Origin of the sequence: Sediminibacterium soli, assembly GCF_009939225.1 — a bacterium.
In the GTDB taxonomy this organism is placed as follows: domain Bacteria; phylum Bacteroidota; class Bacteroidia; order Chitinophagales; family Chitinophagaceae; genus Sediminibacterium; species Sediminibacterium soli.
On record NZ_JAACJR010000014.1, the window covers coordinates 1 to 57,016 of the forward strand.

Sequence of the window (57,016 nt, forward strand, 5' to 3'; positions counted from 1 at the left end):
TCCGGAACTGCTCTTTGAGCTTTTGCTTCATTGCCTCATAATCGAGGCTTCCAGGATTGTTGTTTTCCATTTTCTGTGTTTTAAAGTTAATTACTTAACTCCTGACACAGTTTATTTTACACTCTCCAAATCAGTAAAGAAATTGCGGCTAAGCTCCCAATTACCCGCGTTCTGGTGATTGATATAAAGTATAATACCTATAAGAATTGCTGGCCCGATCAGCATCCACAAAAACACGCGCAATCTCCAATACAAGATTTGCTTATAAATGAACTTGCGTCTTTCTTCTGCAATAGCATTGTTCTTCAATTTCAAATTCTCTTTCGCAAGTTTCTTGTTTCTCTCAACGACTATGGAATTTGCTTCTACCGCTTCGGAATATTTCCCTTTTTGGGCTTCGATATCCGAGGCAAATTGCAACCTTTCCGATTGTATCTTTTGCACATCTTCTTTTAACTGATTTCGCACCGTCGTTACGTCATTGACCAAATCATTGAGTAGATTTTGCAATTCCTGTCCCTTTTGCTTTTGTTCATTTGCTATTCCCTGTAATGAAGACACGAATTCCGGTGAATTGTTTTCAGCAAGCTCATTCAGGCTATCGATATTTGTCAAAGTTTTTTCTGCGATGCCACGCGCCACCCATACGACATCCTCGTCAGAGATATTATCCTTGGCATATTTATGAATGTTCGCGTCCAATTCTCTTATCGTCGCGGCAGGTGGCAGGGCATTATCCAGTGTCGTTGAAACCAGCCGCGTCAATCCGATAGTGGCAAGCTCGGAAGTGGTGATTTCAGTTTTGACCATCGGCGACGTCAGCCAAAGAAGATTTAATAAATCTTCAGCTTTTATCGAATAAGGCTGTATGCCTTGCGAGAAAGACGATTGGCGCGAACTTGAATTGTTCAGGAACCAGCAATTCACCTTATCGAACTGATAAATCGGCTTTCCGCGTTTTTCCTTCACGTACTCGATGCAAGTCGCGTCATGAAGCGCTGCAAAAGGGGAATTTCTGACCCCTTTTAGCTTCTCATAGTCTGAACTATTTTTTGCCTTGTTTTGATACTTTTCAGTATGCGGAACAACGATAACGCCAAAGGCTTCAATATCTGTTTGAACATTACGACGGATGCGATCCAGATCCGTCTTATTCAGGTTTCTGCGCTCACAGGCGTTATAAATGTCTTCCGGGTCAATAAGCCGCGACAGGAAAGCGATATCAAAATTATCGACGCGCGTTTTCAGCAACTGATCAATTTCTTGTATCGTGATAGACAAAACAGAAAACCGGTATCCCAATTTTCCTGATATATCCAATAGTCTTCGACAGCTATCTTTTGAGCTGGCAGTATTTAAGTCGAGCAGGCTTATTATGAAGTTGGTATCAAGAACAAGCTCAACGTCACGCTTAATATTGGTTGGCTCGTATTCCAGATAAGTCGTAATAATCGAGCCGATATAAATTGATCGCAGAAGATCGTAAGCGCCTTCAATGGGTTTTATAAAATTCACAAACCTGGCTTCCAGCGTATCGTCTGAAATATCAGTCTGTGCTGATTGACCGATGTATTTCCCGAGAGAAGATTTATATTTTTCAACAAAAGAGAAAACGGAGCGGCCTTTGGGGTCAATATTTTCTGTCTGTAAAAAGCTTTCGTAATAAGAATGCAGCTTGTCCAGTTGAGCATTGCGCTTTTCAATTTCTTCTTCATAATCCGCAAAAATGAACTCGCCTATCACAAAGGAATTATCGCCATAAATGGTCAAGACGGTTTTGTCTTCTTTATTTAGTTCTTTGGCTATCTTGACAAGCAGTTTCTTCAAAACAGAAACCGGCATATTCAAAGAATACAATTCTTCAAAGCGTTGCTTGATAATGGAAATATCATCGCCGTCATGCTTGCCAGCAGCACACATTTTTGAAAGCGTTCGCTTCACAAGCGGAATAAAAATATTTTCAAAACTTGAGCTTTGCTTGCCTTGGTTGTTTATAAAGGCCAATAAGCTATACGCGACGATTTTATTATCCATCACAGCGATATTAGGCGGATAAAATAATGAAAAGTCTTAATATTTACAAGTCGCGATCTTTTAAGAACAAGTTCTAATTTCGGCTAACTGACAAAACTATGGCGATTACAAATAAAACAAGAAAGACGCTTTGGGCCAGATCAGGCAATAGATGCTCTATGTGCCGGAATGAACTTGTCGCTGACAAGAATGTGCATGACAAGAATTTGAATATTGGTGTAAATACCAGACAAACTGACCCCCATCCACCAGAGCAATGTGACCCCCTGCGAACAAGGCATTAAAAATTGATGATTCAGGGCCTAAAAATGGTAAAGAACTAATTGCTTTTTCTTTTCAAACGTAGGATTTTATCTGCCTATTTTGATTTAATATTTTTATCGGTTTGGTCTGCATTGATTTCTTTCCTGTTTTTGCGCAGTGATTCGCCTTTTAGTTCTATCCGGACAGACTGATGAACCAGCCGGTCAAGGATGGCATCTGCCACGGTTTGTTCCCCGATCACATCGTACCAGTTTTTTACCGGAACCTGGGAGGCAATGATGGTGGAGCGCTTGCCGTGGCGGTCTTCAACGATATCCATCAACAGGGCTCTGCCGGCGGCATCGAAGGCCTGTATACCAAAGTCATCCAGTATTAGCAGGTCCTGCTTTTCTATCCTGGCTAATTCTCTTAACTGTGAGCCATCTGCTTTTGCCAGTTTTAAGACAGACATTAGTTTAGCGGTATTGGCATAATAGACCTTGCAGCCCAGCAAACAAGCCTGGTGCCCAATAGCAGAAGCCAGATAACTCTTACCTGTTCCGGTGCTTCCGGTGATAAAAACATCCTGCCCTTTCTTAATAAACTCACAGGTGAACAAACGGTCGATCTGGTTTTTGTCGAGTTCTCTTTTGTGGTCATAATCCATTCCTTCGGCATCTGCCACATAACGGAACTTAGCTGTTTTAATGTTTCGTTGTAATGAGCGGTGTTTGCGGTCATCCCATTCACTCTGAACTAAATACTGGGCCATTTCATCATTAGTGAAGCTTACCGGTGGCGGCAGCTCTACAAAGGTTTTAAATGCGGTCTGCATTCCGTATAGGCGCATATCGCCCATTTTCTTTACCGTTTCTTTGTTCATGGTTTTTGTTTGTTGTTTAAATGATCAATGATTTATTCGTAGTAATCCTGTCCACGTATGTTTTCGTGTGAGGGCATTTCAGGATTGGGTATCTCATCTTCGAAGGGGATGGTGTCAGCCTTTGAACGAAGGATCTGGTCGATGATGCCGTAGTTGTATATACCAAAGCTGTCGGCTCTTTCACACGCATTAATGAGTCTGGCATTACCCACCCTTTTGGCAAAGCTTAGTACCCCGGAACAGGATTTATAACTTTGCTCCGGGTAGAGTTCCCTGGCCAGTATCCTGGCTATATACTGCGCCACCGCTTCGCCAATGGAACTGGCTGTGGCCATAAACTTTTGTGGGTTCCATTCCGCTAAATATTTATGTTGGCTTGCCAGGTGATCCTGTACAGTGATATACTTTAACCCCTTGCCTAAAAAACGGTCATGGGCCGCTACTACTTCGTTGCCATCATATATTTCCAGCCTGGTAGTAGTGTACTTGATTTTCAACCGTTTCCCGATTAGCTTATAGGGCACACTGTAATAACGCTTATCCACGCTCAGCAATACGTGTCCGTATTTGTTCACTGTAGATAACTGGGTGGTCATGGGTTCGAACAGGTAAGGATTTAGTGGTTGCAATAGTTGCTTCTCCAGTTCAATAAACTGCCGCATCCTGCTATAGCTCTCGCCGGTAAGATTTGCGTTATTATGTGCTTCTAAATGAATCAGGATATCTTTGTTGATCTGATCGAGCTCGTGATACACGTTTTGATCAATCTTAGAGAAGATAGTGGTATAGATGATCTTAACAGCACCTTCTACCAGTGCTTTGTCTTTGGGTTTATACGTGCGTGTAGGGAAGCCAAAAGTTTGATAATGCTCCGCAAAGGCTGCAAAACTATCATTAAGCTGGGCCTCATATTTGCTGGCTTTGGTGACTGCAGACTTTAAATTATCCGGAACAATAGCCTGCGGTACGCCGCCAAAAAAATGAAGTGCACGCTCACAACCCAATATAAAATCCTCTTTGCATTGCGAGTGAACAGCCATGACAAAGGTTAACTGGCTGCATCCCAGTATAGCCACAAAAACTTCCAACTCGCTAATCTCACCAGTAACCTTATCAACCAGTTGTAATTTTTGGCCGGTAAAATCAACAAACATTTTATCGCCAGCTTTGTGCGTCATCTTCATCGATGGCTTACCTACCTGCATAAACCCATTGAGCTTCTCCAAAAATGAAGAACTCATATATCCATCCGGGTGTTGAAGTTTGTAATGTTCATATACCATGCCCTTTGTGACACCCCGTTTTTTTAGCATGGACGCCAGTGAGGGCAGTAGGGATTCCAGGTCAGATAAGCGCTTATTGACAACGACAATGGGCTCCTTAATCAAAAACAAGCGTGACATCTCAGCATCACTCATCGATTCAATCTGCTCTATCGTCTTTTCTGATAGCACATATCGATACAGGTACTTTTTTACCGTATTACGGGCTATACCCGTTGATTGACTAATGAATTTGGTGCCCTTCCCTGAAGCATACAGTCGAAGAATCTGGCGTATTGTAAACATCTCAATTGTTTTGTTAGACATGAAAAAAATGGGCTTGGTGAACCAAGAACCTCATCTTTTTTTCCTACAAAAACAACTAATCCTTATACTGGCTTTTAGGGGGTCAATTTGAAATGGTGACAGGGGGTCACATTGCTCTGGCCGAAGGGGGTCAGTTTACCCTGGTATTTGGGGGTCAATTTGAGCGGTTTTTCCAGCAGGACATCGACGCGCACAGGACAATAGACAGAGAATCGCTACTTGAACAGGGATTTGTATTTGCCTATATGACGCAGTCATTTGTCATCGAGGGCATCACGTTCCGCTGCTGCTTCGACATGTGCTGGTATGCGCACACCGACGACAGCGTCGCGATAACCAGAATCGCGCTCTAACCAGTGAAGACCCGTATCTCGGGTCTTTTTTACTTAGGAATATATTTCTGGGATTCCTCCACGATCATTCCGCGAAGATATGCGCCGCCCTCGGGCAGGCAAAAGACTACGGCATAAACACAAATCCTGCGCACCGGGCCGTTATTTATTCCGTTTCCTTTTGCCTTTGGTCGTCCGGCGTATAGTGAAGTCTCTATGATCGTAAGAGGAAAAGTGTGTTGTTTGAATTACTAACTCATGAACCCCTCCGTACACTTCCGCATCTCTCTGCCGCTACTTGATTGCTATCGTATATACTTTGAATCTCGATTCTTGAACGCAGGCATCGTGCCTTCCAAAATATTGATGATTGCCTTGTTTATCGACTCATTTTCTATGCTGCCCGAAGTGCATTTGACGGTATTCTTGTTTTCTTTCTCGATCTGCATGTTAATGACCTGGTCCGCATCACAGACGACCGCAAGATTAGGATTATGCGTCACCAATATGATCTGTCGCTTTTCCTTCACCTTCTTGATGAAGTGAACCAAAATGTGATACACGCTTTCATTATCGAGGTTCTCTTCCGGCTGATCAATCACAAGCGGAATGTCCTCATTGTCTAGGATCAGATAGAAGATTAGAAGCAATGCGCCACGTTCACCGGGAGACAGCTCTTGGAGCGTTTTGTCTCCGAGCTTAAGGTTATACACCGGCTGCAAGTATTCAGCGTTAAAGATGTAGTCGTACAACGTGTTTAACTCCACTCCCTTTTTAAGCACTGATTCAGGGTCTATGCTTGCGTTCTCGGGGGTACGCTTGTCAGCCTTGAGATTGTCTATCAATTCCTCGGTGAATGCGATAAATCCATCACTTGTTTCAAAATGAGTCTTCTCAATGATGTCGTTAAGGCGTTTGTACCCCTCGTCTTTTCCAGCGAATGAGCCAATCCGGCCCTGATTGATCGAATTGAGGAAATTGTCCTCGAATGCGCGGAGTTCCAGCGCCACATCTATTTTGACATCATACCGTTTTTTCAATTCCTTGAAATCGCTGATGAACTGCGTGACGGGTTGAAAGAGCTGCTTGCGTACCTCCACCAAGGAAACTTTTTTGGAGTACAGTTGTCCGGTTAGCCCCCTGCGTTCCTGGTATTTGGCTGTTAAGACGCCGCTTAGCGTATTGGTCAGGTATAGGAGTTGCGCCTCCAGAAATTTCACTGATCCTTCTTTTGTGTCAGAACCTTCGATACCGTCCTTTTTCGCCTGCCATTCCTTGATTGCATCGAGATACTTCTGTTGCTCTTTGGCTGGCTTATCAAGGACCTCCTGATCGGTTTTCAGTTGCTCGTTTAGCTTTGCCAATTGTTGCGCCTTGCTGCCGTCAATGGCGGGGTTAATCGAATCATTGATGCCGGCAATTTCAGTTCCGACTTCCCTGATTGCAGCAACAATTTTAGACGTGTCGATCTTATAGGAAAAAACATCGGCAGGATGGATGTCGTTTTTGACGAGAATTTTCGGAAACTCACCATTAGTGTCGCTGACCTTCTTCAAATCGCCGTCCAAATTCGTGTAATACTGGAGCGTGCGGTTCAATTCCTCCTGAGAAATGGACAACGTCCCTTTTCGGCCATTGAGCACTTTGATCTCTTCTTCTATATTTGTTATTTTTCCTCGCAATACTCCCAGGTTTTCGATCAGAGCCTTTGTCGCCTCATCTTGGACGGCGACAGCCGGTTCCACCGGCTTTATGCCGATGTGTGCCGTCAATTCGTCCTTCTTCAGGTTTAGCTGACTGTCGATGGAACTTCGATAATCCGGCCGGTCTTTTCTTTCCAGGAGCACAATCTCAATGTTTAACCTGCTTAGCTCGTTTTGAATTTTCTGTATCTCTTCCGCGATGAGGCTGGATTTGTAGGTTATCAACTCATCCAAAGACATTTTCCCGAGGCGCTGCGCCACAGGAGTGTGAGAATAAATAATCTGTTTCAGTTCCTTCTCAAACGCATCGCTCTCTACGTCCGTGCACAGCCGCTCCAGGAAATTCTGTGGTATGTATTTCACCCGTTCCACCGAAGTCCTATCGGGGTTGTCGCTCAATCGTCTTGATATCTGAGTGTCGTCGGCCCACGTCATGGTCGCCTCGAATTTCTCTGAGAGATTCGATGGCTTTTGCTTCCTGAATTTGTCCTTTTGCAAAAAGGAGAAGTTGGAAGGGTCCTGATGCGTGTTGCCGCATAAGCCGATAACGTCGGTGATCGCACTTTTGCCGCCGCCCTTGTTTCCAATGATCGCGACCAGGCCCCCGTTAAAATCAACGGAGAAATTGTCGAACCAGACGTCTTCAACTGCTGCTCCCTCAACTTTCTTGATTGACAGAGACTTGATGAACTTTGTCTTGTTGCTGTTTATGCGTTTTAGCAAGTCCGGCTCATCGCCGATAAATACCCTATCGGGTTCATTAATGATCTGCCTTAGTCCGGCAAAAGACAAGTCAGCATTTATCCAACAGAACCGATCAGTCGGCATCGACTGTGCGTCCATGAGATGTCCAAATGCATAATCGATCTTGTGCGCATCCGACCCTTTAATGCAAGGCTTGGGTTTGTCGAACCACGATTCATACTGCACCGCAGTAAATTTTTCATCTTCCCACTTAAAGAACGCAATTTGATTTTGCGTTGATGATCCCATGACGTCCGATTTGTTAATCAGCGCGAGTTTGAAGAAGTTGTCATTCGGATCGATGTCGTCAATGCCACCGTATTCATCATACGGCAGCCATACCACCGCATGACTTCCATGCAGGTCATGCTTTTTGAGGCTTTCAAGCACCTTTTCAAAATCAAAGGAAACCTTCATAACATCGCTGGTGGTTGCCAAATGAATGGTCGCGGCCTTCTCGTCATAGCATTCCAATGAGTTCAGCCACGTGCTTATTTTTTGAAATAACGCCGGATCATTGTCAAAGATGATATGGAAGTTTATCTTAACGCCCGACTTTGTCGGGTCCGCGTTCTTCCTGTTTGCGACAATATTGTGCATCCTGAACTCGACGACAGGGAACACCGTTTTGTCCGGTATTCCCCCAAGTTTCTGGATTTCCTCGTATCCCTTGAGGCTGCAATAGTCATTTATGCCGATTACATCAGCTTTGGACGCTTTCGCATTGTCGATGAATGCTTGATAGCTGCCGCCATAGGTTGCGGGAGAATGAACGTGCAAATCCCATATACGCCATTGGGAGCCTTTGTTGTTTGGAGTTGACATAAAGAGGTGTTAATCGGGATATATAGTGTCTTACAGTATATTCTGTAAAGTCAATAAATAATAATGTGGGATGCGATCTATTGAACGCCAAGGGGGGATAAGCACAAAATACTGTTTAATTGCTAACCTATGAACAAAACATAATTAGAACGAACGTCTCCCCGTTGCACAAAAAATTAGTATTTTACTTGAATTTGCTAAGTTTGCTAATGAGCATCGAAGTAGTATTTTTTCAATGAACGGTATTTCGGCCACTTGTAATATGCTGATAGTCAGCCATCATCTCGGCATTTAAAAAAATTTGTTCACAAGTGTTGATTTTTTTCTTTTATTGTGTCGTCGAAAGTATGATCTCATTTCAAGAAAAGGCCAAGCAGAATCTTTTAGCAGCGCAGGCTCTTATTACCCAACATTTATACCACTCATCGGTCAATAGATCATATTATGCAACGTTCCAGTACGGCTTATATGTGCTTTTTGAAAAAATACGTATTTCAAAAGAAGAACTGAACGCAGAAGCATTTTATGAGAAAAAAGGTTCCCATGTGCTGGCATTTAAGCGTCTGGGAACAGAAATTGCAGGGAAGGATATAAGTGATTACAGATGGTTTCAGCGGGTGAGCCGGGAATTCAAAGCATTGCGTAAATCCGCCGATTACACCGAGGAGACTATTACCGTCGATCAAGCAAACGACTCTATACGAAATGCGGAGAGTATTATACGGACTTTGTTAAAACATTTTAAATGATGGATGCGGCTCAATTTATAGGAGAGATGCTAGCCGAATTAGCCAATAAGTATCGCAAGGTAACATTCAAGTACGGCTATTCTTTAGATAATGAGTGTCATGTCGTTGAGATAACGCCTCAATCGGCTTTTGAAAACGATGCTCTTACAGCTGCCTGGGTTCCCAAATCATTGGAATTTTTGAACCTGTTTCCAGATGATGACATTGTTTTCATATCGGACGATTCAATCTTAGCACTTGGGACATACAAGTTGGAATTTAATGCGAATACCGAAGCAGAAGTATTACTGCAGTTCTTCAAACCATTGTTGGTAAGTGAATTTGAGGCATCATTCTTCACTACGATGGCTGTTGTTGAAAACACGGCATCTGGTTCTCGATTTATAAATCAGGCTAACTCATACATGGCAACTAATGAATCCGCAACGCAAGATTTGCCTTGTGATGATATAAACGATGAATTCTTAATGGCTGCCTAATATATGGATCAAGAAAAACCCGTTGGCTCATATCGCATTGAAAGTATGATTCTGCTTTCCTCCTCCTTTGAACGAGAATCGATCATTGACTTTAATCAGCCGATTGAACTCCAATTTTCCCATTCCTCACAAGCGACAGAAACGGATGAATTTAAGAAATTTGCTGTCTCATTGTCCTTTGACATAAAAGGTGTTCAAGGTGAAACCAATGTGTTTGCTGCTTCTACAAACATGGTCGGGTCATTTGAAAAGATTGGCGAACCTGTCGTTTCGGAAGAAAACTTTAGAAAAATTAATGCTCCGGCGATAATTTATCCTTTCATCCGGGAGCACGTACACAACCTCTGCGCCAAAGCAGCCGTCGGAGTAATTCTTTTGCCTACGGTGAATTTTAAAATATAATATCAATTCCGTTTTTTGACAGGATAGCGCAAAGCAACACCGAGAACAACTACAGAATACCTGAGTGTTTTAGAATGTCACTACCGCGGCCAACGCATCATCCGTATCCTTGCTGATAAAGTTCGACTGATATCCAAGCGTCGTAGTAATAGAGGAATGGCGATACAATTTTTGCAGCATTTGGATAGGAATACGATCTCCTGAAATGTTACCAAACGTACGCCGGGCTATGTGCATCGTTAAGCGCTTCTCAACTTTTGCCGCAGGAGCAACATGTGCTTGCAGAAACTTGTCAATCCTGCTCACCGTGAAGGCAATGCGCCGCTGCACGATGAATTTGTCGCTTTCATTGTCAAGCACTTTCAAATCCGGGAAAACGAAGTCGCTGAGCCGTTGAGGTTTTTGCCTGTAGAGATCAAGGATCGCCTGTGCTTTTTCTGAAAGCATTACCGATCCGCTCTTGTTATTTTTGCCCATAACGTAATACAGCCTGCCGTTTTTGATATCATTCCACTTTAGCCGTAGTACGTCGGACGCGCGCATACCCGCAGCATAGAATGAAAATAGCCACAGATTGCGTGAATGTTCCTGAAACGATCCGACTGGAAATATTGCTGATTGAAGCCGCTGCACTTCTTCTATCGTCAACCCGATTTTGTTGACCTCGGGGAACTTTATCCTTATTTTATCCGCGCCGAAAGGGTAATGCCGCCGATCAGCGACACCTTCTTTGATTGCTTGGCCGAACACTGACCGGATCACAACCAAATGGTTGACTATTGACCGCTCGCTCAGCGGCCGTTCCAAATTGCCCAGATACACTTTGAAATCTTCGAGCAGAGATACCGTCACTTCTGAGAACGGTGTCTGCACATTATTCCTGAAATCACGGAAATGCTTTACGCGCGGTTTGTCAGCGGTGTACTGATTGTACTTTCCCGCCTGTTTCAGCCGTTCAAGATACGCCTCAGCCTGAGCCATGAAATCAGCTCCTTTGCTCGGCTTGACCTTCTTTATGATCGCCCGCGAGGTCGCCTCACCATGCTCCGATTCCACATCGAGCGCGCCGCTCAGCACCTCCATTTTTTTCTTGAAGAGCAGTTTGTTCATCCGTACTGAATTGGGATAGGAGCTGCGCACTTCCTGTTTCTTCGCATCCCAGTATTTCTCATGCAGTGCATACCCCAAATGGATGGTTGACGTTTGTTTGTCCTTGCATACCTGCAAGATGAGCGGCCTGGTACCGTCGCCGTTTACACGTTTCCGCAATACGATTTTCACTCCCATAATCACTGTTTTTCGGTGATTATAAAGTTACGAACATGGTCGAGTATTGGTCGAGTTGGAAAAGGTATTAAACGTTTATTTATGATCTTATGCGTCAAAAATACTTTCAGTATCAATGCGATAGAGCCGTATTGAACCGCATTCAACCGCGACAGAGAGGACTGAAAATCCTTGTGTCGCCGGTTCGATCCCGGCCCACACCACAAACAGATAAGGCTTTCAAGCGATTTGCTTGGAAGCCTTTTTCGTTAGGTACAACATAGGTACAACATTTTTATTTCCATAACACCTTGACCAAGAACTTAGGATGATTAATTTGCTGGGATGAAATGGATTACTCGGGAACGTCCAAAAATAGACCGTATCGCTTGCCCATGGCTTATTAGGCGCTTTATAGATTCCGATGCTGAAATACTATATGTTCCGTCTGAAGAAGTATTACGCACCGCAAAAAAACTAAAGGCTACACCTTTCGATATTGCAGGAGTGGAATATACACACTATGACGACAAGTGCACATTTGATTTTTTTCTTAAAAGACACAAACTGAAAGATCCAGCATTAGATGTGATCGCTGCTATTGTTAGAGGCGCGGACACCGATAGACATGATATTGCAGCGCAAGCATCAGGGCTTTGGGCTGTATCCGCAGGTCTGGCTCATAATTTCACGAACGATTATGAACTTTTGGATATAGGCATGCGTATCTACGATGCACTGTATAGTTGGGCAAAGCACCATTACCGAGAAAAGCATATTCAACAACCAGGGGAACAGTTGTTAATTGATGTGTACGACAGGTTTCTGAAGCAAAAAAAGAAAACCGGAAAGCAACCGCCATGGGTAAAAGAATTACGTGAACTTATACAAGATCAGGTAGACGCAAGTATTACGCTCAAAGAAGTATCAAAAGGGCTAGATATTAACCCTGCATATTTATCCCGTGAGTTCAGTAAATATTTTGATAACCTTTCTTTCGGTGAATACATACGAATGCAGAGAATTGAAAAAGCTATCGGCTACTTGGTGCAAACCGCTTTCCCGCTGACAAAGATCGCGTACTTGACTGGTTTTTCAGATCAGAGCCATTTTACAAGAGTATTTAAGAAAATTACAGGTCAAAATCCTTCTGCATATCGTAAAAAAGTAGTGAAAAAGTAAACTTTAGACTAAGAGTAAATTCTGTTCTATTTCACGAATAATTTTCATGGTAGCATTGCTGCTCGATGGGACAACAATTGTACAAGGAGAGAGCATATAGCCTTAGGAATCTCATTATTTACTTTCTAAAACTGGGTACGACCGGATTTGGCGGTCCTGTAGCTCTTGTCGGATACATGCACCGCGATTTGGTGGAAGAAAAGAAATGGATATCGGAAGATGAATATCGTGAAGGACTTGCACTGTCCCAACTGGCACCGGGTCCGCTTGCTGCGCAACTTGCGATCTATATCGGTTATATTCACTATCGAATCGTGGGAGCAACATTAACTGGTATTGCTTTCGTGCTGCCATCGTTCTTAATAGTGATGGTGCTTGCCGTTATCTACATACAATACGGAGGCTTACCGGGGATACAGGCGGTTTTTTTTGGTATCGGCGCTGCGGTGATAGGCATTATTGCAATTGGAGGATTCCGGCTTAGCAAAAAGAGTTTGGGCAAGGATCGTCTTTTGTGGTTCATATTTATCGTTAATGCAGTTGCTACCGTATGGTTTGAGGAAGAACATATATGGCTAATCCTTTCCGGGGGCCTTATTTACTGGTTGTACCGATCCCGTTCGCTCGTACGCTTGTCGGCTCACATGCTCTACATTCCTGTGCTTTTGCAGATTACTACGACAACTGCCGATGCTACCACATTGCAAAGGATAGCGTGGTTTTTCTTAAAAGCCGGAACCTTTGTTTTCGGTAGCGGCTTGGCCATTGTTCCGTTCCTGTATGGCGGTGTTGTTAAAGAACATGCCTGGTTAAACGATCAACAGTTCTTAGATGCAGTGGCAGTGGCTATGATTACTCCCGGGCCAGTAGTTATTACCGTTGGGTTTATTGGTTTCTTAATTGCAGGTTTTCCGGGTGCCTGCGTGGCGGCGCTCGCAACATTTATCCCATGTTACCTGTTCACAATACTTCCGGCCCCGTATTTCAAAAAATACGGCAAAAACCGTATGGTCAAGTTATGGGTAGATGGCATCACTGCCGCTGCCACCGGTGCGATTGCGGGGGCTGTAGTCATACTTGCAAAGCGGCAATTAACTGATGTGATTTCAATGACTGTGGCATTTGCAACTATCCTGGTCTTGCTTCGGTTTAAAAAAATAAAAGAGCCATGGATTATTCTTGTCGCAGCGATACTTGGAATCCTAATTAAACAATTAGTGTACTAGCTCTTGTAATTGGATACCGATGTTGTCTTAGTTAGTGACCAAAGCCACAAAATACCATTTACCGCAGAGGCACGGAGTTGACACTATTATAACGTACCACCTCATAATATAAACTCATCCGGGAACGCGGTAACCCCGAACTTTTTCCGGAGAGACCTGAACAACCAGGTCAGTAATAGTAACATGGAATTGATTTTCCGGATCAGACGGATAAGGAAGCCTCATATTGTGTCCATCCAAAAAAATCAGGACTCTTCCTCGTAATAGATCTTATAGTATTTTCTTCCGCCGCTGTCCTCGCCTTTTTCGATCAGGTTGCGGTCGCCATGGATATAGATATGGAAATTCCGGTCCAGCTTCAGCACGCTTTTGAATATCCGCGCCTGTTTGTTCACGGCCTGTGAGGAGATGGAGAAATTATCGGCGATATCCATTTCGTTTTTTACACTGTGCTGGTCGTTGAAATTGCGGAAAGATTCGATCATTTCCGGGTGGTGCAGCACTTCTTCCTCAAAACTCTTTTTCTCATAGGTATCGTGCGTCCTGAAATAGGAAACGGAACGGTTCAGCAGATCGATCTGGTCGGTTCTGGAAACCTCAAATTCTTTGGGATAGGCTTTGGTAATAAAGTCCCTGGTGATCGACATGATCTCGCTGGTATGGTTGAAACCCGTATCGGCTGGTTTCAGCATCAGGAAAAGATCGTTCCAGTACTGCGCGCTGCCGGTTTTGCTGACCTTGTCGATCGACATGATCTTGTATCCTTTCTGTTCATCGGTGTTGAAGATCAGGCAGCCCTTGTCTACTTTCTCCAGGCTGATACCATCGTCGAACTTCAGCTCGAACCTGCCGCTGGCGGCTGCCACTTTCAGGAAGGGCTGCCGGTTCTCCGATTTGTAAATACCGATTGCATCGGTAACGATGCCGTCTATTTCCAGCGAGGAGAGATAGGTGATAAACAGATCACCCGGTTTGATCTGCGGGTGCACAGAAACCTCGTACAGGTGTGTGGCGATCTTCCGGCTGTTCTCAAAAAAACTGTCGCGGTTGCCGAAGATCGCTTTTGCAAACTGGAACAGGGGATTGAGTTCCCTGTCGCCGGTGGTGGAGGTAAATGAACAATAGGGCGCCGACTTAAAAGAATCCAGGCAGAACCCGAGCAATAACTCCCGTGATGTAACATCGGGCAGCTCTATCGCCTCATTTGACAATACCAATGATTCCCCGTTGGTTTTATTACCTGTATAATGAACAGCTAGTTGCTGCAATGCAGCGCGGCTATGATCGGACATAATTTTTATAAAGCCCGAAAATAAGAAAAGGTTGATTGAAGGATGATTGTTGTATGGCTAAATGGTTGAATTGAGATACTGGTCAACTGTTCAATGGCTGGATAGCCATGCAACAATGCAACCATTTAGCCATACCTCTTCCCTCACAGGCTATTTCACCGGTGTGATCACAATATTCCTGTATTCCACGGCGCCATGATCGCCCTGTATCAGGATGGGACCGGGCTCGCCTTCCCTGCTGTTAAGCGCACCGCCGGTGATGCCGGGTATGACCTGTTCGCAGATCACTTTTTTTCCGTTGGCTACAACGGTAACCAGGCGGCCTACCAGGGTAATATCGTAAGACTGCCACTCACCGGGACTTTTGGCGGTCATTTCATTCGGCGCCAGAAAACCATAGATGGCGCTGAAGCGGTCTACCAGCGGTTCCTCGCCCTTGCTGTCTTCTACCTGCACTTCGTAACGGCCGCGCAGGTAAACGCCGCTGTTGCTTCCCTTCGGATAGCGGAACTCGATATGCAATTTGAAATCGGTGAAAGTTCGGTCAGATACCAGGTTGGATCCCGATTTGGGACTGCGCAAAATGCCTTTCTCGGCCAGCCACTGGTTATTGGGTCCGGCTGCATGCCAGCCCGCCAGGTTTTTACCGTTAAACAGGATAACCGGTGTTCCCCATACCGGCTCTCCTTTTCTGCGGAGAGAGGGCGCGCGTTCGGCGGTCCATTCATATTGTTTTCCGTCGCTGAAAACCAGGGTGCCGTTCAGCCTGTCGCCGGTATGTGTGAATTCGAATTCCATATCCTGCCCCGCGGGCTCCCACTGAACGGGAATGGAAAAACGGTATTTACCGCCTGCAGATTTGATATGCGATACCGGGCGTGCACTGCCAAATGCATAGACAAAACGACCTACCAGGGTGCTGTTTCCCGAATGCGAGATCTCCAGCCAGGACGGTAATTCCTTTCCCTCTTTCTGAACCGTGATATCCCATCTTCCTTCCACAGGAGAGAGATCGCGCTGTGCGTTCAGCATAAGGGTAAAAAACAGGGAGCAGCCGGCAAGCAATATTTTTTTCATGTGCATCGATTTACAGAAACAAATCTATCCATTATCTGAAACCGAAGGGCAATAAAAAAGGACAGCCACAGGCAGTCCTCTATATATCGGGCCGAGTAAAAGCAACTCAGGCAGGAAACCACCTGTGCACCATACCATCGTTTACTTGCTGGGTGGTCAATCCTTTTTTCTTCAGGTACGACTGCACTTCAAAATAACCCTGGATCTTTCCCCTACTGATGCCAAAGCGGGTTACGGCATCCAGTACCTCATTCAGCGGAACTTTGTATTTCTGTTCTATACCCAGCAGGAACAGGGCAAAATCCGGGGAACTGGCTGCATCGGTGTTTTTTCTCATCGGTAATTCTTTGCCTGCTGTTCAAAAAATTTTGTGCCAAGGCCGGAAATACAAGAAATTATTGATTATCAATCAGCTAAGAAGAAATAAGAATAGTTACACGGTGTTTTAAGCATAATTTAATCAAAATCAGGGGTTAAGCCGGTTAAAATACGGGAAAAATACGGTTGGATTTACCTGGTAAATTTAGCAGCTTTGTGTAGTAAATCGTCTACACGGTTTCGGCTTCCTAATTCCTGAACAATGTATCAATCGCATACGCATATGCAAACGATGAAACGCGTACTTATCATGGCCCTGCTGCTTGTTGCAGCGATTTCGGTTTCACTTACCCGGGGACTGCCAAAAGAGAAAGAAATCTTACTTCCGCATGCTTCCGCTTCTTCCGAAGCGCTCAGCGGCAACGAACGGGTGATAGCACTTGATTCGAATATGGCGATCAACCAGGACAAAGACATCCGTATTGTGCAGAAAGGAAAGGGTTATGTGTTGCAGATAAAACATGCCAACCTTCCGATGGAAGAATACGCGGTTAAACCGGAGAAGAAACAGGACAACGGGAACGGTATGTAAATTACAGGGGTTGTATAACAGAAAAGTCCCGCGCAGGCGGGACTTTTTTATGCATGGTATAGAACCTAAGACACTGCCGAACCAAGCGACAGTAATATCCTGTGAAAAAAAGCAACATGATAAGGAAGCGCATTTTCCCAGTAAGGCCAGGTATGCGCACCGGGACGTTCCGTGTAGTCGTGCGGCGTTTTGTTATAGACGAGTCTGCGGTGCAGCTCGCGGTTGGGTTCTATCAGAAAATCGTCTACGCCGCATTCGATGATCAGGGGCAGCCCATTCTGCTTCATTTTATCGGCAAGGTTAACCACGGAGTTCTGGAAATAGTAATTGGTGCTGCTGGTATCGCGGCCAAGCAGCTTTTCAAAACGGCTGTTTACATTGCTGAGGAATTCGGGTGTGATGCGCCAGTTCTCCGTTTTCATATCAACCGCGCCGCTCATACTGCCGGCGGCACAGAAAAGATCGGGATGCCGGGCAGAGAGGTAGAGCGCGCCATGTCCGCCCATCGATAAGCCCGTAATAACCCTTCCCTTGCCGGAGCGGATGGTGCGGTAGCTGTTATCGATCTTCTGTATCACATCTTCGGTGATATAACTCTCGAACTGGCTGTTTTTGTCGAGCGGACTGTTGAGGTACCAGCTGAAAGTTTCTCCTTCGGGCATTACGATGATCAGGTTATACTGGTCTGCCAGTTTCTTCACCAGTTGTTTATCGGGTGTAAGCGTAAGCCAGTCGCGAAAATGACCGCCGCCGCCATGTAAGAGGTATAAAACGGGGTAAGCCCTGTTGTTGCCCTTGTATGAATCGGGCAGCACAACGGCGGCCTGGTAAGTTTTCTGCATCGCTTTGCTGGGTATGCTGACGGAGTCAACGACCGAGGCAAAAACGCCGGATGCAAGACAGAAAAGAACGAGCAGGATACCTGTTTTTTTCATAGTGCTGTGTTTGGCTGGTGATTATCAGGATGAGCTTATTGCGTCATCATGACACAATATAAAAAAACTACAGCAGTGCAACGCTTTTACGACGGGAATTACGCAAAGTTTTTTTCAACGGGCCTGCCGTGAAATCACCCAAAAAATACTGGGTGCCCTGTTTGGCACAGTTTTCGGGACATATGGGGAAATCCAATACCATGATCAAAACGCCCGTTCCGGTACAGCGCGCCCTGCAACTGCTGCATGAGATCAGCCCTCTCTCCCGCCCGCTCGAAACCTATCTTTCCGCATTTTTTGAGATACAGCAGTATGATGCGCATGAGTACCTGTTACGTAACGGGGAGGTATGCGACCGTATGATCTTTATTGCCGATGGCCTGGTGCAGATCTATTGCGAGCCGCCCATGCCGCTGCCGCTGGAAATGCAGGGCAAGGAGATCTGCAACTGGTTCCTGATGGAAGGTGATCTGGCTATTTCGGTAGAAAGTTTTTTTGGCCGCGAGGCTTCCGATGAATACATCAGGGCCATAGAGCCCACCACAACCGTAAGCATTTCGTATGATGCGCTGGAAAATGTATACGCCGCATTTCCCGAATTCAATTATTATGGCCGGCGACTGACGGAAGCGTATTATGTAAAAGCGATCCGGCAGCTCAAAGCCCTGCGCTACAAACGCGCCGCAGACAGCTATCGTTACCTGGAAGCACATTGCCCGAACCTGATCGAACGGGTGCCGGTACGGCATCTGGCGGGTTATCTTGGCGTGGACGAGACCTATGTAAACGCACTCGGTACCAGGAGAAAAGTGGCGAACTGAATTAACATCGTATTGCAAACCTCACAGGTACCGGTTCAGTATACCGGTAAGCTGCGGCGCATCCATGACCCCGCTCTGCCGCCATTGCAGGTTTCCCCCCTTGAACAGCAGCAGCGTGGGCACGCCCTGGATCTGGAACGAGCTCGCCGTTTGCGGGCTTTTATCGATATCGATCTTGATGATGGTGATCTTCTCGCCCAGCGTACGTTTTACCTGTTCCAGCACCGGCGCCATCATTTTACAGGGGCCGCACCAGGTGGCAGTGAAATCTACCAGTACCGGTTTGCCCGATGAGATCAGTTCCTGAAAAGCATTCATGGCCATCGTATTTTATCCTGCAAAAATAAACGATCGAAAAAAAGAAAGGTGTATTCCCGGAGGAGTACACCTTTTGTTAGAATGCTTATCCCTTTACGTTTTCCCCGAAGTATTCCGTTAAGAAAGTTCGGCGGATTGTGAAGAGAGAATCACCATTCTATTATGTCTTTACCAAGTCCAATACCGTGCCAGCTAGTGCCATGGTCATCCGGTGTCTGGGGCAGCGCCGGTTTCCCAATTTGAGGAAACCACGCCACTATTTGGGGAATTGTAGTGGTTCCGCTATAAAATGCACCGTAATTTTAACGGATGGCCTACCAGAAAAAACCCGGGATCGACATCGTCGGAAAAACACTGGATGCATTGTACCGGCACAATCCCGATGCCCTGTTCGTTATGAGCCTGATGCACCAGTATGAAGAGCGGGGAAGCCTCAGCAAAAAACAATTGCAGGGCTTACACCAGAGAGCGCTGCAGTCGAAAATCATTCCCCAGAATTGGCTGGGCACACTGGAAGCCATCATACTGAAAATGCCGACCCGGTATAAACCCGTGGAGCCCGTGGTGAAGACACCGGTGTATGAAAAAGATGAAACAACCGGCAGGATGATCGATGCCATCCTTGCCAGGTACCCGCAGCATAAAAGAGTATTGTTTCTGCAATCCAAATACCTGGCCAACAGCCTCGATAAAAAAGAAGCGGCGGAGATAAAAAAATTCCTGCTGCTTCCGGGTGTGGTATATGACCCGGGTGCTGCGGACCAATAAGACCGCAGTGCATCAGGCGCCGAACTGCCGCAGGTGGTGATCGGCATGCTTATAGGCAAACTGGCCGATCTGTTCTTTTGTCATAGGTCCGAAAAAAGGGTGTATGTATCCCGGGTTATCAAAACACGCATACTGGTCGATGCGGTTTATCCATTCTTTTTTCTGCTGTTCTGTGTCGCCTGTTTCGTGCGTGGTCTTCAGCACAGGACTTGTGGGCGAGTTTTTTCCGAACGGCTGATCGGACTTCAATGCCTTTTTCAGGAACATGGGACCGATCAGCCGCCCGATAAAGACACGTTGTATGGTGATATGCCCCAGGAACATGTCTTCGCACAACGTGCAGTGCCTGGTCATCTGGAATACATTCATCTTTCCCCAACCCGCGGTATTCTGGTCGGAAAGGGATTGTATCCTTGTTACCAGCTCTTCCTTAACGGCGGTATCAAAAACGCTTTTCATATAACAGTGCTGTTACCCGGTCAGTACCCCCAGCTCTTCATTACCTTCAGGTCTTCGCTCACTGCATCTATCGGCGCTTTGCCCTGGTAAGATTCCTGTTCGATGATAAAATGTGTGGTACCGAGTTTCCTGGCTTCGTCGGTGATGGCTTTGGTATTGGCCACGCCCGTGCCCAGTACCGTGCTTTCGTACCCCGATCCGATCTCTTTGCTTTGCGCTGATTTTGTTTCGTCTTTTACATGCAGCGATACAAAACGCCCCGGATGTTTTTTTACGATCTCGAGTGCGTTTGCACCGGTGCTGTACAGGTTGCCGATATCCAGCTGCTGCGTTACCAGGCTGGGGTCGGTGCTTTCAAGGATGATATCGTATACCAGTGTGTCGTTCAGTTTCTGCGTGAATTCAAAATTGTGGTTATGGTAGCCAAAACGCATTCCTGATTTCCGGCACAGTTCGCCGCTTTTGTTGAATACCTCCATATACCGTTTCATATCATCGTAGTTCTTGCGCAGGTTCTCATCCAGCCAGGGACTGATCACCAGTTCCTGACCCACGGCTGCCGCATCTTCCACGGTATATTTCCAGGAATCGCTGAATTCTTTTTTGGTGGCGTCCCAGTGGTCCCTTCCCATAACGGTATGTCCGCTGGGCATTTTGAGCCCGTTATCGGCCAGTACTTTTTTGAAGTCGGCGGCGGTATAACCGTAGAATTTCCGGTTCACATAATTGGCATGTTCCACATACCGGTAACCCATATCCGAAAGCGCTTTCAATGTGGCCAGGGGGTCTTTGCGCATATCATCGCGGACAGAGTATAACTGTATGCCGGTGATATGTTCTTTTGCGGCGGCGGCAAAAACCTGCCGGGAAAGCAGACCGCTTCCGGCGATCAGTACGGATGTTTTGCGAAGAAAAGATCTTCTGGATGTTGGCATGGCAATTCGTTTTATGGAATGAATATACTCATAAAAGATGAGTGGTGTGCGGGGCTTAAGGTGAACGGTGCCTGCACGGCTGTTTCCCCTGCGCGCACGATTGACTTACCTTGCAGCCATGAGAACCGCTACCATTCATGAACTGAAGCAGGAGCTGCAGTCCGTTTCGCAGGCGAGGTTACTGGAGCTTTGTCTTCGTCTGGCCAGGTTTAAGAAGGAGAACAAAGAACTGCTGACCTATCTTTTGTTGGAAGCGCAGGACGAAGAAGCTTATATCGCCGGTGTGAAAGCGCTGACCGATGAGGGGTTTTCCTCGCTTCCCCAGGGTGCTTACCTTGCCAAAAAAACGCTGCGTAAGGTATTGCGGATGGTCAATAAATACATCCGGTATACGGGCTCCAGGCAGGTGGAAGCCAGCCTGCTTACCCACTATTGCCAGAAACTGAACGCATCGGGGCTCGATTTCAGCCATAGCCCGGTACTGGCGAACCTGTACCAACAGCAGTTCAAAAAAGCCGAGGCCGCCGTGCAAACCCTGCACGAGGATCTGCAATACGATTTCTACCGCGAGCTGGAACCCCTGCGCCGGAAACCGGCAAGCACGGGGATTTCAGGTCTTTTCCGCAAAAAGAAATGAGCGGTACACCGTGCCGGAGCCGGCCGGCAATGGTTTGTGTAAAACACCGGCGCGATAATTGCGCATAATTCCCGAACTTTATTAAACCCACAAGGGATCATACTTAACAGGATGGCTATCTACACGCAGATATGGACTAAGTACATACCGGTTATCAGAATATTGATGAAACGTACCGCGCAGGGCGACCAGGTCCTCGATTTAAACCGGATAGATTTTGAACGGGCCGGAAGCGCGCGCAAGGCCGGCTACAAGTTCTCTATTGAATTTACCAATGGCAAAGTTGCCAATGTGATCAGCAATCTTCCCATGGCCCCGGAACTGGCGGTGGCCATGCAGGATGACCCCGTTATCCGCGATCTTATCTCCTCCAATAACTATGTGGTTTCGCTGAATACCCGTTACCAGCTGAGTTTAAAGAACATATCCCAGAACGGGGACTGAGTCCGGAATAAACGCCCGGTCTATTGTTTATGACTGTCCGCCGGGAGTGCGTCGTACGGCAACAGTTCTGGCAATGTATTTTTTAAAGCGTCCCTCTTACCACCCCGCCATCCACCGTTATGGTCTGCCCCGTAATATACCTGCTTGCAGGGCTAAGGAGCCAGAGCGCCAGGCTGGCAAAATCATCCGCCTCACCCAATGCACCAACGGGTATTTGGTTTACCGCCGCTGTTTTTATCTGTTCGAACGGCAGGCCTGTCTGTTCACTTTTTTTATGGTAGATGCGGTCTATGGCCGGCGTATTGTGCGAGCCGGGGCCGATCACATTGGCGGTGATACCGGTTCGGGCAATTTCCTGCGACAGGGTTTTGACCATACCCACCACTGCCACCCGCAGCGAATTACTCAATACCAGGTTTTCGAGCGGTTGTTTTACAGAAGCGCTTTCGATAAACAGCAGGCGTCCGTAGCCGTATGGCTGCATCAGCGGCACCAGCGCCTGGGTAAAAGCCACTTTCCACCGGAGAAGGGTTCTGTAGGCATTGTCCCAATCCTCGGCGGTGGTCTCCATCACCGTCTTCGCCGGCGGTCCGCCGGCATTGATCAGCGCACCGTGCAATTGCCGGCCGCCGATGGCGGCTATTGTTTTCTGCCGGGTTTCTTCGTCCGTGATATCTCCCGCAACGATGGTTACGCGTTCCGGGGCCAGCGATGCCAGCGTTTCCAGTTTGTCGGTTCTTCTTGCCACGGCTATGACAGATGCTTCTTCGGAGATCAATGCTTCCGCGATGGCTTTCCCAAATCCGGAGCTGGCGCCGCAAACAATGAATAGCTGGTTATTGAGGTGGAGGTTCATGGGCGTTGAGTCGTGAGTCGGCAATCGCAAAAATAATACATCCTGTATTCAGCGCTTATTAATTAGTTTTAGAAAAAAACAAGTATGCTTACCAGAAAAACCAGGGCGCTGGCAGCGCTTATTGCCTTGTCTGCCGTATTGTTCTCCTTCCGTATTGCACAGGCCGATTTCTCCGGTACCTGGTCGCTCAACGAAAGTAAGAGCGAGCTGGGCCAGTTCGGCGGTCGCATGGCCGACAGCAAGATCAGCATCGAGCAGAAAGAAGGTATTCTGACGGTTACACGCACCCGGGCTGGAATGGGCGGTCAGGAGGTAACCACCAAGGAAACGCTGACAGAAGGAAAAGAAAGCGAAGTGGCCATCAACGCCTCCATCAAGAAAAAATCAACGCTCAAATGGGCGGCAGACGGACAGAGTTTTACACTCAGCTATGTTATTTCCGGCGATTTTAACGGCAATGCATTCGAATGGAAAGGCACGGAAACCTGGGCCATCGCCGCAGACGGTAAAACATTCAGTCTGACCGGCACACTCAATACACCGCAGGGCGAGGTAACGACCAAGGCGGCATACGATAAAAAATAATCCGGCCCAGCTAACAGCCGTTTGCCGAATGGCAGATGCCCTGCGGCAAACGGCTGTTAGCCCACCGATCCGAACGCTTCCAGGTATTTGGCGATGTAGAAGTCTTTCTGCTTTGACCGGTACTGCATGATAAACCGCGGGTGTTCGAGTGCGACGATCTTTTTGAAATATTTTTTCTCTCCGTTAAGCACGCGCAGGAATTTTTCATTTTTGCCTGTGCCAAAACAGAATACGGTATCGGTTTCCACACCCAGGCGGATCTGCCTTCGGATGCTGGTGTTGATGAAACCGTATACGGATACCGTCAGTTCCCCGCTGTCGTAATAATTGTAATTCACCTCTTTTCCGCCGGGTCTTTCCGAGGTAAAACCAAGCGGACACACCGAATTGATATAGATCTTTCCGTAAAATGCATCAGGTCCGCCGAAGGCGTCGATCATTTCATAGATAAATACCGAAGAGGGCTCATGGGCCATCGGTCCGGGGTAAGCGAGACCGCATTTTTCCACCAGTCTTTTTGGGTCGGTGAAAGGGATGCCTGTCAGTCCGCCGCCAAACCGGCCGGGGTTGATACCGAGTACCAGGTGCCTGGGCCGGTTATCGTCGTAGTATTTTTTGTAAAAACCCGCAGCGATCTCCCGGATGCCCTTATTCTCCCGGAAAGGGTTCATGATACGGATGCCTTTTGGCAATTCCCCGGTAAACCGGATGGTATTGTTGAATGTAATAACCCTGTCGGCGAATGTTTCAGTCATGGTGAACAATAGAACAATTGAACAAGGAGCAAGGAATTTAGAACAATAGAACCTGTCTGCCGACAGGCAGGCGAGGAATATCGAATATCGATCGGAGAAGAACCGGGTTGATATCCTGAGTAAAAATACAGCAGCCGGTGGGAATATCGAGCAATATAACAATTAGAACAATGGAACCTGTCTGCCGAAGGCAGGCAAGGAATAGCGAATATCGATATATTTTTCTCCGATCGATATCCCCTGTTCAATTGTTCTATTGCTCGATATTCAATTCATCCCTTTCTCCACCGCATAAGTGATGATACCCGCGATGCTCTTGGCGCCGATCTTGTCCATGATGCGGGTGCGGTGTCCTTCCACGGTGCGTTTGCTCAGGTTCATGGTATGCGCGATCTCTTTGCTGGTGCATTCGCGGCAGATCAGTCTGATGATGGATTTTTCCCGCTCCGAAAAATGAATGGCCAGTTTGGTGGTGGACTGGTAATTGCGCGAAACGATCTCGGTGAGTTTTTCGGTGATCTCGCGGCAGAAATACGGTTTGTACTGGAATACCGTGGCAATGGCTTCGGAGATCTCCTCCTGGTCGGCGCTTTTCAGCACGTATCCCAGCGCACCTGCTTCGAGCATCTGCAGAATGGGTTCTTCCCGGCCATGTGCCGACATAACGATCACCCGCCCGGCCTGTTTGCGCCGTGTCAGCTCGCGCGTGGCCGTAATACCGTCCATAACGGGCATGCCGATATCGGTGATGATGATATCGGGAGAAAGTTCGGCGGTGCGCCGTACCAGTTCCAGGCCATTGCCCGCTTCTCCCACCACATCGATATTTTTCTGCTGCGAAAGAAGTTGTTTCAATCCCGTGCGGAAAACACTATGGTCATCCGCTATCAGGATCCTGATGTTACGTTTTTCCATAAAAGCATTTTTACGTGTCAGATATACGGTTCCGTTTTGCCGCAACCAGGGGCTGCCGTTACGCGGGTATAACCGGTATTTTCCGAAAGCTACCGGATGCTTTCTATCTGCACAAGGGTGAAAACACGGTGTTTTGAAAAAGGGGGCTGCTATATATCCGCGAGGCGAAAGGTATAAATGACCGTTATTTATACCCTGGGTGGTTTGTATGCTTCCAGTAATACATGAATCTCTATGTCCAGTCCCTGTGCCAGGGAAACCAGTGTGGTGAAGGCAAAATTGACTTTTCCTTTCTCAATGCGCTGAACCTGGCTGTATTCCAGACCCGAAGCGGCCGCAAGCTGTCGGATACTGTAGCCCTTCTCCTGTCTGACCCTTGTCAGGTGCGAAGCAAAGCGGAGCAATATCTTTTCCTTGCCAGTCATTCTGAAACAAGGTCATTGGTATTGACTGATTTTTTGACGTATAATTATATATCAGTCGTTTTTCTCTGTAACTTGTACCTGCTTCCATGACACCAAAAACAGACCATACGCATGAGCCGGTTTCCCTCGAAACAAAGCATCGGATACTCTATGCGCTTGCCATAACGCTTATCAGGAAGACGCCCTATCCCTGGAAGCCCGCCGCCGGCAAAAAGAAACGCGAAAGCAGTTATATCAACCACGACTGATCCTTCTTTTTCTTCCTTGCTTTCTTTTACGAAAGCTTTCCGCTGCTGCTCACCTCCGATGATGGTCAGGCGTTGTTAATAACTCATACCTTAAATGTGGAGTATTATATCGTCCATGATTGTAGATACCTGTTTATTTTATTGAAATTTAAACTACTTATTACCCATTAATTCGTTAATCATGGTACCCGCCATTACTTCGGCCTACCTGATGGTCAGCAAACATGGTTTTGCCGACATCATGCAAAACAGCAGCACCGGCGAAAAATCTTTACATGCTTCCGCTTTTTTTGATGAAGGAGATGTGATCTGTGATTTTGAAGGACAAAGAATGCTCGACACACCCAGTTACCTGACCGTGCAGGTGGGGGAGAACAGGCACATACTGCTGCACCCTGAATTTTTACAGTACATCAACCACAGCTGTGCACCGAATGTTTTTTTCGACACATCGGCCATGCAGCTTATCGCGCTGAAAGCGATACAGCCGGGTGATGAACTGCTTTTTTTCTATCCCTCCACCGAATGGGATATGGCGCAGCCCTTTGATTGTTTCTGCGGCACACCGCAGTGTCTGCATCGTATACAGGGCGCGGCGCATCTGCGCGATGAAGAGATCATGCAGTACCGTCTTACGCGGTTCATACAGGAGAAGGTTCAAAACAGGAGTGCAAGATAGATCATGGAGAAGGCTTCACCCTTTATCGCATCCGTTCCTGCAGACCGGCTCAAGGTCTGGGTGCTTGCACCGTCTCTTGTTACCAACGACGCCAATATCGATTACTACTACGATTTCAGCCAGAGTATTGCCGAATACACCAGCGTGTTTTCCGCCCTCGGTATCAGCTGGCAATGGCAACCCGTAACGATACAGGATTATGCGGCGGTCATTGACGGCATCGCTGCGGAAAAACAGTCGGGCCAGACAGAACCCCTTGTCTTCAATCTCTGCGACGGCGATGAAGTGAATGGCACGCCGGGTATCTCCGTGGTTAGGCTGCTGGAAGAAAAAGGACTGGTATACACGGGCTCCGATGAATATTTCTACCGCATCACCACTTCCAAGATCCCCATGAAACGCGCTTTCGACAAAGCGGGTGTTCCCACGGCGAAATGGGAGGCGATCCTTTCTCCCGGGCAGGATGTATCGGGTATATTCGATCGGCTGGGTACGCCGCTGATCGTAAAACCGGCGGTTTCGGGAGGCAGCATGGGTGTGGGTACGCGTAATGTGGTGTATAACGAGACCCAACTGCGTGAACAGCTGGCCAACATGTTCGAAGGCTACCGCGGATGGAACCTTTCTTCGGACGGGGTTATTGCAGAAGCTTTTATTACCGGCCCGGAATTTACCACCCTCATCGTGGGCTCATCAAAGCACCCCAAACAATGCAGGGTGTACCAGCCGGTGGAAAGGGTGTTCCACGAATCCCTTCCCGATAACGAAAAATTTCTTTCGTTCGACAGGCTCTGGGAGATCTACGAGGAAGAGGCGCCCATGCCCGGGGATGCCTGTTTCTATGAATACCGGCTGCCTGATGAAGCGTTGCACGATGCATTGAAAAAAACCAGTCTCGACGCCTATCTTTCGGTAAAAGGCACGGGCTATACGCGTGTTGACCTGCGCATGGATGCCGCCACCGGAAAACTGTTCGTGCTCGAAGTAAATGCGCAGTGCGGTATCAGCGAAGACGAAGACTTTACCTCCATCGGTGCCATCCTGCGCGTAAGCGATGCCTCGTTTACATCGCTGGTTACAGAGATCATCAACGATGCCTACAGAAGATATATACAGCAACCGCATAAAGTAAAAGAAGAAACCGGCGCGCAGGTAGTGCCATTGACTGCCGGAAGGGCCCAGCGAAAAAAGATACGATGAAAGTCTGCGTACTACAACCCGATTATTCAACCACTGCCGTTGACTATCAATATTACGATCCGCCCCGCCATCTTTCAGCACTGTTGCCCGATGCGCAGGTAGACCATATCTTTCTCAACAAACTTACCACTTACCGGCAGTTGAAAAACCTGCAGCACGCAGGCTACGATGTATTCGTAAACCTCTGCGAGGGATACCTGGAATGGGAAGTGCCTTCCATCGATGTGATCTATACGCTGGAACTGCTGGGAATGCCGTTCACCGGTCCTTCCACCCTGTTGTACGACCCCGCCAAAGAGCTCATGAAATACGTGGCGTACTGCGAGGGCGTGGCCACACCGGCCTATGTGCTGATCGAAAAACAGGAGCCGGTTCCCGCAGCGCTTCAGCAGCTCGGGTTTCCTTTGTTCCTGAAACCGGCCAAAGCCGGCGACAGCCTGGGCATTGACCAGCAATCGCTGGTGCGGGATGAAAAGGAACTGGCGGCGAAGCTGGGTGCCCTGCTTCCCGAATACCCGCAGGTGCTCGCAGAAGCGTACATTGACGGAAGGGAATTCACCGTACTGATCGCCGCAAACGAGGACGGAAAAACGGCCACCGTTTTTAAACCCGTTGAATTCATTTTTCCCGAAGGGTCTGCTTTCAAGACCTATGCGTTAAAAACATCGGAACTGCATCCCGAAGCCAATATACCCGTAACGGACCCCGCCATTGAACAGCAGCTCCGCGATGCCGCGGCAAGAATCTTCAGGGGTTTTAACGGGGTGGGTTATGCCAGGCTGGATTTCAGGATGGATGCTTCGGGCAGGCTGTATTTTCTGGAGATCAATTTTACCTGTTCCGTTTTTTACAAAGACGGTTACGAGGGTTCCGCTGATTATATCCTCAGGTACGATGGCATCGGCCAGCCGGGTTTTCTCCGGCATATCATCGCCGAAGGCATCGCCCGGTACAAACGCATGCAGAAAAAATATACTATCAAGGGCAATGCGATCTCGGGCTACGGTATCTACGCAAACCAGGCAATTAGGTCTAATGAAGTGATTTTCAACGGAGAAGGCCTGTCGCAGCGCTTGATCACCCGCCGCTATGTGGAAAAAAACTGGGATGATAATCAACAGGAAATCTTCCGGCGCTATGCGTACCCACTGAGCAATGAAGTATTTTTGCTCTGGGATAATGATCCGTCGGCATGGGCTCCGCAAAACCATAGCTGCCAACCAAACACCATCTACGACGGCCTGAACGTGATCGCCAGCCGCGATATCGAACCGGACCAGGAACTAACCCTTGACTATGCATCCTTTCTGGATGACCGTATGGAGCCTTTTACCTGCCATTGCGGCGCACCCGGTTGCCAGGGCCTGATCAAAGGCGTTCCCGGCAATTCGGTTACCGCAAGAGAAACCGCCAAGCGGTCTTAAACATTTTCCCGCCAACAGCGTCAAACTTACTTTCCCATTAAAGCGAAGCATGACCGTTGTATAACCGCGTGCAGGTAAGGGATCTGCATGCAAAAATGTGAAGGAGAGAGTATGTCCAGATTTGCAATTCTGAAAAAATTAATGAAAGAACACCGCTGGCAACTGGTGTTCACCTATTCGCTGTTCTCACTGGAAATGCTGGGCGCACTGATGCGGCCTTATTTTCTGGGTGAGGCTGTGAACGGACTGATGAAAGGAAGTTACCAAGGCCTGTTCCTGTTATCGGGTGTGCATCTTGCCTGGCTGGTGATCGGCACGCTGCGGCACCGCTTTGATACGCGCACCTATTCTGCCATTTACACCTCGCTGGTAACCAATTTTCTTTCCAGGAGAATACTGCGTTCGGATGTATCCAGGCTTACCGCGCATTCCGCGCTGGCCAGGGAGTTTGTGGATTTTCTTGAGTTCGACCTGGTGTATGTGATCGAAGCTTTGTACAACCTGTTCGGGTCACTGGTGCTGCTGTATTTCTACGACAGCTCGGTGGTATTGCTCTGTCTGGCGATATTGGCGCCCGTTATGGCCATCAGTTATTTCTACGGAAAGCGGATGAAAAAACTGAACCGTTATAAAAACGACGAACTGGAAAAACAGGTGGACATTATTTCTTCGGGCGACAGGAAAGCGATCTCCAGGCATTTTAACAACCTCCGCCACTGGCAGGTGCGTATCAGCGACCAGGAAGCCTGGAACTTCGGTATCATGGAGCTGATGGTAATGATCGTGATCGGTATTTCGCTGCTGCTCACCAATTCACTGACCACCGGAACGGTGCTGGCCGGCAGCCTGATCGGCATCTATAACTATATATTGAAATTTGTGTCGGGGCTGGATACGATACCCTATACGGTACAGCGGCTCACCTCGCTCAATGATATCACCAGAAGGATTCAGCTGCAGGAGGAAGATATGCGCAACCCGACGCTTTTGGTGGCATAAATTGATTACGGATTCATGGATTACGGATTTGCCGATGGGAGATTCCCGGAGAGAAAAATCCGCATCCGTATTCTGCGCATCCTTTAATTGATTATTTTTCCTCAACCAACGAATTAAAGCAAACCATTATGAAAAATTATTTTGTTCCCGCTTTTTTATTACTGACGACGGCATCATTTGCGCAGCGTGTGAACCAGGACAGTCTGGTGAACGAATCAAAGAAAACAGAAGTGTGGCAGCCCGTGCCGAAACCGGTAACACCCGGCGCCACCGCATCCGAGGCCCCTTCTGATGCCATTGTATTGTTTAATGGCACCAATCTCGATAGCTGGGTAAAGGAAAGCGATAACAAAGCGCCGGGCTGGAAACTGGACGGCGACGGCGCGATGACGGTTGTAAAGGGTTCGGGTAACCTCAAAACAAAACAGGCATTCGGAAACTGCCAGCTGCACATTGAATGGCGCGAGCCCTCGGCCATAGCGGGGTCCAGCCAGTCGCGCGGCAACAGCGGCATCTTCTTCATGGGCAAATACGAACTGCAGGTGCTGGATTCGTATAATAATCCCACGTATGTAAACGGCCAGGCGGGCAGCATTTATAAACAGCATATACCCCTTGTAAACGCATCGCGCAAACCCGGTGAATGGCAGAGCTACGATGTAATCTTTACCGCACCGTCTTTTGACGCTGCAGGAAAAGTTCTTTCGCCCGCCCGCATCACCGTACTGCACAATGGCGTACTTGTTCAGAACAACGTGGCCATAAAAGGGTCCACCCAATGGATAGGCCAGCCTTCTTACGAGAAGCACGGCGACAAAGAGCCCATTGTACTGCAAGACCATGGCAAAGACGGCGGCAACCCCATGAGCTACCGCAATATCTGGGTGAGGGAGTTGAATTAGGGATTGCGGATTAGCGGATTGGCGGATTTTTTTCTCTCTGCGAAACGTTGCCTCTCTGCCTCTTTGCGGTAAAAAAAGCGTCCCGCAGCCATCAATCCACTAATCCAATCACCCCCGGGTATAAATACGCTTACACCAAACCCTGCTGCATCCTATCTTGCACTTATGTCCCTTATCGCGCAGCCGCAGGAAATACTGGAATCGGTTTTTGGCTATACCAGCTTCCGCCATAACCAGCGGGAGATCATCGATCATTTGTTGAAGGGCAAAGATGCCTGCGTGCTGATGCCCACCGGCGGCGGTAAAAGTCTTTGCTACCAGGTGCCTGCCCTGTGTTTGCCCGGTGTTACCATCGTGGTGAGTCCTTTGATCGCCTTGATGAAAGACCAGGTGGATGCCCTGCTGCTATCGGGTGTAAAAGCGGCTTTTCTCAACAGCACGCAAAGCAGCCAGGAACAGCGCGCCATCACCACACAGCTAAAAAACAACGAGCTGAAGCTGCTGTATATAGCGCCCGAGCGACTGGTTGGCGGGGATATTTCTTTTCTGCATTTTCTGAAAGAGATCGGCCCCTCTTTGTTTGCGATCGACGAAGCGCATTGCATCAGCCAGTGGGGCCATGATTTCCGCACGGAATACCGTGTGCTGAGCCAGCTGAAAACCGTTTTTCCCTCGGTCCCGGTCATTGCACTGACGGCAACGGCAGACAAGCTTACCAAGAACGATATCATTGAACAGCTGCAGATAACAGGTTGCGGCGAATTTGAAAACAGCTTCAACAGGCCGAATATTTTTTACCGTGTTCAGCCCAAACGCAACTCCTACGAGTCGATCTCGGCCTATCTTCAGAAACATCCCGAAGACAATGGCATCATTTACTGTCTCAGCAGGGCCGCCACTGAATCACTTGCGGCAAAGCTGCGCGACGACGGTTTCAGCGCGGCGGCTTACCATGCGGGTCTTGAGAAAACCCTGCGCGACGAGCGCCAGGATCTTTTTCTGAAAGACGATATCAGGGTAATGGCGGCCACCATCGCATTCGGGATGGGTATCAACAAAAGCAATGTGCGTTTTGTGATGCATGCGGATCTGCCCAAGAACATCGAAGGGTATTACCAGGAGACAGGCCGTGCCGGCCGCGACGGACTGCCCAGCGAAGCCATACTTTTTTACAGCGCTGGTGATGCGATCAAACTGAAAAGTTTTGCGCAGGTTGACAATAACCCGGAACAAACCGGCATACTGCTCGAAAAACTTGCGCAGATGCAGCAGTTCTGCGAAACAAGAACCTGCCGGCGCCAGTACCTGCTGCAGTATTTCGGCGAGCAGTCGGGAAGCTATTGCGGGCATTGTGATGTTTGCCTGGAGAAACCCGAGCTGGCAGACGCCACCATCACCGCCCAGAAAATACTCAGCGCCGTTCATCGCCTTAAACAATCGTTCGGTATGCGTTATGTGGCGGATATTTTAAAAGGAAGCAACGGCGAGAAGATACGCGAGCAGCATAAGCAGTTATCGGTATACGGTATCGGAAAAGACCGGCCGAAAGAAGAATGGCTGCATTATATAAAAGAACTGCTTCGTTACGGGTACCTGGAACAGGCTGCGGGAGAATACCCGGTTCTCAAACTCACGGAAAAAAGCGAGCCGGTGCTTTACAAGGGAGAAAAAGTGTTTCTGCCCGCACCGGTGCAGCCGGAAGCGGCGCCCGAGCCGGTTATTTACCAGCCGCATGCTTATGAGAAACCCTTGTTTGACCAGCTCAAGCAGCTGCGTAACCGCATAGCCCATGAAGAGAACGTACCCGCTTACCTGATATTCAGCGACAGCTCGCTGCTTGACCTGGCCACTTACCTGCCTGTATCGAAGGACGATCTTCCTAAGATATCCGGCTTCGGCTCCTACAAGATCGAAAGATATGGCAACGCATTCCTGGAAATCGTGCAGGACTATTGCCATGAGAACAGGCTGGCATCGCAGATTGATTTGAAACAGCAAAGAAAGCCCGTCAAAAAAACAATGCCCAAGGAAAGGGCCACCGAAACCAAACAGGCCAGCCTGGATATGTACCGGTCGGGCATGACGATTGAAGAGATAGCGGAAACAAGGTCGCTGTCTGCCATGACGGTTGAATCGCATCTCGCTTTTTATGTTGCCAGCGGAGAACTGGGGCTGCGCGAATTCGTGAACCCCGAAAAAGAAAACACGATCAGGGAAGCGATCGCCAAATTCGGCCCCGGCAGACTGAAACTACTGAAAGAAAACCTGCCGTATGCCTATACCTATACGCAGATCAAGATGGTTGTAGCCGCTGCGGGGAGGGAATGAGTATGGATTTGCGGATTCCGGATTCGCGGATTTTATTCTTCCTGTCTTTGCGAAGCTCCCCTCACTCCGCGCCGCTGCGGTAAAGACAAAGGTTTGAATTTTTGAGGTTACGCGCTGTGAACAAACCCCGCAAAAAAATCCACTAATCCACTAATCCGCGAATCCGGAATCCCCTAACCCCAATAACCCGTAACTTCATCTCATGCAGCAGAACAAATACCTGAAATACTTCAATGTATTGCCGCTGTTCAATACAAAACGGACCCGGGATATTTTTAAGGTGAACCCCACCATCGCCCCGGTGAGGGAGGAAGCCTCGGAAATAACCATCAAAGTGTTCGACTACAACCAGCAGACGCTGGAAGAGAAAGAGCTGGATCATATCGGCGAGGCTTTTTGTTACCTGGATAACGACAAGATCTCCTGGGTGAATATTGATGGCATCAGGAAATCGGATGTGGAAGCCATCTGTAACCACTTCAATGTGCATTACCTCATCGTGGAAGATATTATGAGCGTTGGTCAGCGTCCCAAAATGGACGATCTGCCGCCTGTTCTGTACTGTCTTCTCAATATGCTGTACTTCAACGAAAGCTCGGGCGCCGTTGAGACAGAGCAGATCAGCATTGTACTGGGGAAGAATTTTGTACTGACATTCCAGGAAGATGCGCACCGGGATGTATTTGATTCGATACGTGAAAAACTAAGGGCGCCGGCCAGCAAACTGCGGCAGGCGGGGGCGGATTACCTCTGCTATTCGCTGATCGATATGATCGTGGACCACTATTTTGTTGTGATGGAAAAACTGGGCTACCGGATAGAGGAGCTTGAAGAAAAGATCGTGCGGAGCAGTAATGCAAGGGCGCTGGCGGAGATCAATAACCTGCGCAAGGAACTGATCGTATTAAAGCGGAACGTAACACCCGTGCGCGACCTGGTAAACGGCTTTGTTCGCACCGACAGTGACCTGCTTGATGAAAGGATCAGCAAATACTTTAAAGACATATACGACCATATCGTACAGGCCAATGATCTTGCCGAGAACTACCGTGATATGATGATGAACCTGCAGGATCTTTACCTAAGCAACGTAAACCTGCGGATGAACGAAGTAATGAAGGTAATGGCCATCGTAACCTGTCTGCTGGCACCCGCAACGGTGATCGGCGGTATCTTCGGCATGAACTTCGACAAGATACCCTATATCCACAACCAGTACGGTTTCTTCATCGCCATCGGTCTCATGCTGGTCATACCGGTGTGGATGATCATGCTGTTCAGGAAGAGAGGGTGGTTTTAGGATCGATTACGGATTAGCGGATTACGTATTGCGCATGTTGGATTTGCTTCTCTGCGAAACCCCTTAACGCTGCGTCTCTGCGGTAAATTCAAAAAGTTTTTTACCGCAGAGGCGCAGAGAAGGCAGCGTTCCGCTGAGAGAAATCCGTTAATCCGTAATCCACTAATTCAAAATCCAATCAGATCTTCACCAGCTTCCATTTCCCTTTTCTGAAGACCAGGATGCTGGTGATGGAGATCAGGGTTTCGGTGACAACGATGGCAATGAATACACCGGTGGTGCCCAGCGCCAGAGTCTGGGCCATCAGGTAGGCAAAAGGAATCTGGAAAACCCAGAACCAGAACAGGTTGATCCAGGTGGGCGTTTTACTGTCGCCCGCACCGTTGAAGGCGTTGATGATCACCATACCCACACCGTAAAAAATATAACCGAGGCTAACGATGCGCAGAGCGGTGACACCGGTTTTTACAACCGCCGCATCGCTGTTGAGCAGACCTACAAAAAATTCGGCGAAGACAACAAACAGCAACGATACACAGGCCATGAAAATGGCGTTGTACTTGGCCGTTTGCCATACCGATTGCTCGGCGCGGTCGGGCTGCTGGGCGCCAAGGTTCTGTCCTACCAGTGTTGCCGCTGCATTGCTCATGCCCCATGCCGGCATCAGGAAAAATATGATCAGACGCATGGCGATGGTATAACCGGCAACCGCATCGCTTCCAAAACCCGCCACCAGTCTGGCCAGCACGATCCAGCTGGCCGAGGCAACGATAAATTGCAGGGTGGCGGTGGAGGCGATATTGGACAGTGACCGGATGATGGCGCTGTTGGGAACAAAATCGCGCAGGTGTATTTTCACAACGCCTTTTCCTTTCAGCAGGCGGTACACCTGGTAACACACACCGATACCCCTTCCGGTGGTGGTGGCGATGGCTGCGCCGGTGAGGCCGAAGAAATGGATCATGACCGGACAAAGAATGATGTTGCAGATATTGGCCAGCCACAGGCTGCGCATGGCAATATTGGCATCGCCTGCGCCGCGGAAGATGCCGTTGATCAGGAACAGCAGCATGATCACGATATTACCTGTGAACATGATGCGTGTGTAGGTTTTACCCGCCGCAATCAGCTCGGGCGAGCCACCCATGATCTGCAGCACGTTTTCTGCGAACAGGAAGCCGGCAATACTCAACAGCACACTGATGCCCACACAAAGGATCAGCGCCTGCGCGCCCGCCCTGGATGCCGCCCCCGGATCTTTCTCGCCCACCCGTCTGGCCACCATGGCCGTTGCCGCCATACTGAGCCCGATGGCAATGGAATAAATGATGGTGAGGAACGATTCCGTCAGTCCCACGGTTGCCGCCGCATTGGGTCCGAGCTTTCCGACGAAAAAAATATCCACCACCGCAAATACCGATTCCATGCCCATTTCGAGCATCATGGGCACGGCCAGCATGAAGATGGCTTTGCGGATACTGCCGCTGGTAAAATCCTGGTGCTCACTGTTGAGCGATTCTTTTAAATAAGACCAAAAACTTCTCTTATGCTTATCAGAATAAGTTGTCATTGTTTATAACAGTTAGTGTATATAAATGATTGAAACGGCAGCGGACTGTTCGCTGCAAACGGGAATAATCAGACCTAAACCGTAACGGGGATCCGGGCCCTGGTCAGCAGATCATCGGCGGTGGTATTACAATGGACTGCTTTATACGCAGTAACCAAATGTAAAGGAAAAAGGGGTGCCCGAAATAAAAAATGGGTAAGCGGCAGGCGCGCAATAGGGGCCTCTTAGGGGTTAAGTACGATCACGCTGTTGCTGCTGCCGAAAATATTGGGCACTTCATGATCGGCTTCGGGATCGTTGATCCAGTCTGTTGTATTGACCCTGTACCTGAATTCGTGCTGCGAATCTTTGGGTAATGATACATCTCCGCTGAAGCTGCCATCCTTCTTCTTTTTCAAAACCACTGCGGTATCCCAGTCGTTGTTGAGACCGAATACTTCCACTGTTTCCGCATGGTCCGTACTGAAGGAGAATTTCACCTTGCAGTAGTCTTTTGTTTTGAAATAGGTTTTCTGTATCATATTTTTTCACATACTTGCTGGCCTTTATACCATGAGGGCCGGAAAAGTAACCCACCGGACGGGTAAAATTGATGATCTGTTTATATTTTACGTGTGCGGCAGTTATTCGATTCATCCATGGATATGACGCAGCTGCCGAAATTGGCCGGCCTTTACGGGGTGTAATCGTTTCTTTTGCAGTATGAAGATCCCCGGGCTGCCGCTTATTGCCACGCATATCATCGGCTGGATTTTGTTCCAGGGCCTGCCGCTGGTATTCCTGTTGTCGATGACGGGAAGCACCGTGGAACGGGTGTTTTCTTCCACTGCTTACTGGCTGTTTTGCAGTTATTATATTGGGGTATTTTACCTGCACCAGTATTTCCTGCTGCCCCGCCTGTACCGCGGTGGAAAAAAAACAGGGTATATCCTTTCGATGGCAGTATTGCTGGCCAGTGCCGTATACCTGCGTCCCTTTGATCATATGACTTTCCGGCAGCGCGAGCTCCGGTTCGGGAATATGCGCGAGAACCGGGTGCGTCCGCCGGATGGATATCGTCCGCAGATGTCTCCGCGGGGAGAAAGGTTCGAAGGCCCGAGGAAATTCCGGATGGACATTATCGGCATCTTTCTGCTGCTGCTGGTGATCATGTTCGGTATTGCCATCGATATTTCGCGCAGGTCAAGACTGGCGGAGCAGCGGGCGGCGCAGGCGGAAGCAGACAGGGCCAACGCGGAACTGTCGTTCCTGAAAGCACAGATCAATCCGCATTTTCTTTTCAATACGCTCAACAACATCTATTCGATGGCGGTAACAGGCCACCGGCATACCGCGGATATGCTGATGAAACTGTCCAATATCATGCGTTATGTAACAGACGATGTGAACTCGGATTTTGTGCCGTTGCAGAACGAGGTCGACTGTATCAGCGATTACATCGATCTGCAGCAGCTGCGGCTGGGGCAAAAGACCACACTGCAGTATGCGGTTAACGGCGATACGGATAACAGGCTGATAGCACCCTTGCTGCTGATGACCTTTGTTGAGAACGTTTTCAAATACGGCATCAGCAAACAGGAGGCTAGTGAACTGACCATCCGTCTTGATATCGAGGCCGGGCGCATCTGTTTTTATACCGCCAACCGGGTGTTCCCGATGCAGCGGCGCGACGACAGAACGGGCATCGGCATCGCCAATACGCGTAAACGGCTGGCGCATTTATACCCTTCCGGACACAGCCTGCAGATAAAGGAGGAAAATGACCTGTTTATCGCAGAACTTTGCCTAAACGCCTGATATATGCCCATCACTTCTATAGCCATTGACGATGAACCGCTGGCGTTGGCGCTGATCAGCGAATACGCGGCCCGTATTCCCGAACTCAGCCTGGTACAGACCTTTGAAGACGCCATCAGCGGCGCCGAATACCTGCGGCAGTACCCGGTTGATGTGTTGTTTATCGATATCAATATGCCCGATATCACCGGCATAGACCTGGTTCGGTCACTGGAAAAAAAACCGCTGACCATCTTCACCACCGCGTACAAACAGTTTGCCTGCGAAGGCTTTGAACTGGAAGCCATCGATTACCTGCTGAAGCCGATCGCATTCGACAGGTTCAGCAAAGCGGTACAGCGCGCCGGTTCACTAAAAGCCTTCCGATACCCCGCTCATCCCGCCACCGGGCAGCATTTTTTTGTACGCTCGGAATACCGGATGATCAGGATCGAGTGTGCGCAGGTTCAATATATAGAGGGACTGGAAGACTATGTGAAAATCCATATCGATAACGAGAAGCCGGTGCTGACCCTGATGACGATGAAGGCCATCATGGAGAAACTGCCGGCCGGTTTGTTCAGACGTATTCACCGCAGTTATATCATACCCCTGCGAAGGGTAAAGGCGATACATAACAGAAAACTCCTGCTCGACAGGGGTCGCGAGCTCCCGATCAGTGATTCGTACCTCGGTTTCATACAGGAATGGACACAGCAAAAGCCCTTGTAAAACAGGCCGGATCGGGTTTGCCGGCCGGGAAAATTAAAATAGCTTTGCGGTCTGCGTTTCAGGATCAATACATATAAACGTACCGGTTGCCTGCTCATGCTGGTGATGTATATCTGCTTCCTGTGTTTTCAGGTAAAGTATAATCTTGAGATTGGCCGAACGATACATCGCAGCTGCAAACTGAATATTACCTGGCAACTGGCGGAAAAAGGCGACCGTATTTCTTCGCATGCCAAGCATTCGCTGATCAGCAAGATCAAGACCGCGCCCAGCAAACGGTTTCATCCCAACGCCGTAAGCACAGAGCCTGTAACCACAAGCGTTCCGGTTGTTTTCTACACAACAAATATCTTAACGGTTCATGCAACACCATTTGTTGCAAAAACGTTTGACCAGACATCTCCGCTTCGCGGTCCGCCTGCCGCATAACCACCACAAGGGTATTGCCATTTTATTTGATCATCTGCCGCCGGCTCCGGCTGGCGGGTCATGTTATATTCACCATGATACACAATGTTCACCTGGAATATGAGGGAGCGGCCCCAGCGCGTGAGAGAGAACTGATGTTCACCCGCAGTTTGCAGATGTGGCTGCGGCCCTTCAGCGAAGAGATCAACCGGCAGCAGGGAAAGCTGGTACTGATCTTCTGCGGGGATGGAAGCAATAAATTCCGTATCGAGCAGGTAAGCGAGGAGCTGAAACAAAAGATAGCCGAACAATTTCCCCGTTTTATTTCACCAAACTGATCCATATAAAACTGCAGGCAGCCCACCCTGCCTGCAGTTTTATTTTTCATAGCCCACCACATCGGCGATGCTGCCATAATCAACCAGCAGTTCTTCTCCTTTACAGATATCGCGCAGTGTTTCAAAATACTTTCCTTCTTCGATGGAGATGATATTGGGTGTGGCGGAATGATTGAGGTAACTTGCCATATCCATCACCTTACATCCCTGTGCGGGGATGAAATAATGTGTTTCATCGTACAGGTAATAGGTTTCGATATAGTTCCGGCTATGTTCCGGCAGAGAAGCTACGTCTTCAAAACCAACACGTATCCATTCGCCGGTATCTTTTGAAAAGATATTTCTGCATCCTTTTGGAATACCGCATAAGGCAAATACACCGATGCCATGAACCGGTGATGGCTGTAAGGCGATATACATTTCGTGTTGCAGTTCGTGTAAGAGAGAGGCTTTGGTCATGGGTGATATTTAGGGTATGGCGTTTTTTTTGGAAGACCCGGTTTAATTATCAATGCCAGTAGCGGGTCCTGATGATTGGTTAGGCATTGGGATTTTGATGAAAAGCCTGCACCAGCAGCCGGTATAATTCAGGATGCTTTTTTTCCAGCAGGTCAGGCCGCGCAAAAAAATACTCGGATACCACGGCAAAGAATTCAGCTTCATTGGTGATACCGTAAGGATTGATGTCCGATCTGTTATCACGGATGCGGTTGATCTCTTTATGGATCAGCTGCAGCCAGGGTTTGATATATTCACGTCCCAGAAAAAATTCGGGAACACCGTCTGTACTGCCATCCGCTTTATCTATCAGGTGAACGAATTCATGAATGGCGGTATGCTCCCTGTCGGTATTGTTCTGAAAAGAATGACGAAGTGCCCGCTGCGACAATACCATCACCCGTTGCAATGCGCCTTCGCCAATAACACCCAGTACACTTCTCTCGTCGCCGGTCTGCTGAAAATCATGACCGAAAGCATCAGGGTACAGCAATATTTCATCGAGGTTGGTGTATTCCCAGTCTCCCAATCCAAAAATGGGAATAATGGCGCTGGCGGAAATATATACTTTGTCGGCATCCGTCACATCGGTTCCCACACCGATGATACGCGTTGCTGCCAGAAAGCGGACCATCCGGTTTTCAAAATCCTGCCGTTGCTGTTCGTTCAGTTGCCGGTAAAATGCGACGTCCTTCAACAGCACCTCTTTATATAACGGGGGGAGCGATACAGCCTGAGACCGGTGTCTTTTTCCAAACAGCGCAACATATAACGCAAGCACTGCCACACAAAGCAATATGACCGGAAGAAAACTCATGAATACGTCAAAGTAACTGCATCCCGGCCATCCGTCTGCGAATTTATTCACCGATCCCCGCAGGTTATTTATATTCGGCAACGCAAACACCATTCATGGAGATCTTTTCGCAGTTTTCGGTTACGCAGTGGGTAATGATCTATACCGCCGCGTTTATCATTGGTCTGAGCAAATCGGGTATCAAGGGAATCGACATGCTTACGGTAACGCTCATGGCCATCGTATTCGGCAGCAAGTCCTCAACGGGCATCGTGCTGCCCCTGCTTTGTGTGGCAGATATTGCGGCGGTTATTTACTACCATCGCCACGCTCAATGGCATCATTTCCGTCGGCTGGCGCCCTGGATGATCGTGGGCATACTGGTGGGTGTGTGGGCAGGAAAAGGGATGAATGAAGCAATCTTCCGCAAGGCGATGGCAGGGATCATTCTTGTAACCATCGCCATTGTATTATGGATGGAATACCGGAAATCAAAACAGGTGCCGCACCATCCTGCATTTGCCGCCGCCACCGGACTGGCAGCGGGTTTTACCACCATGATCGGTAATCTTGCAGGTGTTTTTTCCAACCTGTATTTCCTGGCCATGCGCGCTGCCAAGAACGATTTTATCGGCTCGGCTGCATGGATATTTTTGTTCATGAACCTGTTCAAGCTGCCCTTCCAGGTATTTTTCTGGCATAATATCAGCCTGAAAAGTTTATCGGTGGATGCGGTGGTTATTCCCGCGTTGGCACTGGGGTTTACCACCGGTGTATGGCTGGTGAAAAAGATACACGACGATACCTACCGCAAAATCGTCATCGTGCTCACTCTGATCGGGTCGGTGATCATGCTGCTGAAACGGTAGCGCCGGTTGATAGGGGAAACCCAACCTTAATGTGATATCCTTACTGCACTGTCAGCGTAAACGTGGTTCTGTGCCGGATGGCCTCGTAAGCCTTGCCCCTGAATGTTCCGGGTATTTTTTCCTTGTAGATGCTTTCAATAATGTACATGCCTTTTTCCGGCGGTATAAAAGAATAGATGCCTTCCTGGCTTTCCAGTTCTTTCATCCAGGTATTGGGTGCGTATACCATCAGTTTTCCTTTCAGGTCTTTGCCGCCATACAGCAGTTTCAGGTTGATGGATTTGTTTACCGAAAACGGGGCTTTTTCTTCCGCCGGAAGGATCTGGAAAGACAGGCTTGGTGTTGCTTTTGAGACGGCGCTACCGCCTGCATAGAAAGGTTTGTGCGCATAATAGGTGGGCTGCACAATGCCGATATCGTACTGCGTCCAGTCCACCACTTCCCTGCTTGTATTAACCAGTTCTATCTCGAATTTGCCCGCTGTTGCAGGGGTATACGAGGCAAGAAAATGATTGTTCATTTTCTGCAGCGACAGCGGTATTTTTTCTCCGCCCGGAGTAAGAACCCAGGCCGTTAATCCGTTGGCTTCTTCCAGTCGTTTTCCCGCTTCTTCCCGGGCGCCTTCCGCATATTCACCGTAATAGATCCGGATGGTTCCGGGTTTGCCAACCGCCCATTTGTCCTGGGCTTCGATCCATAAATAATGCGCGGAAGCCGTATTGAATGCGGCAGCAGTCAGGAGTAAAAGCAACAGGTGGCGGATGTTTTTCATGGTGTTTGTATAGGTGGTTATATAAAAACCGGCGCAGGAAGCCTGCACCGGTTTGGGATTTACGGGGTTTTGTTAAAACCGGTAAGAAATACCTACGTTGATATTCCTGCCTGGCATCGGAACAATTCCTTCCCAGAAAGAACCTTCCCTTTTGGTGAAGTATTTTTCATCGAAGACATTGTTCATAACAAAGTTGATGCCCCAGCTGTTCAGGGTATATTGAAACGAAATATTGGCCGGGTGATAGGCAGGCACCGGACCTGTCTGGCCGTTATCGCCCGCGGCTTCTGTATTGGTCAGGTCGGTGTATTGTTTGCCTACATAGGTAAACCAGGCGTTGGCGGCAAACTGCCCGCTGCCCAGTTTATTGCCGTAGCGGAGGCCTGCAGTATAAGTTACCTTGGGTGCATACACCAGGTATTTGTCTTTGGTGGCACCGCTGGTTTGCTTGGCTTCCTGGTAGGCGCCGCTGGCATACAGGCTCAGGTGCTGCAGGGGATAGATATTGATTTCTGCTTCAACACCATGGTGACTGGAGGTACCGATGTTTTGCCATACCCGGTATCTGCCGTCGGGTGTGGGTGCCTGCACCAGTTTGTTCTTGAAATTGATGATATAGCCGGTCAGGTTGGCGCTAAGCCAGCCCGCGGGTTGTGTGCGAACGCCGATCTCGTAGTTCATGGATGTTTCGGGATTAAGCTTTTCGGCATAATAGAAAGTATTCACATCCATGGCTGTGTAAATAAGCGGCGGCTGAAAACTTTTGGAAACATTCAGGAACACATTGTTTGCTGCATCGAACTTGTAAACCAGTCCGGTGGAATATACAACGGCATCAGACGTGCTTTCGGCCTTCAAACCAATATTGCCGGTGAGGGGGTTCTTTGAGGTATAGTCTTCTTTTTTATAGGTTACCGCTGTGTAGCGCGCGCCCAGTGAAAAAGAAAGACGGGGCAGAAAATTGATGGTGTTGTACGCATACAGCTCTTTTATAAAACTGGTGCTGATGGCAAAAGCGCTTGCTTTTCCCACTTCCTGGTTGGCGGTGCCGGCCGTCATGGTCATATCGTTCAGCCGGTCTGTATGGATGCGGACGCCCGCCACAAAAGCATTTTCCAGGCCACCGATAGCGGAGTTGTTCAGGTAATCGGCCACCACGCCAATGGCGTGAATGTCGCGGATAAAAGCTATGGTCGTATCAAACGAAGTGCTGGCAGCCGATTTCTTGCGTGAGGTATACCAGTTGCGTTTGAAATAGTTTCCGTAAATGGATGTATTCAGCTGCTGGCTATTGCGTAACTGTTTATCCAGCGAAAGCGTGGCCGTATAGCGATCCGAAATAAAATGGTCAAACGGATGCTGGCTTTGTTTGATGTTCTGGTCAAACTGTGTCTGCGTGAGGCCGCCGGGCGTCTCGGAATTTTCGCTGAAACCATTCAGGTATACAGAGAGTTTGGTGGTGGTATCGATGCTGTTTTCCAGTTTAACGGTTACATCGTTTACGCCAAATTTGCTGCGGTCCCTGAAACCATCGCCCTGTCTTCTCACGCCGTTTACCATATAACCGAACTTGCCGTTATTGGCGCCGCTGGTGACCTGTGCGGTCAGCGCGTTCCAGCTGCCGTAATTCAGGTTCAGCTGGGTGGAGGGTGTGGAGGTTGCTTTTTTAGAGATCAGGTTAATTACCCCGCCAACGGAATGACCGCCGTACAGCACCGAGGCGCCGCCGCGGATCACTTCGATCTTTTCCACCTGCTGAAGCGGCGTCATATAATACCCGCCCGGGTCGCCGTAGTACATGGTGCCGTTGGGAATTTTACCGTCGATCAGGATCAGCGCGCTTCTGTTGCGGTTGGGGTCCAGTCCGCGCAGACCGAAATTGGGTTTTAAACCCCTTCCGTCTTCGTCCACCGCAACCACACCGGGGATGCGGGTGATGATCTCCGTGAGCGACTGTGCGCCGCTTTCACGAATGGTGCGGGGGTCTATAACAGAGATGGAGCCGGGCACATCGTAGATTTTCCGGCGCAGACCGGCTGCGGTAATGGTAACCGAGTTCAGCTCCTTTACACTGTTTTCCAGTTGAAAATCCAGCTTTGCGCGGGATCCCTGTGTTATGCTGATCTGTTTTTTTACGGCAGTAACGTTTACACCCGTAACGGTAATGGTATACGAACCGCCGGGAACCTGTTTAAAATGGTAATTGCCATCCGCATCGGTACTTACGCTTTTTGCCAGTTCGTTGATGGTTACCGTGATGCCTTCCAGGGGCTGGCCCTGCTTATCCGTTACCTGGCCCGCCAGTGCGGTTTTTGAAGACTGGGCTTCAATGGTTAAGGACGGGAGTAAGGAAGAAAAAAGAAAAAAAAGGAAGAGAACATTTTTCATGTGCAGATTGCGCTTCATATTTCGGTTCGTTTTGAACCCGCAAAGTAGCGGGCTAAAATCCGGAACGGCTGTCATAATCAGGAAATCGGCTTACGGAAACAGGAAAAACAGTGTTTGTTACCTGCTATGGAAAGCGGAGGCGCCGGATAGCTGTAGGCGTTCGGGATAACTTCGTTCCGGAAAAGAAAAAACCTGTTTTGGAAGGGATATGCCGGTTTTCTGCGCCGGCAGCAATTTTTTGGCTGCCAGGGTTCAATTTGTTTCGGAGTGAGAAGACGGAGCGTCTTTTTCCAGTTGCGCGATGGTTCGCCTGGCCGCGGCGATCCGTATCCGTTTGTTTTTTTCTATCATCTTATTGGTGACCCATTTTTCAATTTTATGGTGAAGGGGCACCAGCAGCGCAGCAATGCCCACCATGATGAGCAGCATGTAAACAGACGAATGATGGGTAAGTGTTCCCACCAGCGGATGAAGAAGCAGGTTGATGAATTCAAACAAAACCAGCAGCCCCATAACACCCAAAAACCGGATCCATTTACCGTTAACGATGATGGTGCGGCTGAGCAGCAGAAACAGGGTCAGGAAACCGATGATGCCGATGGTGATCGAAATGTTTTCGATATTTTTTTTGTGCTCTTCCGCTTCTTCGCGCGCTTTGTTAACCAGTTCTTTTTGTCTTTCCTGCTCATTGTACGTGAGCGCCCTTATGGCGTTTATTTTGTCGGAAGCAAACAGGCTGTCGGTTAATTTCTGCTCCAGCACAAAGTACTTTACAGACCGCACCGGGTCTTTGGCGAGGTAAATATTGGCAAGGGCTTTATAGATCAGTGCCCTGTCTTTGTAATTTCCCGCGATCGTCTGCAACGCGTACTCGTAGTAGGTGGCGCTTGAATCTGTTTGGTTCAGTTTCTGAAGCAGTTCGGCTTTTTGCAGGTAAGCCAGGTACAGTACATCGGTGTTGAATTCTTTTTCGTTGCGGATGGCTTCTTCAAAATAAGCCATGGCAATCGTATGGTTGCCCAGCCCGGCATTTGCCATACCCAGGCCGATAAGGATCCGGTCGGGTCCGCCCCGGTCCGGTTTATGCTGGCTGATCCAGGCAAAGCCCTGCTGAAAATAAGCCAGCGCCGAATCGGGTTGGTTAAGGTGAATAAAACAGATCCCGATATTATACAGGTTGCCCATCAGCCAGCTACCGCCTATCTGCGATTCGATGATGATGGGCGTGTTCTTTTGGGCATAGCTGATGGCCTGGCTATAGTCTTCAAGCCGTATATACAGGTCTGAAATGAAGTTCAATACCCGGGCGCGAACCGAAATTTCTTTTTTCTCTTCGCAATATTTCAGAAAGTCAAGGTAAAGCTGCAATGCTTTCTGGTAATTGCCGTTGCGCTGGTATACCAGACACTGTTCGCCAAGGTTAATCCACATTCCGAACAGGAAATCGTGCCGGGCGGCCAGTGCATATCCCTGTGAAAGGAATAACAGGGCGCTGTCGTGATCGTTTTTCTGTTCAAAATAAAACCGTCCGATCCTCCACAGGTATTTGGAAGAGACTGTATCGCTCTTCGAATGCGCCAGCAGCTGCCGTAAACTGTCGAGTTTCCGGTTTTGCGCAAAATCTTTCGTGGATGCCAGCAGCAGGAAAAAGAAAAGGAACGAAAAAAAGCAAAATCGGGTACCGGTTGTTTTTTTCATACAGTGTGTTAAATGGTCTGAAAAGAGCCAAACAGGAAAGGTATGGACCCTGTGTTTTGATCGGGGCTTGGTGAATCTAAACAACAATTTGTTGAAATGCAAGCTTTGCAGGAAGGGTCCCTGCCGGAATACGGGGTATGATGCCGCAAAACAACAGGGTGGTTTGCGGTAATTACTACACTTCCTGTTTCCCGATTACCTATCCATTCTCTTTAATAAAAAAGCCTTAGCAATTTGCTAAGGTTTTCCCGTCCTGTTAACAGGAAATGCGGCGATCAGTTTTGCTGTGGACTGCAATAATTTGGGAATCAAATCATTGGACTTGCCTCTGGCAGGAATTGGAAACAGTATCAGAAATCTTTTTTCTTAGCACTTGCCACCAACTCTGTATCTATTAATTCTAAAGACAACACCCAGTCCTTCACGCGTTCTTTGTATTTCCTGAAATGCGGTGTTACAATATGTGACTGATAGGCCTTGGTATTGGCGTAAACTTCTAAAATTGTTATCGATGTAGTGTCTTTTTTATCGGATACGGCCGTGTATGACAAAACACCCGGTTCTGATGCAATGGCTGCACGCATCTGTTCGGCAAGAGCGGATTTGTATTTTCCCAATTGACTGGCAGCTACTTTAATCTTAGCAATCCTGTACATGCTGTTTGTTTTCTGCGCATGTAAACGGAAACAAATCAGTGCAGTTATTACAATAAGAAGGGTTGAAAGAAGGGCTTGTCTGGTCATACCATTATTTAAAAATAAAAATGGGGGTATACGGCACAAGTATAACCCTTTTACATTTATTTCTACTCGCCTATTGCCGTTGTTGGTCGCATGACCATAACCGGGTAAAACAGCGACATGTTCGTTTGTCTCTGCGAATCTCTGCACCCCTTGCGTCTCTGCGGTGAATATGTATTCTGTTTTTTACCGCAGAGGCGCGGAGTCGAAGGAGTTTCGCAGAGAGTATCCGGTTAATTCGCTAAATGAAAACTTGATTCTCGGAACACCTGCTGGACTTGATCCAACCGAGCGTTTTACTATTTCTCCATCACCCAAATCCAAAATTTCCCAACCCAAAAATCCCCAATAAAAAGAGCCTTCGCAAACTGCGAAGGCTCTTCCGCTCCCCCTGCTGGACTTGAACCAGCGACCCTCTGATTAACAGTCAGATGCTCTAACCAACTGAGCTAAGGAGGAGTTTATCCCCATTGTTTTCACTAAGGGGTGGCAAAAATAGGAAAAAATGCTTCCCGGCAAAATCTAAATGGCCGGAAATCAGAAAGAAAACCAGCTCTTTTTTTCTTCCCAGCCCACCCAAACCCCGTCTTCCCGGACTTGAGCCCGGTAGGTTTTCAGGAAATAGCCTTCGCCGCTGGTATTCCTGCCCGTTTTCATATCAAACCGGTACCGGTGCAGGGGGCAGGTTACCTGTCCCATGGGGTTGATGAAGCCATCGGCCATGATGCCGCCCGCATGCGGACATTTCCAGGCAAAAGCGAATAACTCACCGTTAAGCCGGGCAAGGGTGAGCTTTTTGTCACCCGCTTTTACAATACACATCTGGTTATCCTGCCATGGCAGGCCGGCCTCGCTTTCACTTATTTTGTACCATTTCCATTCCGGTTCGGGCATGGGAGTTTGTTTATGATGGGAAGGAGGTATGGTTATATGGCTGCATTGTTCAATGGCTATAAAGCAATGCAGCCATATAACCATTCAGCCATACAGCCATTTTCCTAAAAATGCACCGTTCTGTACGGATACCTGATGCGGTACAGGTCCCTGACCTTGTTCAGGATCAGTTCGCGCAGGGCATCGATGTTCTTTTTTTCGGCGGCGGAGATGAATACGCAGTTATTGTCTGTCGCCTCTTCCCATTTCTCCTTTAAATCGCGCCATATTTCCTGTTTTACCTCGCTTGCCAGCCATTTGTCGAAGTATTTTTCCTCGTAAAGATCCATCTTATTGAAAATGGTGAGAACGGGTTTCTCGAAGGCTTTCAGTTCCTGCAGGGTTTTGTTTACCACGCCTATCTGTTCTTCGTATTGCGGATGCGAAATATCCACCACATGCAGCAGTATATCCGCCTCGCGCACTTCGTCCAGCGTGCTTTTGAAACTTTCCACCAGGTGGTGCGGAAGTTTGCGGATAAACCCCACCGTATCGCTCAGCAGGAACGGTGTGTTCTCAAACACCAGTTTCCGGGTTGTGGTATCGAGCGTGGCAAACAGTTTGTTCTCTGCAAACACTTCGCTCTTGCTGAGCAGGGTCATCAGCGTGCTCTTACCCACATTGGTATAACCCACCAGCGCCACGCGTATCAGTTCGCCGCGTTCCTTACGCTGGGTAAATGCCTGTTTGTCTATTTCTGCAAGCCGTTTGCGCAAAAGCGAGATCTTGTCTTTCACGATACGGCGGTCGGTCTCGATCTCCGTTTCACCGGGTCCGCGTGTGCCGATACCGCCGCCCTGCCGTTCCAGGTGTTTCCACATACCTTTCAGTCGCGGAAGCAGGTACTGGTACTGTGCCAGCTCTACCTGCACCCTTGCCTGCGCCGTGCGCGCCCGGGCGGCGAAAATATCCAGGATCAGGTCGCTCCGGTCGATCGTTTTCACACCCAGTTCTTTTTCGATATTGGTGATCTGTGAACCCGTCAGTTCGTCGTCGAATATCACCAGGCCGATGTCTTTCCCCGAAACATATTGTTTGATCTCTTCCAGTTTTCCCTTGCCTACGAACGTGCGGCTGTCGGGATGCGGCAGTTTCTGCGTAAAACGTTTTACCGCCCTGGCCCCGGCCGTCTCGGCCAGAAATGCCAGCTCATCCAGGTATTCCGATACCTGCTCACTGGTCTGCTCCTGCTGAACCAATCCTACCAGCACGGTTTTCTCCTCCCCGCCCAGTGACTGCTTTTTCTCTATCAAAATGCTGATTTTTTGGCAAAGATAGGAGAAGCGGGGGTTGCGGGAGGCGTGAGGAGGGAAACGTGAGGCGAACGTTAGTGTTATCGTGAGACCTGAGTGGGCTGGGATTGGTGAGCGTTGGGCAGGGACCCCTGAGCTGTCAGATTAGATGGAGCCTTCCACACAAAAAAAGAGAGCCAAGCTCTCTTCAATAAATTTAATGCCCCACAAAAAACTCAGGTCAACTCAGGTCTGACGTCTCACGCCCCTTACAGTCCGCTGAACGTCAGTCCCAGTGAAAATTTGTGCATGCCGGGGCCGGTTCCTTCTTTGAGTACGTTGTTAAACTGGTAGCCGGCGTCAAGCGACACAAAACCGTAACCGATGCGTCCCGTAAGGGCCAGCATGGTGCCGTTGAAGAAACGTTTGTTGCTTTCTTTGGCGATATAGGTTGGACCGTAAATAGAAGTGCCCGATTTGTTTACCAGGTCTTTGCCCTTGGTATAGGTTTTCAGCAGCGTACCCACTTTTACGCCCAACGCCAGTTTCCAGGAGCGGTTGGTATTGGCGGGATTGCTGTAATAACGCAGTTCCACCGGTATCTCAGCATAGATATTGGTAACCTTGTATTTTTTGTAATGATCGGTGCTGTCCACATTTGTAAATGGCAGACGGCTGGAGGTAGACCTGATGTCAACCCTCGTATTCTTGAAGAACATATTGCTGCTGCCGATACCGATACCGAATGCCACGCTGAATTTGGGATTGGTCTTGAAAGGCCTGTCCAGCATAAAATACACGTTGAAATGCCTGCTGAAGCCGGTGGTACGAATGCTGTCGGGGCGACCGGTCCAGCTGTCGCCGCCAAACTGTATCATAAAATGGTCTGCCGCACGGTTGCCGAGATCGATCCTGACAGGAGATTTGCGGGCCGAATCATTCTGGGCCAGCGCCATCACAGAGAAAACCAGACCCAGGGCCGCAAGTAGTGTTTTTTTCATGCTAATTAGTTATCCATTGGTTGCCAATAGGGCGCAAATTAACTGAATTGCCCCCATACAAGGGTTAAAAATTAGCAAAAGCTTAGGAAGAGGGCGGAAGGGCGTGAAGGCGAACGTGCGTTGGGATGGGATTGGCGAAGGTCTGGCGGGGGTTCTCTGGCTGTTGGATTAAATCCTGCTTTTTTTACACTTCTGCAGCCCGGTTTGCACCCGTATACCCTTACGCCCGATCCCACAATATCCCTTTCTCCCGACCTCGCCTCCCGGTCCAACTCACGTCAACTCACGATAACTCACGCCAACTCAGGTTCGACTTAACGCCTCACCTCCACCTCCCCCGCCTCACCTTCCTCCGTTCTGCGTATCTTTGCCGCCAACCAATAAAAAACCTGCTTTGCAATTTTCCGAATTTGGCCTTGATGAGCGTATACTGGAAGGGATAGATGCCATGGGCTACGAAACCGCCACCCCTGTTCAGGAACAGGTGATGATACCCATTTTAGAAGGAAAAGACATTATTGCCTCCGCGCAGACCGGCACCGGTAAAACGGCGGCCTTCCTGCTTCCGCTGCTGCACAAGCTGATCACCGAGTCGCATGATGAGCACCATATCAATGCCATGATCATTGTGCCCACCCGCGAACTGGCTGTGCAGATAGCCGAAAACCTCGAGGCCTTATCCTATTTCACCTCCGTTAGTTCGATAGCGGTATATGGCGGCGGCGACGGCAGCTCCTTTGTTACGGAGAAGAAAGCACTGAGCAGCGGCGCCGATATCGTGATCTGCACGCCGGGTCGTATGATCGCGCATATGAATATGGGTTATGTAAAAACCCAGGAGCTCAAATACCTTGTTCTCGACGAAGCCGACCGCATGCTCGATATGGGTTTCCACGACGACCTGATGCGCATCATTTCCAAATTGCCGGCCAAACGGCAGAACCTGCTTTTTTCGGCTACCATGCCGGCAAAAATGCGGGAGCTGGCAAGAAAGATCCTGCATAACCCTGCCGAGATCAATATCGCGGTGTCCAAGCCGCCGGAGCAGATCGTACAGGAGGCATTTATCGTGTACGAACCGCAGAAAATGCCCCTGATCAAAAACCTGCTTTCCAGCAGGGACTTCCAGAGCGTGATCATCTTCTGCTCCAGCAAACAGAGTGTAAAACAACTGGCGCAGTCGCTGAAGCGCGCCAATTTCTCGATAGAGGAGATCCATTCCGATCTTGACCAGCAAAAAAGGGAACAGGTACTGCTCGATTTCAGGAACAAAAGACTGAAGATACTGGTGGCCACGGATGTGTTAAGCCGCGGTATCGATATCGAAGACATAGACCTGGTGATCAATTTCGACGTTCCACATGATGGCGAAGACTATATTCATCGCATCGGCCGTACGGCCAGGGCTGCCAGCACCGGCACCGCCTACACCCTGGTAAGCGAGCCCGAGCAGTACAAATTTGCCAGGATAGAACAGCTGCTGGGCCATCCCGTAACAAAAGCCCCGGTGCCGCAGCAGTTTGGTGAAACACCCGCCTACAATCCCAAAGCAAGAAGAGATGGCGGCCGCCAGAAAAGACCGGGCCATCCCCAGCGCAAAGGACCGCCCCCCAGGCACCGGAGACAGCGGGAGAACTGAGGTAGATTGGGTTGAACTTTTGTAAGAGGGAATGGTATGGTTACAAGGCTGTTAACCCGCCGTGCAACCATGCAGCCATATAACCATTCAGCCATTCTCCCACCGATTACCCGGCCCAACCCCTTCCAAATTGCTTCTTATCCCTTACATTCATTCCCAAATAACTGCCTACATGAGAAAACAAATGCTTACCTGCTTTGCAATAGCTGTTGCGGCAGGTGTTTCTGCGCAAAGACCACAGGGCGGCGGTACGGCCGGCGGTGGCGGATTGGGCACTGCCCCGGGTACAGTTGCGGCCGCCCCCGCCCCGGCAAGCGCCGATCCCCGTATGGCGCAGTACAATATCCCCTTCAATCCCGACCAGACGGTTACCAGCGAACACGAAATAACCATCAAAGGCGCCAGGGTGCCTTACAAAACAGTGGCCGGTATGATGCCGGTATGGGACGATGACGGAAAAGTACAGGCCGGCGTATTCTTCACTTACTATGAAAGAACGGATGTAAAGGATAAAGCCACCAGACCGCTGGTGATCTCTTTTAACGGAGGCCCCGGCACACCGTCTGTGTGGATGGAGATTGGTTATACCGGTCCGCGTATCCTGAATGTGGACGATGAGGGCTATCCCGTACAGCCCTATGGGTTAAAAGACAACCCGCATTCGCTGCTCGATGTGGCCGATATCGTATATGTGGATCCGGTTAACACAGGCTTTTCCAGACCGGTAAGCAAAGACATTCCCCTTACGCGTTTCTTCGGTGTGCGCGCCGATGTGAAATACCTGGCCGAATGGATCAACACGTTTGTATCACGCATGAACCGCTGGTCTTCTCCCAAATACCTGATCGGCGAAAGTTATGGCACCGGCCGTGTATCGGCGCTGGCGCTGGAACTGCAGAACAGCCACTGGATGTTCTTTAACGGCGTGGTGCTGGTTTCTCCCACCACATTGGGTATTGAAAGAAGCGGTCCTGTGGAAGCCGCGCTCCGGCTGCCTTATTATGCAGCCACCGCCTGGTACCATAAAGCCCTGCCCGCCGACCTGCAGAAAAAAGACCTTACTTCCATGTTACCCGAAGTGGAGCAGTTTACCATCAACGAACTGCTTCCGGCTATCGCCCGGGGAGGATTCCTTGACGAGGCCAAGAAAAAAGAAATGACAGCCAGGATGGCGCGTTATTCGGGCCTGTCTGAAAAAGTGATCCAGCAGAACAATATGGATATTTCCACCAATCTTTTCTGGAAAGAACTGCTGCGCGACAAAGGTTATACCGTTGGCCGGCTTGATTCGCGTTACAAGGGGATCGATAAAAAAGACGGCGGCGAATCGCCGGATTATAATGCGGAACTGATCTCCTGGGAACACTCCTTCACACCCGCCATCAATATGTACCTGCGGGAAGAGCTGAAATACAAGACAGACCTGCGTTATTATATGTTTGGCCCGGTTAATCCCTGGGACCGTACCGGCGACCGCAGCGGCGACAACCTGCGCCAGGCGATGGCCGAGAATCCATACCTGCATGTATTGATACAATCCGGGTACTACGATGGCGCCTGCGATTATTTCAATGCGAAATACAGCATGTGGCAGCTGGATCCGGGCGGCAAACTGAAAGACAGGATGAGCTGGGAGGGTTACCGCAGCGGACATATGATGTACCTGCGCAAACCCGATCTGGAAGAAAGCAACCAGAACCTGCGCAGCTTCATCAGAAAAACAACCCCCAAACCCGGCGAACCGGCAAAATACTGAGGCCAGGAAATTTTATATGAGGCGGAACGGATGTTCCGCCTTTTTTAATGGCTAAATGGTTGTATTGTTGAATGGCTAACCGGCCCAAGACAATACAACCATTAAACCATTCATACCACCATGTACACAAGAGAAGAAGCATCCAGGATCAGGCAAGCGTTCTGGATTGGTTTTGGGCAGTACATGAAACCCGTGCCTTCGGCTTCGGGTGAGAAAGTGAACTGGTCCAATTACAAAACCGGTATCCCGCATCTTTATTTCCGGATGGCTGCGGAAAGAAAATTTGCTTCCATAGCCATTGAACTGACCAACCCATCGGCCGGTATACGTTTGCAGCAATACGATATGCTGCAGCAAATGAGCGTAATACTGCACCAGGCGCTGGAAGAGGAATGGACCTGGCTGCGCGAAACAACCGATGAAAACGGTAACACGCTGTGCCGTATTTATTCTGAGCTTACTGATGTGAGTGTATTCCGCGAATCGGACTGGCCATCGGTTATTTCATTTCTTAAGCGAAGGATGATGGCACTGGATGTTTTCTGGACTGAGGTGAAACCTGTATTTGAAACAGCCTGATATCCGTGGATGTCCGCGTCTCTGCGGTGAAATGGCATTTTAATAACCGCAGAGACGCAGCGTGACAGCGGCACGCAGCGTTACCATCACAACCTTATCTCCTCAAACAACAGCTTACACCCCGGATCCCACTCCAGTCTCACCGGCTTCTCCTCCATGCTGAAACGCTGCTCAACGGATTTTTCAACAACAGGTATTGTCTTTACCATCGAACGACCTTTACCATCGGTCAATTCCAGATCAAGGTTAATGTGGAAGGTGTAGGCAGTACGCTGCTCGATCCGGATGATAACTTCGTTCTGGGTCTCATCATATTTCCAGCTCAGATTCAATGCGGGGTTCTCGGGAACATACAGCCACTGGTGAAAAAATGCCGAGAGGTTTTTACCCGATACTTTTTCAAAAACGGCCTGCAGATCGGCGCTTGACGCGTTTTTATTACAGAACGCGGCATAATAGGCCTGCACGCATTTCCAGAACAGTTCATCGCCCAGGTCGGTGCGTAACATATGCAATACCCATCCGCCTTTCTGGTAAGAATTGGTGTTGAGCAGTTTCATGATATCCCTTCCCTTTGTGGTATCCACCACCGGCACCTGCTGTTTTCTGGTGAAGGCGATGATCTGTTTGCGGCTGGTCTTCAGCATCGCCCGCATGGTATCGGCGCCATACAGGTGTTCGAGGTATAACTGCGACATCTCCGTGGCAAAACCTTCGCTGAGCCAGATATGCGGCCAGTCTTTTTCCGTGGCAGCGTCTCCAAACCACTGGTGCGCTATTTCGTGGGCCAGTAAACCGGTTGCGCGGTTTTTACCGGTAACACTGCTCTCGGCATAAAAGATAGCGCCGGCATTTTCCATCCCGCCAAAAATGGTCTTTGACTGCACATTGGCCAGTTTGCTATAGGCGTAGGGACCGATTTTTCTGATGAAGTAAGAAAGAATATCCGCCGCAGGCGCATAATCGGTAAAACCTGCTTGCCGTTGCTGCGGAAATATCCAGCTGGTAACAGGGATATGGCCCACCCGTACCGCATCGCTCACGGCAAAATCCGCAGCGCCGATCACCATCACTTTGGTGGGAATGGGAACGGACTCTTTCCAGTGCGTTCGTTTAAGGCCGTTTGGAAGCGCTTTCTCTTCCTGCAGTGATCCATTGGCAACGATCTTATAATGCCCGGGTGCGGTAACGATAAATTCCACTGTGGCTTTATCAGACAAATGGTCTTTGCAGGGCAGCCAGTTCCTTGCGCGGTTGGGCCAGTTATCGCCAAAAATGGTGCGCTGCCCGGCTTTGTTCCTGCTGAAGATCAGCCCATCACCCGGAATACCGCTGTAGGTAATAGCTATTGTCTTGTTTTCCCCGGCGTTTGCCTGCAGACCGACCAGCAGCGAATCGTTCCGGTGTACAAAAGGCAAAGCCTGGCTGTCCTGCATAACGCTGTGTACCGTCATTCCTTTCCCGTTTTTACCGGCGCCGATCAGGTCCAGGTAAAGGGTGTCCATCTGGGTGTTCACATGAAAAACAACCCGGGTATTGCCTTTCAATACATCGTTGCTGTCTGAAACCGCCAGGTCAAAACGGTAATGAACGATATCGATGGATGGATTATACAAAGCCTGCTGTGCCGAAACCGTGTTGACGAGCACCAGCAGCATAAAAAGCAGTTTGCTGAACATAGACTGTATTTGCATAGAACTGAATGGATGAAAAAATAAAGATACAGCGGTGTTGATCGATGAACAAGTAATGAACCGGAATCATCCGGGTTGAAACAAGCCGCCGATTCGCAGAGTAAGCTGAGGCAAAGACAACGGGAAATACTTTGCTTTATTTTTCGATATTCGCAGTGTCGATTTCTTCGCCAAACCGTTATTATGCCGCCAATCACTAAAAAGCCGAAAGCGCTGCGATATGCCATTCTCCTGCTGGGCGTATCTTTTTTTTCCTTTATCAACCCGGGCAAGCCAACGCTTTCTCCCTACGCGCAAAAAGTGGCCGGTGTATTGCGCAATCATATATTGAAAGAAGCCGCCTGGGCATGGCAGCAGCAGCCGGTTACGGTTACGGCATCTTTTTCACCGAGAAGCGCGGGCGGTAAACACGATTTTTTCAGCGAGGGCGATTACTGGTGGCCCGATCCTGCCCATCCCGATGGCCCCTATATCCAGAAAGACGGCATGACCAACCCGGAGAATTTTGTTGCGCACCGGCTTGCCATGGTCCGTTTCAGCCGCATCGTGGGCGCGCTGGCGTCGGCCTATAAACTGACGGGCGATACAAAATATGTAAGCAAAGCATGGGCGCATTGCCGCGCCTGGTTTGTTGATACGGCAACCAGCATGAACCCCAGCCTGCTCTATGCACAGGCCATCAAGGGACGGTTTACCGGAAGAGGCATCGGCATCATCGATACCATACA

General features: G+C 48.8%; 56 protein-coding genes and 1 tRNA gene (1 of these 57 cut by a window edge). 27 read left to right on the forward strand and 30 right to left on the reverse strand.

The genetic code is table 11. From position 1 onward, the window contains the following. Nucleotides 1–111: 111 nt before the first annotated feature. The 4 genes from GWC94_RS16345 to GWC94_RS16360 all read right to left on the reverse strand — a co-directional run bounded on the left by GWC94_RS16345 (nt 112) and on the right by GWC94_RS16360 (nt 8,353). Nucleotides 112–2,034: a PIN domain-containing protein gene (locus tag GWC94_RS16345; RefSeq protein ID WP_161836440.1), complete on the reverse strand. Its 1,923-nt coding sequence runs from the start codon at nt 2,032–2,034 to the stop codon at nt 112–114. A gap of 358 nt (nt 2,035–2,392) precedes the next feature. Next, nucleotides 2,393–3,160: an IS21-like element helper ATPase IstB gene (gene istB / locus GWC94_RS16350; RefSeq protein ID WP_161836442.1), complete on the reverse strand. Its 768-nt coding sequence runs from the start codon at nt 3,158–3,160 to the stop codon at nt 2,393–2,395. 32 nt (nt 3,161–3,192) lie between these two features. After that, nucleotides 3,193–4,728, reverse strand: coding sequence for an IS21 family transposase (istA, locus tag GWC94_RS16355; protein ID WP_202628864.1), 1,536 nt, complete (start codon nt 4,726–4,728; stop codon nt 3,193–3,195). Between the two features lie 658 nt (nt 4,729–5,386). Beyond that, nucleotides 5,387–8,353, reverse strand: coding sequence for a TrlF family AAA-like ATPase (locus GWC94_RS16360; protein WP_161836446.1), 2,967 nt, complete (start codon nt 8,351–8,353; stop codon nt 5,387–5,389). A gap of 347 nt (nt 8,354–8,700) precedes the next feature. Between GWC94_RS16360 and GWC94_RS16365 the strand changes: the two genes are divergently transcribed. From GWC94_RS16365 to GWC94_RS16375, 3 genes are read left to right on the forward strand one after another with little or no spacing between them, the layout of a single operon-like run. Then, the gene (locus tag GWC94_RS16365; protein ID WP_161836448.1) at nt 8,701–9,102 is read left to right on the forward strand and encodes a HEPN domain-containing protein; all 402 of its coding nucleotides are present in this window, start codon (nt 8,701–8,703) and stop codon (nt 9,100–9,102) included. Further along, complete coding sequence (locus GWC94_RS16370) at nt 9,099–9,581, forward strand: hypothetical protein (protein WP_161836450.1); 483 nt, start codon at nt 9,099–9,101, stop codon at nt 9,579–9,581. The genes GWC94_RS16365 and GWC94_RS16370 overlap by 4 nt, the downstream gene beginning before the upstream one ends. A gap of 3 nt (nt 9,582–9,584) precedes the next feature. After that, the gene (locus tag GWC94_RS16375; RefSeq protein ID WP_161836452.1) at nt 9,585–9,983 is read left to right on the forward strand and encodes a protein-export chaperone SecB; all 399 of its coding nucleotides are present in this window, start codon (nt 9,585–9,587) and stop codon (nt 9,981–9,983) included. Between the two features lie 69 nt (nt 9,984–10,052). Here the strand turns inward: GWC94_RS16375 and GWC94_RS16380 are convergent, their stop codons facing one another. After that, the gene (locus tag GWC94_RS16380; RefSeq protein ID WP_202628866.1) at nt 10,053–11,270 is read right to left on the reverse strand and encodes a site-specific integrase; all 1,218 of its coding nucleotides are present in this window, start codon (nt 11,268–11,270) and stop codon (nt 10,053–10,055) included. A gap of 324 nt (nt 11,271–11,594) precedes the next feature. Here GWC94_RS16380 and GWC94_RS16385 point away from each other — a divergent pair, with 324 nt between their 5' ends. Both GWC94_RS16385 and GWC94_RS16390 read left to right on the forward strand, forming a co-directional pair. Then, nucleotides 11,595–12,431, forward strand: coding sequence for a chromate resistance protein ChrB domain-containing protein (locus GWC94_RS16385; RefSeq protein ID WP_161836454.1), 837 nt, complete (start codon nt 11,595–11,597; stop codon nt 12,429–12,431). A gap of 65 nt (nt 12,432–12,496) precedes the next feature. Continuing rightward, complete coding sequence (locus GWC94_RS16390; protein ID WP_161836456.1) at nt 12,497–13,657, forward strand: chromate transporter; 1,161 nt, start codon at nt 12,497–12,499, stop codon at nt 13,655–13,657. A 245-nt stretch (nt 13,658–13,902) separates the two neighbouring features. Here the strand turns inward: GWC94_RS16390 and GWC94_RS16395 are convergent, their stop codons facing one another. The 3 genes from GWC94_RS16395 to GWC94_RS16405 all read right to left on the reverse strand — a co-directional run bounded on the left by GWC94_RS16395 (nt 13,903) and on the right by GWC94_RS16405 (nt 16,363). Next, the gene (locus tag GWC94_RS16395; RefSeq protein ID WP_161836458.1) at nt 13,903–14,949 is read right to left on the reverse strand and encodes a nucleoid-associated protein; all 1,047 of its coding nucleotides are present in this window, start codon (nt 14,947–14,949) and stop codon (nt 13,903–13,905) included. A gap of 150 nt (nt 14,950–15,099) precedes the next feature. Then, nucleotides 15,100–16,026 (reverse strand): 3-keto-disaccharide hydrolase, encoded by a 927-nt coding sequence (locus GWC94_RS16400; protein WP_235918602.1) that lies wholly within the window; start codon nt 16,024–16,026, stop codon nt 15,100–15,102. Between the two features lie 106 nt (nt 16,027–16,132). Next, a complete protein-coding gene (locus GWC94_RS16405; protein WP_161836462.1) occupies nt 16,133–16,363 on the reverse strand; it encodes a hypothetical protein in 231 nt (76 codons plus the stop codon). Nucleotides 16,364–16,636: 273 nt separating this feature from the next. Here GWC94_RS16405 and GWC94_RS16410 point away from each other — a divergent pair, with 273 nt between their 5' ends. After that, nucleotides 16,637–16,936: a hypothetical protein gene (locus GWC94_RS16410; RefSeq protein ID WP_161836464.1), complete on the forward strand. Its 300-nt coding sequence runs from the start codon at nt 16,637–16,639 to the stop codon at nt 16,934–16,936. Between the two features lie 65 nt (nt 16,937–17,001). Here the strand turns inward: GWC94_RS16410 and GWC94_RS16415 are convergent, their stop codons facing one another. Continuing rightward, nucleotides 17,002–17,871: an alpha/beta hydrolase gene (locus GWC94_RS16415; protein WP_161836466.1), complete on the reverse strand. Its 870-nt coding sequence runs from the start codon at nt 17,869–17,871 to the stop codon at nt 17,002–17,004. A gap of 128 nt (nt 17,872–17,999) precedes the next feature. Between GWC94_RS16415 and GWC94_RS16420 the strand changes: the two genes are divergently transcribed. Beyond that, nucleotides 18,000–18,692 (forward strand): Crp/Fnr family transcriptional regulator, encoded by a 693-nt coding sequence (locus tag GWC94_RS16420; protein ID WP_161836468.1) that lies wholly within the window; start codon nt 18,000–18,002, stop codon nt 18,690–18,692. A gap of 21 nt (nt 18,693–18,713) precedes the next feature. On the opposite strand, the gene trxA is transcribed toward GWC94_RS16420, so the two are convergent. Then, a complete protein-coding gene (gene trxA, locus GWC94_RS16425) occupies nt 18,714–19,010 on the reverse strand; it encodes a thioredoxin (RefSeq protein ID WP_161836470.1) in 297 nt (98 codons plus the stop codon). A 309-nt stretch (nt 19,011–19,319) separates the two neighbouring features. On the opposite strand from trxA, the gene GWC94_RS16430 reads away from it, so the two are divergent. After that, the gene (locus GWC94_RS16430; RefSeq protein ID WP_161836472.1) at nt 19,320–19,778 is read left to right on the forward strand and encodes a hypothetical protein; all 459 of its coding nucleotides are present in this window, start codon (nt 19,320–19,322) and stop codon (nt 19,776–19,778) included. A 12-nt stretch (nt 19,779–19,790) separates the two neighbouring features. On the opposite strand, the gene GWC94_RS16435 is transcribed toward GWC94_RS16430, so the two are convergent. Next, nucleotides 19,791–20,237, reverse strand: a complete 447-nt coding sequence (locus tag GWC94_RS16435) for a DUF1569 domain-containing protein (protein ID WP_161836475.1) — start codon at nt 20,235–20,237, stop codon at nt 19,791–19,793. A 20-nt stretch (nt 20,238–20,257) separates the two neighbouring features. After that, the gene (locus tag GWC94_RS16440) at nt 20,258–21,172 is read right to left on the reverse strand and encodes a sugar phosphate isomerase/epimerase family protein (RefSeq protein ID WP_161836477.1); all 915 of its coding nucleotides are present in this window, start codon (nt 21,170–21,172) and stop codon (nt 20,258–20,260) included. 118 nt (nt 21,173–21,290) lie between these two features. Between GWC94_RS16440 and GWC94_RS16445 the strand changes: the two genes are divergently transcribed. Together GWC94_RS16445 and GWC94_RS16450 are read left to right on the forward strand one after the other, a co-directional pair. Next, nucleotides 21,291–21,809 (forward strand): hypothetical protein, encoded by a 519-nt coding sequence (locus GWC94_RS16445; protein ID WP_161836479.1) that lies wholly within the window; start codon nt 21,291–21,293, stop codon nt 21,807–21,809. Nucleotides 21,810–21,974: 165 nt separating this feature from the next. Beyond that, nucleotides 21,975–22,253: a hypothetical protein gene (locus tag GWC94_RS16450; RefSeq protein WP_161836481.1), complete on the forward strand. Its 279-nt coding sequence runs from the start codon at nt 21,975–21,977 to the stop codon at nt 22,251–22,253. Nucleotides 22,254–22,335: 82 nt separating this feature from the next. On the opposite strand, the gene GWC94_RS16455 is transcribed toward GWC94_RS16450, so the two are convergent. Then, a complete protein-coding gene (locus GWC94_RS16455) occupies nt 22,336–23,109 on the reverse strand; it encodes an SDR family oxidoreductase (protein WP_161836483.1) in 774 nt (257 codons plus the stop codon). Nucleotides 23,110–23,193: 84 nt separating this feature from the next. Here GWC94_RS16455 and GWC94_RS16460 point away from each other — a divergent pair, with 84 nt between their 5' ends. Continuing rightward, nucleotides 23,194–23,694, forward strand: coding sequence for a hypothetical protein (locus GWC94_RS16460; protein WP_161836485.1), 501 nt, complete (start codon nt 23,194–23,196; stop codon nt 23,692–23,694). Nucleotides 23,695–23,750: 56 nt separating this feature from the next. Here the strand turns inward: GWC94_RS16460 and GWC94_RS16465 are convergent, their stop codons facing one another. The 3 genes from GWC94_RS16465 to GWC94_RS16475 all read right to left on the reverse strand — a co-directional run bounded on the left by GWC94_RS16465 (nt 23,751) and on the right by GWC94_RS16475 (nt 25,789). Further along, the gene (locus GWC94_RS16465) at nt 23,751–24,449 is read right to left on the reverse strand and encodes a uracil-DNA glycosylase family protein (protein WP_161836487.1); all 699 of its coding nucleotides are present in this window, start codon (nt 24,447–24,449) and stop codon (nt 23,751–23,753) included. A 267-nt stretch (nt 24,450–24,716) separates the two neighbouring features. Next, complete coding sequence (locus GWC94_RS16470) at nt 24,717–25,364, reverse strand: response regulator transcription factor (protein ID WP_161836489.1); 648 nt, start codon at nt 25,362–25,364, stop codon at nt 24,717–24,719. A 188-nt stretch (nt 25,365–25,552) separates the two neighbouring features. Beyond that, nucleotides 25,553–25,789 (reverse strand): helix-turn-helix domain-containing protein, encoded by a 237-nt coding sequence (locus GWC94_RS16475; protein ID WP_161836491.1) that lies wholly within the window; start codon nt 25,787–25,789, stop codon nt 25,553–25,555. A gap of 86 nt (nt 25,790–25,875) precedes the next feature. Between GWC94_RS16475 and GWC94_RS16480 the strand changes: the two genes are divergently transcribed. From GWC94_RS16480 to corA, 8 genes are all read left to right on the forward strand, one after another. Next, nucleotides 25,876–26,037, forward strand: a complete 162-nt coding sequence (locus GWC94_RS16480) for a hypothetical protein (protein WP_161836493.1) — start codon at nt 25,876–25,878, stop codon at nt 26,035–26,037. Nucleotides 26,038–26,218: 181 nt separating this feature from the next. Continuing rightward, entirely contained in the window at nt 26,219–26,716 is a 498-nt protein-coding gene (locus GWC94_RS16485) for an SET domain-containing protein-lysine N-methyltransferase (protein WP_161836495.1), read from the forward strand. A 3-nt stretch (nt 26,717–26,719) separates the two neighbouring features. Then, nucleotides 26,720–27,916, forward strand: a complete 1,197-nt coding sequence (locus GWC94_RS16490; protein WP_161836497.1) for a D-alanine--D-alanine ligase family protein — start codon at nt 26,720–26,722, stop codon at nt 27,914–27,916. Then, nucleotides 27,913–29,340 carry an SET domain-containing protein-lysine N-methyltransferase gene (locus GWC94_RS16495; protein ID WP_161836499.1) on the forward strand — a complete coding sequence of 476 codons (1,428 nt, stop codon included), beginning with the start codon at nt 27,913–27,915 and terminating at the stop codon, nt 29,338–29,340. Before GWC94_RS16490 ends, GWC94_RS16495 begins: the two co-directional genes overlap by 4 nt. Nucleotides 29,341–29,451: 111 nt before the next feature. Then, nucleotides 29,452–30,339 carry an ABC transporter six-transmembrane domain-containing protein gene (locus GWC94_RS16500; protein WP_161836501.1) on the forward strand — a complete coding sequence of 296 codons (888 nt, stop codon included), beginning with the start codon at nt 29,452–29,454 and terminating at the stop codon, nt 30,337–30,339. A 128-nt stretch (nt 30,340–30,467) separates the two neighbouring features. Continuing rightward, nucleotides 30,468–31,241, forward strand: a complete 774-nt coding sequence (locus tag GWC94_RS16505; protein ID WP_161836503.1) for a 3-keto-disaccharide hydrolase — start codon at nt 30,468–30,470, stop codon at nt 31,239–31,241. 165 nt (nt 31,242–31,406) lie between these two features. Then, nucleotides 31,407–33,569, forward strand: coding sequence for a DNA helicase RecQ (gene recQ, locus GWC94_RS16510; protein ID WP_161836505.1), 2,163 nt, complete (start codon nt 31,407–31,409; stop codon nt 33,567–33,569). 202 nt (nt 33,570–33,771) lie between these two features. Beyond that, nucleotides 33,772–34,869 (forward strand): magnesium/cobalt transporter CorA, encoded by a 1,098-nt coding sequence (gene corA, locus GWC94_RS16515; protein WP_161836507.1) that lies wholly within the window; start codon nt 33,772–33,774, stop codon nt 34,867–34,869. A 178-nt stretch (nt 34,870–35,047) separates the two neighbouring features. Here corA and GWC94_RS16520 read toward each other — a convergent pair whose 3' ends face one another. Further along, on the reverse strand, nt 35,048–36,439 hold the full coding sequence (locus GWC94_RS16520; RefSeq protein WP_161836509.1) for an MATE family efflux transporter: 1,392 nt from the start codon (nt 36,437–36,439) through the stop codon (nt 35,048–35,050). 224 nt (nt 36,440–36,663) lie between these two features. Continuing rightward, nucleotides 36,664–36,960, reverse strand: coding sequence for an isoamylase early set domain-containing protein (locus tag GWC94_RS16525; protein ID WP_161836511.1), 297 nt, complete (start codon nt 36,958–36,960; stop codon nt 36,664–36,666). A gap of 181 nt (nt 36,961–37,141) precedes the next feature. On the opposite strand from GWC94_RS16525, the gene GWC94_RS16530 reads away from it, so the two are divergent. Both GWC94_RS16530 and GWC94_RS16535 read left to right on the forward strand, forming a co-directional pair. Further along, complete coding sequence (locus GWC94_RS16530) at nt 37,142–38,236, forward strand: sensor histidine kinase (protein ID WP_161836513.1); 1,095 nt, start codon at nt 37,142–37,144, stop codon at nt 38,234–38,236. A 3-nt stretch (nt 38,237–38,239) separates the two neighbouring features. Next, nucleotides 38,240–38,947, forward strand: coding sequence for a LytR/AlgR family response regulator transcription factor (locus GWC94_RS16535; protein ID WP_161836515.1), 708 nt, complete (start codon nt 38,240–38,242; stop codon nt 38,945–38,947). 33 nt (nt 38,948–38,980) lie between these two features. Here GWC94_RS16535 and GWC94_RS16540 read toward each other — a convergent pair whose 3' ends face one another. Continuing rightward, entirely contained in the window at nt 38,981–39,232 is a 252-nt protein-coding gene (locus GWC94_RS16540; protein WP_161836517.1) for a hypothetical protein, read from the reverse strand. A gap of 218 nt (nt 39,233–39,450) precedes the next feature. Here GWC94_RS16540 and GWC94_RS16545 point away from each other — a divergent pair, with 218 nt between their 5' ends. Continuing rightward, a complete protein-coding gene (locus GWC94_RS16545) occupies nt 39,451–39,693 on the forward strand; it encodes a hypothetical protein (RefSeq protein WP_161836519.1) in 243 nt (80 codons plus the stop codon). A 39-nt stretch (nt 39,694–39,732) separates the two neighbouring features. On the opposite strand, the gene GWC94_RS16550 is transcribed toward GWC94_RS16545, so the two are convergent. Beyond that, entirely contained in the window at nt 39,733–40,152 is a 420-nt protein-coding gene (locus tag GWC94_RS16550; RefSeq protein WP_161836521.1) for an SET domain-containing protein, read from the reverse strand. 79 nt (nt 40,153–40,231) lie between these two features. Further along, nucleotides 40,232–41,101 carry a M90 family metallopeptidase gene (locus GWC94_RS16555; protein ID WP_317163488.1) on the reverse strand — a complete coding sequence of 290 codons (870 nt, stop codon included), beginning with the start codon at nt 41,099–41,101 and terminating at the stop codon, nt 40,232–40,234. Between the two features lie 2 nt (nt 41,102–41,103). Between GWC94_RS16555 and GWC94_RS16560 the strand changes: the two genes are divergently transcribed. Then, complete coding sequence (locus tag GWC94_RS16560) at nt 41,104–41,856, forward strand: sulfite exporter TauE/SafE family protein (protein WP_161836523.1); 753 nt, start codon at nt 41,104–41,106, stop codon at nt 41,854–41,856. 40 nt (nt 41,857–41,896) lie between these two features. On the opposite strand, the gene GWC94_RS16565 is transcribed toward GWC94_RS16560, so the two are convergent. The 8 genes from GWC94_RS16565 to GWC94_RS16600 form a co-directional block, all read right to left on the reverse strand. Further along, nucleotides 41,897–42,628 (reverse strand): DUF4198 domain-containing protein, encoded by a 732-nt coding sequence (locus GWC94_RS16565; RefSeq protein ID WP_161836525.1) that lies wholly within the window; start codon nt 42,626–42,628, stop codon nt 41,897–41,899. A gap of 72 nt (nt 42,629–42,700) precedes the next feature. Beyond that, the gene (locus GWC94_RS16570) at nt 42,701–45,034 is read right to left on the reverse strand and encodes a TonB-dependent receptor (RefSeq protein WP_161836527.1); all 2,334 of its coding nucleotides are present in this window, start codon (nt 45,032–45,034) and stop codon (nt 42,701–42,703) included. A gap of 234 nt (nt 45,035–45,268) precedes the next feature. Beyond that, nucleotides 45,269–46,714: a tetratricopeptide repeat protein gene (locus GWC94_RS16575; protein ID WP_161836529.1), complete on the reverse strand. Its 1,446-nt coding sequence runs from the start codon at nt 46,712–46,714 to the stop codon at nt 45,269–45,271. Nucleotides 46,715–47,064: 350 nt separating this feature from the next. Then, nucleotides 47,065–47,457 carry a putative quinol monooxygenase gene (locus GWC94_RS16580; RefSeq protein WP_235918604.1) on the reverse strand — a complete coding sequence of 131 codons (393 nt, stop codon included), beginning with the start codon at nt 47,455–47,457 and terminating at the stop codon, nt 47,065–47,067. A gap of 382 nt (nt 47,458–47,839) precedes the next feature. Continuing rightward, nucleotides 47,840–47,913 (reverse strand) — tRNA-Asn (locus GWC94_RS16585). A gap of 78 nt (nt 47,914–47,991) precedes the next feature. Next, a complete protein-coding gene (locus GWC94_RS16590) occupies nt 47,992–48,348 on the reverse strand; it encodes a Rieske (2Fe-2S) protein (RefSeq protein ID WP_161836531.1) in 357 nt (118 codons plus the stop codon). A 104-nt stretch (nt 48,349–48,452) separates the two neighbouring features. Beyond that, complete coding sequence (hflX, locus tag GWC94_RS16595) at nt 48,453–49,640, reverse strand: GTPase HflX (RefSeq protein ID WP_161836533.1); 1,188 nt, start codon at nt 49,638–49,640, stop codon at nt 48,453–48,455. A 248-nt stretch (nt 49,641–49,888) separates the two neighbouring features. Further along, nucleotides 49,889–50,620, reverse strand: a complete 732-nt coding sequence (locus tag GWC94_RS16600; RefSeq protein WP_161836535.1) for an outer membrane beta-barrel protein — start codon at nt 50,618–50,620, stop codon at nt 49,889–49,891. 394 nt (nt 50,621–51,014) lie between these two features. On the opposite strand from GWC94_RS16600, the gene GWC94_RS16605 reads away from it, so the two are divergent. The 3 genes from GWC94_RS16605 to GWC94_RS16615 all read left to right on the forward strand — a co-directional run bounded on the left by GWC94_RS16605 (nt 51,015) and on the right by GWC94_RS16615 (nt 54,594). Further along, nucleotides 51,015–52,259: a DEAD/DEAH box helicase gene (locus GWC94_RS16605; protein WP_161836537.1), complete on the forward strand. Its 1,245-nt coding sequence runs from the start codon at nt 51,015–51,017 to the stop codon at nt 52,257–52,259. Nucleotides 52,260–52,431: 172 nt separating this feature from the next. Further along, on the forward strand, nt 52,432–54,015 hold the full coding sequence (locus tag GWC94_RS16610; protein ID WP_161836539.1) for a S10 family peptidase: 1,584 nt from the start codon (nt 52,432–52,434) through the stop codon (nt 54,013–54,015). Between the two features lie 120 nt (nt 54,016–54,135). Beyond that, on the forward strand, nt 54,136–54,594 hold the full coding sequence (locus tag GWC94_RS16615) for a DUF4268 domain-containing protein (RefSeq protein ID WP_161836541.1): 459 nt from the start codon (nt 54,136–54,138) through the stop codon (nt 54,592–54,594). An 86-nt stretch (nt 54,595–54,680) separates the two neighbouring features. Here GWC94_RS16615 and GWC94_RS16620 read toward each other — a convergent pair whose 3' ends face one another. Next, nucleotides 54,681–56,288: a M1 family metallopeptidase gene (locus tag GWC94_RS16620; RefSeq protein WP_161836543.1), complete on the reverse strand. Its 1,608-nt coding sequence runs from the start codon at nt 56,286–56,288 to the stop codon at nt 54,681–54,683. Nucleotides 56,289–56,471: 183 nt separating this feature from the next. Here GWC94_RS16620 and GWC94_RS16625 point away from each other — a divergent pair, with 183 nt between their 5' ends. After that, nucleotides 56,472–57,016, forward strand: the 5' end (the start) of a protein-coding gene (locus GWC94_RS16625) for an alginate lyase family protein (RefSeq protein ID WP_161836545.1). 658 nt of this gene lie beyond the right edge of the window; 545 of the gene's 1,203 nt are visible here — the first part of the coding sequence; its start codon is at nt 56,472–56,474; its stop codon lies beyond the right edge, outside the window.

Bases quoted from the DNA above. Each gene is read 5' to 3' on its own strand.
- GWC94_RS16345 (WP_161836440.1), bottom strand. From the start codon at position 2,034: ATGGATAATAAAATCGTCGCGTATAGCTTATTGGCCTTTATAAACAAC.
- istB (WP_161836442.1), bottom strand. From the start codon at position 3,160: ATGAACAAAGAAACGGTAAAGAAAATGGGCGATATGCGCCTATACGGA.
- istA (WP_202628864.1), bottom strand. From the start codon at position 4,728: ATGTTTACAATACGCCAGATTCTTCGACTGTATGCTTCAGGGAAGGGC.
- GWC94_RS16360 (WP_161836446.1), bottom strand. From the start codon at position 8,353: ATGTCAACTCCAAACAACAAAGGCTCCCAATGGCGTATATGGGATTTG.
- GWC94_RS16365 (WP_161836448.1), top strand. From the start codon at position 8,701: ATGATCTCATTTCAAGAAAAGGCCAAGCAGAATCTTTTAGCAGCGCAG.
- GWC94_RS16370 (WP_161836450.1), top strand. From the start codon at position 9,099: ATGATGGATGCGGCTCAATTTATAGGAGAGATGCTAGCCGAATTAGCC.
- GWC94_RS16375 (WP_161836452.1), top strand. From the start codon at position 9,585: ATGGATCAAGAAAAACCCGTTGGCTCATATCGCATTGAAAGTATGATT.
- GWC94_RS16380 (WP_202628866.1), bottom strand. From the start codon at position 11,270: ATGGGAGTGAAAATCGTATTGCGGAAACGTGTAAACGGCGACGGTACC.
- GWC94_RS16385 (WP_161836454.1), top strand. From the start codon at position 11,595: ATGAAATGGATTACTCGGGAACGTCCAAAAATAGACCGTATCGCTTGC.
- GWC94_RS16390 (WP_161836456.1), top strand. From the start codon at position 12,497: ATGGGACAACAATTGTACAAGGAGAGAGCATATAGCCTTAGGAATCTC.
- GWC94_RS16395 (WP_161836458.1), bottom strand. From the start codon at position 14,949: ATGTCCGATCATAGCCGCGCTGCATTGCAGCAACTAGCTGTTCATTAT.
- GWC94_RS16400 (WP_235918602.1), bottom strand. From the start codon at position 16,026: ATGAAAAAAATATTGCTTGCCGGCTGCTCCCTGTTTTTTACCCTTATG.
- GWC94_RS16405 (WP_161836462.1), bottom strand. From the start codon at position 16,363: ATGAGAAAAAACACCGATGCAGCCAGTTCCCCGGATTTTGCCCTGTTC.
- GWC94_RS16410 (WP_161836464.1), top strand. From the start codon at position 16,637: ATGAAACGCGTACTTATCATGGCCCTGCTGCTTGTTGCAGCGATTTCG.
- GWC94_RS16415 (WP_161836466.1), bottom strand. From the start codon at position 17,871: ATGAAAAAAACAGGTATCCTGCTCGTTCTTTTCTGTCTTGCATCCGGC.
- trxA (WP_161836470.1), bottom strand. From the start codon at position 19,010: ATGAATGCTTTTCAGGAACTGATCTCATCGGGCAAACCGGTACTGGTA.
- GWC94_RS16430 (WP_161836472.1), top strand. From the start codon at position 19,320: ATGGCCTACCAGAAAAAACCCGGGATCGACATCGTCGGAAAAACACTG.
- GWC94_RS16435 (WP_161836475.1), bottom strand. From the start codon at position 20,237: ATGAAAAGCGTTTTTGATACCGCCGTTAAGGAAGAGCTGGTAACAAGG.
- GWC94_RS16440 (WP_161836477.1), bottom strand. From the start codon at position 21,172: ATGCCAACATCCAGAAGATCTTTTCTTCGCAAAACATCCGTACTGATC.
- GWC94_RS16445 (WP_161836479.1), top strand. From the start codon at position 21,291: ATGAGAACCGCTACCATTCATGAACTGAAGCAGGAGCTGCAGTCCGTT.
- GWC94_RS16450 (WP_161836481.1), top strand. From the start codon at position 21,975: ATGAAACGTACCGCGCAGGGCGACCAGGTCCTCGATTTAAACCGGATA.
- GWC94_RS16455 (WP_161836483.1), bottom strand. From the start codon at position 23,109: ATGAACCTCCACCTCAATAACCAGCTATTCATTGTTTGCGGCGCCAGC.
- GWC94_RS16460 (WP_161836485.1), top strand. From the start codon at position 23,194: ATGCTTACCAGAAAAACCAGGGCGCTGGCAGCGCTTATTGCCTTGTCT.
- GWC94_RS16465 (WP_161836487.1), bottom strand. From the start codon at position 24,449: ATGACTGAAACATTCGCCGACAGGGTTATTACATTCAACAATACCATC.
- GWC94_RS16470 (WP_161836489.1), bottom strand. From the start codon at position 25,364: ATGGAAAAACGTAACATCAGGATCCTGATAGCGGATGACCATAGTGTT.
- GWC94_RS16475 (WP_161836491.1), bottom strand. From the start codon at position 25,789: ATGACTGGCAAGGAAAAGATATTGCTCCGCTTTGCTTCGCACCTGACA.
- GWC94_RS16480 (WP_161836493.1), top strand. From the start codon at position 25,876: ATGACACCAAAAACAGACCATACGCATGAGCCGGTTTCCCTCGAAACA.
- GWC94_RS16485 (WP_161836495.1), top strand. From the start codon at position 26,219: ATGGTACCCGCCATTACTTCGGCCTACCTGATGGTCAGCAAACATGGT.
- GWC94_RS16490 (WP_161836497.1), top strand. From the start codon at position 26,720: ATGGAGAAGGCTTCACCCTTTATCGCATCCGTTCCTGCAGACCGGCTC.
- GWC94_RS16495 (WP_161836499.1), top strand. From the start codon at position 27,913: ATGAAAGTCTGCGTACTACAACCCGATTATTCAACCACTGCCGTTGAC.
- GWC94_RS16500 (WP_161836501.1), top strand. From the start codon at position 29,452: ATGTCCAGATTTGCAATTCTGAAAAAATTAATGAAAGAACACCGCTGG.
- GWC94_RS16505 (WP_161836503.1), top strand. From the start codon at position 30,468: ATGAAAAATTATTTTGTTCCCGCTTTTTTATTACTGACGACGGCATCA.
- recQ (WP_161836505.1), top strand. From the start codon at position 31,407: ATGTCCCTTATCGCGCAGCCGCAGGAAATACTGGAATCGGTTTTTGGC.
- corA (WP_161836507.1), top strand. From the start codon at position 33,772: ATGCAGCAGAACAAATACCTGAAATACTTCAATGTATTGCCGCTGTTC.
- GWC94_RS16520 (WP_161836509.1), bottom strand. From the start codon at position 36,439: ATGACAACTTATTCTGATAAGCATAAGAGAAGTTTTTGGTCTTATTTA.
- GWC94_RS16525 (WP_161836511.1), bottom strand. From the start codon at position 36,960: ATGATACAGAAAACCTATTTCAAAACAAAAGACTACTGCAAGGTGAAA.
- GWC94_RS16530 (WP_161836513.1), top strand. From the start codon at position 37,142: ATGAAGATCCCCGGGCTGCCGCTTATTGCCACGCATATCATCGGCTGG.
- GWC94_RS16535 (WP_161836515.1), top strand. From the start codon at position 38,240: ATGCCCATCACTTCTATAGCCATTGACGATGAACCGCTGGCGTTGGCG.
- GWC94_RS16540 (WP_161836517.1), bottom strand. From the start codon at position 39,232: ATGAAACCGTTTGCTGGGCGCGGTCTTGATCTTGCTGATCAGCGAATG.
- GWC94_RS16545 (WP_161836519.1), top strand. From the start codon at position 39,451: ATGATACACAATGTTCACCTGGAATATGAGGGAGCGGCCCCAGCGCGT.
- GWC94_RS16550 (WP_161836521.1), bottom strand. From the start codon at position 40,152: ATGACCAAAGCCTCTCTCTTACACGAACTGCAACACGAAATGTATATC.
- GWC94_RS16555 (WP_317163488.1), bottom strand. From the start codon at position 41,101: ATGGTGTTTGCGTTGCCGAATATAAATAACCTGCGGGGATCGGTGAAT.
- GWC94_RS16560 (WP_161836523.1), top strand. From the start codon at position 41,104: ATGGAGATCTTTTCGCAGTTTTCGGTTACGCAGTGGGTAATGATCTAT.
- GWC94_RS16565 (WP_161836525.1), bottom strand. From the start codon at position 42,628: ATGAAAAACATCCGCCACCTGTTGCTTTTACTCCTGACTGCTGCCGCA.
- GWC94_RS16570 (WP_161836527.1), bottom strand. From the start codon at position 45,034: ATGAAGCGCAATCTGCACATGAAAAATGTTCTCTTCCTTTTTTTTCTT.
- GWC94_RS16575 (WP_161836529.1), bottom strand. From the start codon at position 46,714: ATGAAAAAAACAACCGGTACCCGATTTTGCTTTTTTTCGTTCCTTTTC.
- GWC94_RS16580 (WP_235918604.1), bottom strand. From the start codon at position 47,457: ATGACCAGACAAGCCCTTCTTTCAACCCTTCTTATTGTAATAACTGCA.
- GWC94_RS16590 (WP_161836531.1), bottom strand. From the start codon at position 48,348: ATGCCCGAACCGGAATGGAAATGGTACAAAATAAGTGAAAGCGAGGCC.
- GWC94_RS16600 (WP_161836535.1), bottom strand. From the start codon at position 50,620: ATGAAAAAAACACTACTTGCGGCCCTGGGTCTGGTTTTCTCTGTGATG.
- GWC94_RS16610 (WP_161836539.1), top strand. From the start codon at position 52,432: ATGAGAAAACAAATGCTTACCTGCTTTGCAATAGCTGTTGCGGCAGGT.
- GWC94_RS16615 (WP_161836541.1), top strand. From the start codon at position 54,136: ATGTACACAAGAGAAGAAGCATCCAGGATCAGGCAAGCGTTCTGGATT.
- GWC94_RS16620 (WP_161836543.1), bottom strand. From the start codon at position 56,288: ATGCAAATACAGTCTATGTTCAGCAAACTGCTTTTTATGCTGCTGGTG.